The sequence below is a fragment of the Bacteroides gallinarum DSM 18171 = JCM 13658 genome (genome assembly GCF_000374365.1).
Classification (GTDB): Bacteria; Bacteroidota; Bacteroidia; order Bacteroidales; family Bacteroidaceae; genus Bacteroides; species Bacteroides gallinarum.
The window spans coordinates 1-57,671 of sequence record NZ_KB894122.1 but is presented as its reverse complement, the minus strand read 5'-3'; the positions used below and the strand labels follow the sequence as shown (position 1 = coordinate 57,671).

The window sequence follows — 57,671 nt, the reverse complement described above, 5'->3', positions numbered from 1 at the left end:
GGATTTCAAGAACGGTTGCGTAGCCGATTTCCTGATGAGGTATTACGGTTTCGACCACTCTCTGATAGCCGACATCATGCCTACTTTCTCCGAGCAGGGGCGTGTAAACGCCGCGGCTGCACAGGAGCTGGGCTTGAAGGAGGGTACGCCTATAACGTACCGCGCCGGCGACCAGCCCAACAACGCTCTGTCGCTGAATGTGTTCAACCCCGGCGAAATCGCTTCTACGGCAGGTACGTCGGGAGTGGTTTACGGTGTGAACGGCGAGGTGAATTACGACCCGAAATCGCGCGTCAACACTTTTGCACATGTCAATCATACGGCGGAGCAGACGCGTTTGGGCGTTCTTTTGTGTATCAACGGCACGGGTATTCTCAATTCGTGGATAAAACGTACTGTGGCTCCGGAGGGGATTTCTTACAATGATATGAATGTCCTTGCCGCACAAGCTCCTATCGGTAGTGCGGGTATCAGCATCTTGCCTTTCGGCAACGGCGCCGAACGTATGTTGGAGAACAAGGAGACGGGGTGTTCCGTGCAGGGTATCAACTTCAACCAGCATGGCAAGCAGCATATTATCCGTGCGGCGCAAGAGGGTATCGTGTTCTCCTTTAAATACGGTATCGACATTATGGAGCAAATGGGTATCCCCGTGCAGAAAATCCATGCGGGCAAGGCGAATATGTTCCTCAGCCCGCTATTCCGCGAGACGCTGGCAGGGGTAACGGGAGCGGTAATCGAGCTTTACGATACGGACGGCTCGGTAGGCGCTGCCAAAGGCGCGGGCATAGGCGCGGGTATCTACAAGGACAACAACGAGGCTTTTGCTACGTTGGAGAAGCTGGAAATCATCGAGCCGAAGCCGCGCGACCGCCAGGCTTATGCAGATGCGTATGCGCGTTGGAAGCATTACTTGGAGGAGAGTATGAGGTAATTGCAGAAGATAGTGATACTGTAATAGTACAGAGTGATGCAGCAATTACAGCAGATAGCGGTTGTAGTTGCAACAGATAGCGATACTGTAATGATACTGTAATAGTAACAGATAGCGATGCAGTAATTGCGATTATTTAGAAATAACGAACGGGGGTTTATAAACTGTAAACCGCAGGACATGAATACAATACATTAACCCTTTAAAATAATTAGAATTATGGCAACAAAAGAGTATTTTCCCGGAATAGGAAAAATTAAATTCGAAGGTAAAGAAAGTAAGAACCCTATGGCTTTCCGCTATTACGATGCGGAGAAGGTTATCATGGGTAAGAAGATGAAAGATTGGTTGAAGTTCTCTATGGCATGGTGGCACACGCTCTGCGCAGAAGGCGGCGACCAGTTTGGCGGCGGTACGAAGAAGTTCCCCTGGAACGGTGACCCCGACAAGGTGCAGGCTGCCAAGAATAAAATGGATGCTGGTTTCGAGTTCATGCAGAAAATGGGTATCGAATATTACTGTTTCCACGATGTAGACCTTTGCGAGGAAGCGGACACTATCGAAGAATATGAGGCTAACCTGAAGGCTATCGTGGCTTACGCCAAGCAGAAACAGGCGGAAACAGGTATCAAGCTGTTGTGGGGTACTGCCAACGTATTCGGTCATGCACGTTATATGAACGGTGCTGCCACCAACCCCGATTTCGACGTAGTAGCCCGCGCTGCTGTCCAGATTAAGAATGCTATCGACGCTACTATCGAGCTGGGCGGTTCCAACTATGTGTTCTGGGGCGGACGCGAAGGGTATATGTCTTTGCTGAACACCGACCAGAAGCGTGAGAAGGAACACTTGGCACAGATGTTGACTATTGCCCGCGACTATGCCCGTGCCCGCGGCTTCAAGGGTACGTTCCTCATCGAACCGAAGCCTATGGAGCCGACCAAGCATCAGTACGATGTGGATACCGAGACGGTTATCGGCTTCTTGAAGGCTCACAATCTGGATAAGGATTTCAAGGTGAATATCGAAGTGAACCATGCCACTCTTGCCGGCCATACGTTCGAACACGAACTTGCGGTAGCCGTGGATAACGGTATGCTGGGCTCTATCGACGCTAACCGCGGCGACTACCAGAATGGCTGGGATACCGACCAGTTCCCTATCGACAACTACGAACTGACACAGGCTATGATGCAGGTTATCCGCAACGGTGGTTTCGGTAACGGCGGTACGAACTTCGACGCCAAGACGCGCCGTAACTCTACCGACCTGGAGGATATTTTCATCGCTCACATCGCCGGCATGGATGTAATGGCTCGTGCGCTGGAGAGTGCTGCGAAGTTGCTCGAGGAGTCTCCGTACAAGAAAATGCTTGCAGAGCGTTATGCTTCGTTCGACAGCGGCAAGGGTAAGGAGTTCGAGGAAGGCAAGCTGACGCTGGAAGATGTGGTTGCTTATGCCAAGGCTAACGGTGAGCCGAAACAAACCAGCGGTAAGCAGGAATTGTACGAGGCAATCGTAAATATGTATTGCTGATAACCGGTAATCGGTGATTAGTGTTTCAGTGATTTGCTTGCATCGCTTGCGGCTTTCCGGCGCGGCTTTATGAACAAATCACTGATTCATTAATCACTATCGTTGTTTATTTCCCCCTAATCTAATTATATCATGAATTATACAGAAAAAGGTAGTAAAATCTATCTCTTCTCTATCGTACTCGTAGCTGTTATCGGCGGCTTGCTTTTCGGTTACGATACGGCGGTTATCTCCGGCGCCGAAAAAGGGCTTCAGGCGTTTTTTATGGGAGCCGATTTCGAATACACAGACGCGATTCACGGCATCACTTCGTCCAGTGCACTGATAGGTTGTATCATAGGTAGTGCCATTTCCGGCTTTTTCGCCTCCAGGCTGGGGCGTAAAAATTCGCTGTTTCTGGCGGGTATATTGTTTTTCCTGTCGGCAATGGGTTCGTATTATCCCGAGTTCTTGTTCTTTGAGCACGGTGTTCCTTCTTATCCGCTTTTGATTGCGTTCAACTTTTACCGTGTATTGGGAGGTGTGGGCGTAGGGCTGGCATCGGCTATCTGCCCGATGTATATCGCCGAGATAGCTCCGAGCAATATCCGCGGTACGCTGGTGTCGTGGAATCAGTTTGCCATTATCTTCGGTCAGTTGGTGGTTTACTTCGTGAATTTCCTGATTTTGGGCAGTCATGCCAATCCGGTGATAGACTTGGTGAACGGTGTAAATCAGATAATGAATCCCGAGGCTGCGGCATGGACTACGGAAACCGGCTGGCGCCTGATGTTCGTCAGCGAGGCTGTGCCTGCCGGTCTGTTCGCCTTGCTGGTATTGCTGGTTCCCGAGACGCCGCGTTATCTCGCCATGTCGGGCAAGGATGAGAAGGCGCTGAATGTGTTGAGCCGTATCAACGGTGCGGCGCAGGCCAAGGTTATCCTGGCGGAAATCAAGGCTACTACCGAGGAAAAGACCGAAAGGTTGTTTACTTACGGCTGGATGGTTATCTTCATCGGTATCATGTTGAGTGTATTCCAGCAGGCTGTGGGTATCAATGCCGTGCTTTATTTCGCTCCGCGCATATTCGATACAATGGGTATGGCTAACCCGATGGTGCAGACTGTGCTTATGGGTGTCGTGAACATCTTGTTTACTTTGCTGGCTGTATTCACCGTCGAGAAATGGGGGCGTAAGCCGTTGCTTATTTCCGGTTCTATCGGTATGGCGGTGGGTGCGTTCGGCGTAGCGCTCTGCAACATAGTAACGGGGCTTCCTGCCGTGGTATCTGTTATCAGCATTATGATTTACAGTGCTTCGTTTATGTTCAGTTGGGGTCCTATCTGCTGGGTGCTGATTGCCGAAATCTTCCCGAATACTATTCGCGGCGCGGCAGTGGCTATCGCTGTGGCGTTCCAGTGGATTTTCAACTTCATCGTTTCATCTACTTTCCTGCCTATGTACAATATGCGGCTGGGAGAAATGGGCGATAAGTTCGGCCATATGTTTGCATATGCTCTTTATGGCATCATCTGTGTGGTAGCCGCTATCTTCGTATGGAAGCTTGTGCCCGAAACGAAGGGAAAGACTTTGGAGGATATGACTAAGCTCTGGAAGAAAAAGAAAAACAGTTGAGTAGTCCGGAAGAGGGATTAGAGATTGGATATGGAAGATTAGAGGCTATGCGGTTCGGGGAACGGACATCGCATGGCCTTTAATTTTTCTTGAAAAAAATATTGCCGGAAAAACGAATGTGCGGGTAAAAACGTAACTTTGCGCCGTTTAAAATCAATAAGGTAACGACACAGATTATGGACGAAATGAAAATCAATAAGGTGCAGATTCGTAATTTGCAGATAGATGATTACGACCAGTTGGCGCAGTCATTCACGCGTGTTTATTCGGACGGCAGCGATGTGTTCTGGACACACAAGCAGATAGAAAAGCTTATCCGTATTTTTCCGGAGGGGCAGATTGTGACAGTGGTGGATGAGAAGATTGTGGGGTGCGCTCTTTCCATTATCGTGAATTATGATGATGTGAAGAACGATCATACTTATGCCCAGGTTACGGGGAAGGAGACTTTCAACACGCACAATCCGCAGGGGAACATTCTCTACGGTATCGAGGTGTTTATCCACCCTCAATATCGCGGGCTGCGCCTGGCACGCCGTATGTATGAGTACCGTAAGGAAATATGCGAAACGCTGAACTTGAAGGCTATCATGTTCGGCGGGCGTATCCCGAACTATCATAAGTATGCCGACCATATGCGTCCGAAGGAGTATATCGACAAGGTAAGACAGAAGGAGATATACGACCCGGTGCTGACGTTCCAACTGAGCAATGATTTCCATGTGCGTAAGGTGATGCGCAATTATTTGCCCAACGACGAGGAGTCCAAGCATTATGCTTGTCTCTTGCAATGGGACAATATTTATTATCAACCGCCCACGCAGGAGTATATCAGCCCCAAGACTACGGTGCGCGTAGGGCTGGTGCAGTGGCAGATGCGTACTTACAAGACGCTGGACGACTTGTTCGAGCAGGTGGAGTTTTTCGTGGATGCCGTATCGGACTATAAGAGCGACTTCGTGCTTTTCCCCGAATACTTCAACGCGCCGTTAATGGCAAAGTTCAATAATGAGGGCGAATCGGAGGCTATCCGCGGGCTTGCCGCTTATACCGACGAGATAAGGGAGCGTTTCGTGAAGCTGGCTATCAGTTACAATATCAATATCATTACGGGTAGTATGCCTCTTATCAAGGAGGACGGGCGTTTGTATAACGTGGGGTTCCTATGCCGCCGCGACGGGACTTACGAAATGTACGAAAAGATACATGTTACTCCCGACGAGATAAAGAGCTGGGGGTTGAGCGGCGGCAAATCTCTGCAAACGTTCGATACGGATTGTGCGAAAATCGGTGTGCTGATATGTTATGATGTGGAATTTCCGGAGCTGTCGCGTATCATGGCAGACCAGGGGATGCAGATATTGTTCGTTCCGTTCCTTACCGATACGCAGAATGCTTACTCGCGCGTTAAGGTGTGCGCTCATGCCCGCGCTATCGAGAACGAGTGTTTCGTAGTCATAGCCGGCAGTGTGGGCAATCTGCCCCGGGTACACAATATGGATATACAGTATGCCCAGTCGGGTGTGTTCACTCCCTGCGACTTCGCTTTCCCTACCGACGGCAAACGTGCCGAGGCGACTCCGAATACGGAGATGATTCTCGTGTCCGACGTAGACTTGGATTTGCTGAACGAGTTGCATACTTACGGCAGTGTCCGTAACCTGAAAGACCGCCGGAGCGATTTATATGAGGTGAAAATGAAGAAGTAAAAAACGGGCTTGACGCCGGTCATGCGGATTGACGCGGATTTTACTTATTAAATTTATCTTCTCAAAAATCTCTTTTCTCTAACTTTTTTGTAAATTTGCACCCTTAAAACAAGGAGGATAGCTCCGGCGTGCCGGAAAGCCCCGGGCTATCCCTGAGAGTAGTAAATCGTAAATAGTCAAATCGTAAATATCAAAATGGGTAAGAAGTTTGCCGAATATTCAAAGTTTGACCTTTCGGAAGTAAACAAGGAAGTGTTGAAGAAATGGGACGAAAACGGGGTTTTCGCCAAGAGTATGACAGAACGTGAAGGTTGTCCTTCTTTCGTGTTTTTCGAAGGGCCTCCCTCCGCCAACGGTATGCCGGGCATCCACCATGTAATGGCTCGCTCCATTAAGGATATTTTCTGCCGCTACAAGACCATGAAGGGTTTCCAGGTGAAGCGTAAGGCGGGCTGGGACACGCACGGGCTTCCTGTGGAGCTGGGTGTGGAGAAGGCGTTGGGCATTACCAAAGAGGATATCGGTAAGACTATCTCCGTAGCCGAATATAATGCCGCCTGCCGCAAGGATGTGATGAAGTTCACCAAAGAGTGGGAGGACTTGACGCATAGAATGGGTTATTGGGTGGATATGCAAGACCCGTACATCACTTATGATAACCGTTACATCGAGACGTTGTGGTGGCTGCTGAAACAGCTCCATAAAAAAGGGTTGCTGTACAAAGGATATACCATACAGCCGTATTCTCCGGCAGCAGGTACGGGGTTGAGTTCGCACGAGCTGAACCAGCCCGGCTGTTACCGCGATGTAAAGGATACTACCGTAGTAGGGCAGTTCAGGATGAAGAACCCGAAGCCCGAAATGGCGGAATGGGGTACTCCTTATTTCCTGGCATGGACTACCACGCCGTGGACGTTGCCTTCGAACACGGCTCTTTGCGTAGGTCCGAAAATTGACTATGTAGCCGTACAGACCTACAACGGTTATACGGGTGAGAAGATAACCGTAGTACTTGCCAAGGCTTTGCTATATACTCACTTCAACAAAAAAGCGGAAGAGCTTGCATTAGAGGATTATAAGCCGGGTGATAAGCTTATCCCGTTCAAGGTGGTAGGCGAGTACAAGGGGCCGGACTTGGCAGGTATGGAATACGAACAGCTTATTCCGTGGGTGAAGCCGGTGGATGTGGATAATGACGGTAATTGGAGCGTCAGCAACAAGGGGTTCCGCGTTATCCTGGGCGATTATGTAACCACTGAGGACGGTACGGGTATCGTGCACATCGCCCCGACATTCGGTGCGGACGATGCTTTCGTAGCCCGTGCAGCCGGTATTCCTTCCTTGTTTATGATTAACAAGCGCGGTGAAACCCGCCCAATGGTAGACCTTACCGGTAAGTTTTACCTGCTGGACGAGCTGGACGAGAAGTTCGTAAAGGAGTGTGTTGATGTAGATGCTTACAAGGAATATCAGGGACGTTGGGTGAAAAATGCCTACGACCCGCAATTTACCGTGGACGGCAAGTACGACGAGAAGGCTGCGCAGGCTGCCGAGACGCTCGACATCTATATCTGTATGATGATGAAAGCCGCTAACCAGGCATTCAAGATAGAGAAGCATGTACATAACTATCCGCACTGCTGGCGTACGGACAAACCGGTATTGTACTATCCGCTGGATAGCTGGTTTATCCGCAGTACTGCCTGCAAGGAGCGTATGATAGAGCTGAACAAGACCATAAACTGGAAGCCGGAGAGTACGGGTACGGGACGTTTCGGCAAGTGGTTGGAGAACTTGAACGACTGGAACCTGAGCCGTTCGCGCTACTGGGGTACTCCGTTACCTATCTGGCGCACGGAGGACGGCAGCGGGGAGAAGTGTATCGAATCCGTAGAGGAGCTTTACAACGAGATAGAGAAATCCGTTGCAGCCGGGCTGATGACTTCCAATCCTTATAAGGAGAAAGGTTTCCAGCCGGGTGTGTACACGCAGGAGAATTATGACAGGATAGACCTCCACCGTCCGTATGTGGACGATATCGTCCTCGTTTCCGAGGAGGGCAAGCCTATGAAGCGCGAATCGGATTTGATTGACGTATGGTTCGATTCCGGCTCCATGCCGTATGCACAGATTCATTATCCGTTCGAAAACAAGGAGTTGCTGGACAGCCACCAGGTATATCCCGCCGATTTCATTGCGGAGGGCGTAGACCAGACGCGCGGCTGGTTCTTCACGCTGCATGCTATCGCCACAATGGTGTTCGACAGTGTATCGTATAAGGCTGTTATCTCGAACGGTCTGGTGCTCGACAAGAACGGCAACAAGATGTCGAAGCGCCTGGGTAATGCGGTAGACCCGTTCTCGACTATCGAGAAGTATGGTTCCGACCCCTTGCGCTGGTACATGATAACCAATTCTTCTCCGTGGGACAACTTGAAGTTCGACGTTGACGGGGTAGAGGAGGTGCGCCGTAAGTTCTTCGGGACTTTATATAATACGTATTCTTTCTTCGCCCTCTATGCCAATGTGGACGGTTTCGAATACAAGGAAGCCGATGTGCCTATGGCGGAACGTCCGGAGATAGACCGCTGGATTCTTTCCGTGCTGAACACGCTGGTGAAGGATGTGGACTACTGTTACAACGAATACGAGCCTACCAAAGCCGGACGATTGATTTCGGACTTCGTAAACGATAACTTGTCCAACTGGTATGTACGCCTGAACCGTAAACGTTTCTGGGGCGGTGGTATGACGCAAGACAAGTTGTCTGCTTTCCAGACGCTCTATACCTGTCTGGAAACCGTAGCCAAGCTAATGGCGCCTATCGCTCCGTTCTATGCCGATATGCTTTATTCGGACTTGATAGCTGTAACCGGACGCGATAACGTGGTTTCCGTTCATCTGGCTAAGTTCCCCGAATGCAGGGAGGAAATGATAGATAAGGAGCTGGAAGCGCGTATGCAAATGGCACAGGATGTTACGTCTATGGTATTGGCTTTGCGCCGCAAAGTGAATATCAAGGTACGCCAGCCGTTGCAGTGTATCATGATTCCGGTGGTGGACGAGGAGCAGCGCGCCCACATCGAAGCCGTAAAGGCGCTTATCATGAACGAGGTGAACGTAAAGGAAATCCGGTTTGTGGACGGCGCCGCCGGCGTGCTGGTGAAGAAGGTGAAATGCGACTTCAAGAAGCTGGGTCCGAAGTTCGGCAAGCAGATGAAAGCCGTTGCCGCCGCCGTTGCCCAGATGTCGCAGGAGGCTATCGCCGAGCTGGAAAAGAACGGTTCTTATACCCTGAAAGCGGATGATGCGGAAGTTGTGATAGAGACATCCGACGTAGAAATATTCAGTGAGGATATTCCGGGCTGGCTGGTTGCCAATGAGGGTAAGCTGACCGTGGCGCTGGAGGTTACCATTACCGAGGCGTTGCGCCGCGAAGGTATTGCCCGCGAACTGGTGAACCGTATCCAGAATATACGCAAATCGAGCGGTTTCGAGATAACGGACAAAATAAAGATTACATTATCAAAAAATCCGCAAACAGATGATGCGGTAAACGAATATAAAGACTATATTTGTAACCAGGTTTTAGGAACCTCACTGACGCTGGCAGAGGGCGTGGAAAGCGGTACGGAATTGGAGTTCGACGATTTCAAGCTGTATGTGGGCGTTGTAAAGGAATAAATTATTAATACTAACGATTAAACACGTAAAGTTATGGCAGAAAAGACAAGATACTCGGATGCTGAATTGGAAGAATTCCGCGCCATTATTATGGAAAAACTGGAGTTGGCACAACGTGATTATGAATTGTTGAAAGCCAGCCTGACCGGTGCAGACGGTAACGATACCGACGATACATCCCCGACGTATAAAGTACTGGAAGAGGGAGCCAACACTCTGTCTAAGGAGGAAACGACGCGTCTGGCGCAGCGCCAGTTGAAGTTTATCCAGGGGTTGCAGGCCGCTTTGGTACGTATCGAGAACAAGACGTACGGTATCTGCCGCGAAACGGGTAAACTGATTCCTGCCGAGCGTCTGCGTGCAGTGCCTCATGCTACATTGAGCATCGAAGCTAAAAACAACGGCAAGAAATAAGGATGAAGAGTTTTCTCACGAAAGGGCAGGTGGCCTTGCTCGTTATTTTCTCGGTACTGATTATCGACCAGGTGATTAAGGTGATTGTCAAAACGCATATGTATTGGCATGAGAGCATACGTATCACGGATTGGTTTTATATCTATTTCACCGAAAACAACGGTATGGCTTTCGGGATGGAGATATTCGGGAAGTTGTTCCTCACTTCATTTCGGATTATTGCGGTAGGCGCAATAGGGTGGTTCCTGTACAAGTGCATAAAGCATGGAATGAAAACGGGATTTATCGTCTGCGTATCGCTTATCCTGACGGGGGCATTGGGCAATATCATCGACAGCGTGTTCTACGGGGTGCTGTTCAATGAAAGCACGTATTCGCAACTGGCTACGTTTATGCCGGAGGGCGGCGGGTATGCCCCGTTATTCTACGGCAAGGTGGTGGATATGTTTTATTTCCCCATTATCGAAACCGACTGGCCTGAATGGATGCCGTTCATAGGCGGAAATCATTTCATCTTTTTCAGTCCGATTTTCAACTTCGCCGATGCTGCAATCAGTTGCGGAATCATAGCCTTGCTGCTGTTTTACAGTAAATATTTGAATGATTCCTATCATGTTATAAAGAAATCATGAAAAGGAAGAACCGGATTCAATGGTATAGCGTAATCCTTCTGGCGTTCGGCATGGCGGCGTGTCAGGTGAAAAGACCCGATACGGTCATACCGGACGCCAAAATGGAGAATGTGCTTTACGACTTCCACATTGCAAAGGCAATGGGAGAGGAAGTGCCTTACAGCGAAAGTTATAAGCGTGTGCTGTACATTGAATCGGTTTATAGGAAACACGGCATTACCAAAGCCGATTTCGACACTTCCATGGTGTGGTATGCCCGCCACCCGGATGCTCTCACAAAAGTCTACGAAAAGGTGAACGCGCGGCTGAAAGCCGAAAGGGACGGTATCAATCACCTGATTGCCCTGCGCGACAACAAGCCCAAGGAGTCTCTACCGGGCGACAGTGTCGATGTATGGATAGGGCGGCGCATCTATCACCTGTCCGGCGCGCCGCTGGGTAACAAGCTGACTTTCACGCTTCCTTCGGATACCAACTTCAAGGATAGGGATACCCTTAGGTGGACGGTGCGTTTCCGCTTCCTGAACGGAACGCCCGACAGCTTGCATGCCCCATTAATGGCTATGCAGGTTCTTTATGCCAAGGATACGCTGAACGGTATGCTGAAAGTAAAGCGGTCGGGAACGGAAACCGTTTCATTGTTCGCCGATACGCTGGGAGAGATAAAGGAAATACGAGGCTTTATCTATTATCCTGCACAGAAACCGGTACAAGATGTATTGGCAGACCGAATCAGCCTGATGCGTTATCATGCAACGGATACTTTGTTCGATGCAAAGAAAGACAGCCTCGAAACCGGCGGCAAGGCGGTGAAGAAGGATTCGGTTCCGGATAAGTCCAAGCCTGTGGAATTGAAGAAACCGGATGAAAGGAAAGAGAATGTCCGCCGCCCGGAAGGACGTCCCCGTCCGCACTTACGCCCCATTACCGAAAAGAAATGAAACGGTTTGCCTCGCACTTCGTATTCCTGCCTGCATACGGCGGCTATCTCAAGCAGTATGCAGTAGAGACGGAAGGGGGAACAGCCGTACGCCTGTTTCCGCTGACGGAAGAAGTGGAGGATGTGGAATGGCTGCCGGGCGCAATCGCCCTCTTGTCGCAAAATGAATTGAAAGAGCTCGGTACGAATACTGCCTCAATAAAATTTCCCCGGAATTTACTGGCTGCTCCTCCGCACCCTGCGGACGGAGGGTACGGGTTATTCCCCGTTTATTTCTCCGGTTTCGATATTACAACGATGCTGCCTGCCGCCGGAACTCGGCACAGACAACTGCCGTAGCAATGGCGACGTTCAACGATTCGGAGGTTTCGCGCTCCGGCGGATAGTTAGGTATATAGAGTTTCCGGTTGATAAGCCGCTTCACTTCGTTGCCTATGCCGTTGCCCTCATTTCCCATGACTATCAGCCCGTGGGCGGAAAGCGGTTGCGTATATATGTTTTCACCGTCCAGGAAAGTGCCGTACACGGGTATGTCTGCCAGTGAGCCAATGAGTTCGGGCAGGGGAGTGTAATGCAGTTTCACCCGCGCGATGCCTCCCATAGTAGCTTGTACGGTTTTGGGGTTATAGACGTCCACCGTATTGGGTGAGCAGAAGATATGTTCGATTCCGAACCAGTCGGCAAGGCGGACGATAGTTCCCAGGTTACCGGGGTCTTGCACATCGTCCAGTGCCAAACAGAGGGAGCGGCTTATTACGGAAGTATCCGTCGCCTCGTCCGGCTGCTCAAAAACCGCCAGCACTTGTTGGGGAGTTTTCAGCAAACTGGCACGTGCGAGTTCTTCTTCGGAGACTTCGGCCACATCGTCCGCCGGTATATGTCCGTGTACGGAGAGCCACCCGGCGGTTGCAGCCAGGAAACGGCAATGGAAGCGCCCCAGCAAGTCGCCTACCAGTTTAGGTCCCTCTGCTAAAAACACTTTATCGGCTTTACGGTTCTTTTTCAACTCCAACGAACGGATGTATTTAATACGATTCTTGCTTAATGCCATAAGTTGTTCGGTTTTATTTGGCAAAAGTACACGATTATTTCTATATTTGCAGTAATTTATGCGCAATTAATAACTCAGTATGAAGAAAGGCTTCCGCTACGCACTACTTGCTACCGCCGTACTTTTATTAGCTTCATGTTCTGCCACGAAATATGTGCCGGAAGGTTCGTATTTACTGGACGAGGTGCGCATACAGACGGACAACAAGGAAATAAAGCCTTCCAGCCTCTCGATGTATGTCCGCCAGAATCCGAATGCAAAATGGTTCAGCCTGATAAAGACGCAGTTGTATGTTTACAACTGGTCGGGCAGGGACTCCGCACGCTGGATAAACCGTACTTTGCGGCGAATGGGAGATGCTCCGGTGATATACAAGGAGGAGGAGACGAAGCGTTCCAGCGAGGAAATGACGAAGGCGATACAGAATATGGGGTATATGAGTGCCACCGTAGTACCCGTGACGCGCAAGAAAAAGAAGAAGCTTAAACTGACCTATAAGGTTTCCAGCGGAAAGCCTTACAAGATACGTTCTCTCAAATATGACATCAAGGATGAGAAAATATGGGAATATATGCAGCAGGACTCGGCGGATACCTACCTGACCGAAGGAATGTATTTCGATGTGAACCGCCTGGATGCGGAACGCCAGCGCATTACGGATAATCTTCTTCGCAACGGGTATTATAAGTTCAACAAAGAATATATCTCTTATACGGCGGACACGGTAAGGAATACGTACCAGGTGGATGTAACCATGCATCTGGCACCTTACCGGCAGCCCAACGACGACACTCCGCAAAATCACCGCCAGTATTACATCAATAAGGTAAGCTTCATTACGGACTACAATGTATTGGGTGCGTCTGCCGTAAACGGTATAGATATTAACGATTCCATACATTACAAGGGGTTTCCCATATATTATAAGGACAAGCTATACCTGCGTCCCAAGGTGCTTACCAACAATTTGCGTATTGTACCGGGCAGTTTGTATAACGAACCCGATGTGCAGCGTACCTACTCCAACTTCGGGCGTTTGCAGGCATTGAAGTACACCAATATCCGCTTTTCAGAAACGCAGGCGAGCGACACTTCCAAGCTGAATGCTTATGTGATGCTGACGAAAAGCAAATATCAGTCCGTATCGTTCGAGTTAGAGGGAACCAATTCTGCCGGGGACTTGGGTGCTGCCGCATCCGTATCGTTCCAGAACCGGAATATGTTCAAGGGCTCCGAGGCTTTTATGATAAAACTGCGCGGCGCTTACGAGGCGGTGTCCGGATTGCAGAGCGGATACAACCACGAGGATTATACGGAATTGGGGGCGGAAGCGACGATTAACTTTCCGCGTTTCCTTTTCCCCTTCCTGTCCAACGACTTCCGGCGCAAGATACGTGCCACCACAGAATTCGGCGTGCAGTATAACTATCAGATACGTCCGGAGTTTTCACGTATCATCGCCTCTGCCAGTTGGAGTTATAAATGGGGACTGCAGCGCCAGCGCGCCCAGCACCGCATCGACCTGCTGGATATCAATTACCTATACATGCCCTCCATTTCGCAGGAGTTCCGCGACAAATACCTGAACAACGAGCAGAATTACATCCTGAAGTATAACTACGACGACCGTCTGATTGTGCGTACGGGATACAGCTATACCTACAACAGCGCGGGGCAGGCGCTGATGAATAATACGATTATCGGCAACTCGTATTCTATCCGCGTCAATTTCGAGTCTGCGGGCAATCTTTTGTATGCCGTTGCCAAAATGACCAATATGAAAAAGAATGAAGACGGGGAATATTCATTACTGAGCATCCCCTTCGCACAATATATAAAAGGAGATTTCGACTTTGCCAAGAATGTCGTTATCGATAACCGTAACTCCATTGCATTTCATGTAGGAGCGGGGATAGCCGTTCCGTACGGCAATGCAACGATTGTGCCTTTCGAGAAGCGTTACTTCTCCGGTGGCGCCAACAGTGTACGCGGCTGGTCGGTGCGTGATTTGGGACCGGGTGTCTTTCCCGGCGACGGCAATTTCATGAACCAGTCGGGAGATATAAAACTGGATGCGAATGTAGAATACCGCACCCGCCTGTTCTGGAAATTCAGGGGAGCGGTCTTTGTAGATGCGGGTAATATATGGACGTTGCGCGATTATAAAGACCAGCCGGGCGGTAAATTCGAATTCAATAAGTTCTATAAACAGATAGCCGTTGCCTACGGCCTGGGACTGCGGTTAGACCTGGATTTCTTCGTGCTGCGCTTCGACGGGGGTATGAAAGCCGTCAATCCGGTGTACAGCAACCAAAAGGAGCATTTCCCGATTATACATCCCAAGTTCAGCCGTGACTTCGCATTCCACTTTGCCGTGGGATATCCGTTCTAAAAGAGCTGAAAAATTAAAGGCTACGCCCTGTTCGTCCGAACTGCGTAGCCTTCAGTCTTTAATTTTCAAATCTTAATACTTAGCGTGTTGCTTAATGCTCAACGTGCTGCATAGTAGGTATTGACCATAGTTGCCTGACGTGCGGTGGATACTCCCTGGGCATCCAGGGTAACGGTCATGTCCTCGCCGTTGGGTAAAGTCATCTGTGCAGTACCGTCGTTGTTCATCTGTAAAAGTTCGGTGCTTACACCGTCGGCTACGACATTCCAGGTATTCAAGTCCTTGTCGTAGATTAACTCCATAGATGCGGTTTCGCCTTCTTTGGTGATAGAGTAACCGTTTTCGAGAGTTTCTACCAGATAGTCGCCGTTTTCACCCTTTACCTTCTTTACATCACCGATGCTTGCCATAGGGTTGCTGCCGCTCCAGAACTCGATAGAGTTGATAACCAACGCGTCTGCCAGGTAGCATACGCCGTACACCGGAATGATGTTGAATGCAAGGTAAACGAGTTCGTTGACAAACTTGTTACCGATGCTCTCGTTCCAATTCACCAGCTTGCTGTGCAACCCGAAAGAACCGATACATGAACTGAAAAGAAAAGCGCCGCATACCATTACAGTTGCAGCCAATTTCAAATTGAACTTTTTCATAATCATTTTCTTTTATTTTACCGTGTTTATATAAAATAATATCCTATTATTCTCTTTTAGGTTAGTGCAAATATAATCATTTTTATAAAAAAACGCAAAAATGCCGCAAAAATCTACACTTTGTAAGACAACGGCGTCTATCCGCCTCTATTTGTGAGAAAGCGATTCGGAAATCTTACTGCCCTGCCTCAAAGGTAGAGCAAATGCCTATTCCCGTTTCAACGGCTTGATGATAATCCGCAGTGACGGGTCGTATGTAAAGTAACTCCACATCCAGTCCATAAATATGAACAGACGGTTCTTTACGCCTACAATGCTCATAAGGTGGATAAATAGCCACACCGCCCATGCCGGAAAACCGCCGAAGCGCAGGTTTTTCAGTTCTACCACCGCATGATTGCGCCCGATAGTGGCCATAGAGCCTTTATTGCGATATATAAAAGGAGATAAAGGCCGCCCTTGTTCCATACGCTGTAAGTTCTTTATTAGATTTTTCGCTTGCTGAATGGCGGGTTGCACCACTTGGGGATGTCCTTTAGGAAAAGCGTCGGAAGTCATCAGTGCCGTATCGCCGATAGCGAAGATGTCGGAATATCCGTGCAAACGGTTGTAGCCGTCCACTTTCAAGCGGTTTCCCGCTCCGTATGCTTCGGAGGGGAAACCTTGCAGGCTATTCGCCTTTACACCGGCTACCCAGAATACGTTTTCGGTGTCGATTGCCTGTCCGTCGCTCAACACCAGCTTATTGTTCCCGTAATTAACGACACGTACATCCAGCTTGATTTCCACATTCCGGCTTTTCAGATATTCCGCCACTTCCCGGGAGGACTTTTCCGAGAAAGCCGATAGAAGCCGGGAAGAACCGTCTATCAGGATAATACGCATTTCATCCATATTCAAGTCGGGATAGTCCTGCGGCAAGACAAACTTCCGCATCTCCGCCAAAGCGCCCGCCAGTTCTATACCCGTGGCTCCGCCGCCTACTATGGCAAAAGTCATCAGGCGCCTGCGCCTTTCTTCGTTTCCGGTATTCTGGGCTTGTTCGAAGCTGTCTATAATCCGGTTACGGTTGTATAGGGCTTCCGAGGTATTCTTCAACGCCATTGTTTGCCTGGCTATGCCGTCATTGCCGAAATAATTCGTGTCGCACCCGGTAGCAATCACCAGGTAATCATAGGCCAGCACACCGATAGAGGTTTCCAGCAGGTTATTCTCCGGAATTACACGCTGCGCCTCACAGATACGTATATGGAAATGAGTCCTCTTCTTAAAGATTTTACGGTAGGGAAAGGATACGGCGCTCGGTTCGATACCCGCCGTAGCTACCTGGTAGAGCAGGGGCTGAAAGATATGGTGATTGTTCTTATCCAGTAAAACGACCTGGAATTTGTCGCCTTTCAGCTTTCTTGCCAGTTTCAGCCCGCCGAAACCTCCGCCCACAATAACCAGTCGTTTGCGTCCCTCCTTATCGGGAATATCCATTGCTGTTTTCATATTTCGAGTTGTTCTTTGTTCATTATATAAGAACGCAGGGAATGTAAGAATGTTCTGCCGGCGGCCGGCTTAAAACGACCAAAGGAATTTATAGACACTAAATAAGAAGAAACGGAAACAAAAAGCCTTGAAACATTGTTGTAACATGGATAATTTACAACTAACTTTGCCTGAAGTTTTCTTACCGACAGAGAATGAACACAAAACTAAAAGGATGGCTATCCTCATTAATTCTGCTGATGACTGTAACTACTGTCCATGCACAGACACGTTCGGCAGAGGCCGATATTCCGGCAGGTACGGATGCTGCCGTAGCCTCCGATTCCGTTCCTGCGAAAAGGAGCTTTTTCAAGAAATTCCTGGACTACTTCAACGATGCCAATAAAGAAAAAAAGAACAAAAAGTTCGACTTCAGCATTATCGGAGGGCCTCATTATTCCAGTGACACCAAGCTGGGGCTGGGATTAGTGGCGGCCGGGCTTTACCGTTCCGACCGGAATGATACGGTTCTTCCGCCTTCCAACGTTTCGCTGTATGGAGATGTCTCTACGGTAGGCTTCTACTTATTGGGGGTACGCGGAACGCACCTGTTCCCCCAGGACAGATACCGTTTGAACTACAACCTGTATTTCTACTCCTTTCCGAGCTTATATTGGGGAAAAGGGTATGACAACGGAGCCAATGACGACAACGAAAGCGACTACGACCGCTTTCAGGCACAAATGAAAGTGGACTTCATGTTCCGGCTGGCACGTAATTTCTATATAGGTCCCATGGTCGTTTTCGATTACGTATATGGACACGATTTCGAGAAGCCGGAGCTGTGGGAAGGCATGGAGGCGCGTACAAAGAACCTTAGCCTGGGCTTCTCGCTGCTTTATGACTCGCGCGACTTCCTGACGAACGCATACCGGGGATATTACCTGAGAATAGACCAGCGTTTCAGCCCCGCCTTTTTAGGCAACGAATATGCCTTCAGCAGTACGGAGCTGGATACGAGGTATTACCATACGGTATGGAAAGGCGGCGTACTGGCAGGGCAGTTCCATACCTTGCTGAACTACGGCAATCCTCCCTGGGGGCTGTTGGCTACATTGGGCAGTTCGTACTCCATGCGCGGTTATTACGAAGGGCGCTACCGGGACAAATGTGCTATGGATGTACAGATAGAGCTTCGCCAGCATGTATGGAAGCGGAACGGAGTGGCGGTATGGGTAGGAGCGGGGACTGTTTTCCCGAAACTCTCCGGGTTCGATATAAAGCGTGTCCTCCCGAACTATGGCGTAGGCTATCGCTGGGAGTTTAAAAAGAGAGTGAACGTACGTTTGGATTTAGGGTTTGGCAAACACCAGACCGGATTTATATTCAATATCAATGAAGCTTTTTAGAGAGATTAAGAAATGGTTTGAAAACCAGGAGAACCTCTTTTACCTGTTCCTGGCAATTCTGATAGTACCCAATATCGTACTATGCTTTACGGAGCCGATGCCGGCAGTGGCAAAGGTATGTAATGTACTGCTGCCCTTCTCCGTATATTATGCGATAATGAGTTGGTCGAAAAACTGCGGTAGGACTTTCTGGATATTGTTTCCGTTCCTTTTCTTCGGGGCGTTCCAGATTGTACTGTTATACCTTTTCGGCCAGTCCATTATCGCAGTAGACATGTTCCTTAACCTGGTGACTACCAATTCCAGCGAGGCTTTGGAGTTGCTGGATAACCTGATACCCGCCATTATCATGGTAGTGCTGCTGTATATTCCGGCACTGGTACTGGCCACGGTATCTGTCGTCAAGAAACGGAAGTTACCGGAAACCTTTATCCTCCGGGAACGCAAGCACGCCCGGATAGCACTCGCTGCCGGCATCCTTTCGTTAGGAGCTGCGTACCTGCTCGATTTCCGCTACGAACTGAAATCGGATTTGTACCCGGCAAATGTATGTTACAACATCGCACTCGCCTTTCAGCGCACTGCACAGACGCAGAATTATGCAAGCACTTCGAAAGACTTCACCTTCCAGGCAAAAGCCGTCCGCCCGAAAGAGCATAAGGAAGTCTACGTTATGGTAATCGGCGAAACATCCCGTGCCGCCAACTGGACGATTTACGGCTATGACCGCGAAACGAACCCCGGCCTGTCGGCGGTAGAGGGGCTGACGGCCTTCCGCCACGTACTGACGGAGTCCAACACTACGCACAAAAGCGTACCGATGCTGATGTCTCCGGTTTCTGCACACGATTTCAATTCCATTTACCGGCAGAAGGGGATTATCACGGCATTCAAGGAAGCGGGTTACCGGACGGCTTTTTTCTCCAACCAGCGCTATAACCACTCTTTCATCGATTTCTTCGGAAAGGAAGCCGATACATACGATTTCATTAAAGAAGATACAAGAGACTCCGGCTACAACCCCTCCGACGACGAGCTTTTGAAGTCGGTGGCTGGCGAACTGGCGAAAGGTGCTACCAAGCAGTTTATCGTACTCCACACCTACGGCTCGCATTTCAACTACCGGGAACGTTATCCTTCGGAAGATGCCTTCTTTCTGCCAGACTTTCCGGTGGATGCCGAAGTGAAATATAAGGATAACCTGATAAACGCCTACGATAATTCCATACGCTATACGGACGGCTTCCTGACACGTCTCATCCGAATGCTGCAAGAACAAGACGCAGATGCGGCAATGCTTTATACCTCCGATCACGGAGAGGATATTTTCGATGACGACCGTCATCTTTTCCTGCACGCATCGCCCGTTCCGTCGTATTACCAGATACACGTGCCTTTCCTGATATGGATGTCCGACAGCTACCGGCGCAACTATCCGGCTCTTATGCAGAATGCCGAAAGCAACAGGCAGAAGAACATCTCGTCCAGCGCGTCTTTCTTCCACACCATGCTGGAATTAGGAGGAGTGGAAACACCGTACCGGAACGATTCATTGTCCGTTACGAGCATCCTGTTTACCGAAAAGCCCAGGGTATATCTTAACGACCACAACGAAGCCCGCCCGCTGGACGATATAGGAATGCGCGAAGAAGATTTCGAGATGCTGCAAAAGAAAGGAATATCATACCGGTAAATACTAAAAAAGGAACAACGTGAGTTGTTCCTTTTTTAGTACACCCTCAGGGTGTCGAACTATATTTCATTTCAGTTAATAATCAACGATTTGCGAGTGTATTTCAATAAAAGTCCCATGTTTAAGAACTTATCTTATTTCATAGTCCTGCAACTATTTGTTTCGCTTAACGAGTCCAAAGATAAGCTATTTTTTCCAATTAGCCAAATAACAAGTGACAAAAAATATAAACAAAGGGAATCAGATAAATCACAAGGATAAGCCTTCCTGTTGTCATCCTCATTTCTTGCAGCAAAAATAGTTGTTTTTCAGGCCGGTTCCGCAAGGCAGCCCTGCGGGCTGGTTGCACGTGAAAAAATCTTCCTCACGCAGGAGCGTGAGCGTATTTTTTCACGTGCAAGCCTTGTCGGAAACCGCCGAAAAACAAACTGAAAAAAAGCACAAGAAATAAGAATGCCTACCCGCGTAGGCGATGTATAACTCAAAAAAATATATGGATATGGCAGACAAAAGCACAGAAAAGGAAAGACTCTTCAATGAATGGTTCACAAAATCCTACAACAAACTGAGAATCTCTCTACGGAAATATGGTATGCTGGACGAAGACAATTTCCACGACACCTATCTTTTTGTAAGGAAACAGGTAATGTCACCGGGAAAAGAGATTGCGGACTATGAAGCGTACTTCATCGGATGCTACAGGAAGGCGGCACTGGTGAAAATCAGGAAGGAGAACAGGTACACCCATCCCGAAGACGACTTCTTCCTCAGATGCGGGAAAGAGGCCGAGTTCATTTCAGAAGACGACCTGAACGGCTGTGAAAGACTGGTAAAGGATATTCTACGCTTCATCCGCCAGAAGTTCTCATACGAGGAATACCGGATGTTCATGCTCAGGTTCTACGAGGCGCAATTCCCCCTCAAGGCGCTGGCGGAATACATGGGCATATCGGCATCAGCCATATCACAGAAAGTATGCAGGATTATGGAGGCGGTACGTACCCACAACAGTTTCGTCTGGAGAAGCCAGATGCTGGCAGTAGAGAATTTCATGTATTGAAGGATTGTTTTAACCGATATAAAAGTAATATTATGGCACTGATAGTATATAACAGGGAAAATTCGCGTCCGCAGGAAGTCATATACAACGGGAAGCGGACCATTAACATGGACAGCAGGGGAACCGTATACCTGTCCAAGACTATGTCCATCGAGCTGGGGATTCTCGGCGGTGGAAGGGTGAACTTCGCACACGATGACGAAACGGGCGACTGGTACATCTGCCGGGATGACGACAACGGAGGGTTCATCGTATGGAAGGACAGAAGATGCGCAAGGTTCTCAGCAGGATTTATCGTGCAAAGGCTCATGCGGCAGGCAAAGGTGGACAGAAAAAGCGTACAGTTCATGATAGCGAAGACACCGATGGAGGCTGGCGGGGTGGTTTATTACAAGATATTGCTTTCCAATCCGATTCTCAGATAATACAGACGAAAGAACTGAATGCACAAGGGATATCCGAAGACAAAACCGACCGGATATCCTTTTTTATGGGAGAATATTCAGAAGTTACCTGCAATGGATTATATATATATACCCCGTTACCCTTTCTTTCCAATAACATACCTTTATCCGAATACCTCGCCCGGTTGTTACAGCGATTGCATATTGCCTTGGGGTCTGGAAGCAATCCGCTGTTCGGGGGATAAGGTAACAACATCGGAACCGGGCAACAGAATAACATGCCATAACTGTAGTCCACCGATACCCTGCCACCATCCGCTCTGGTGGCAATAAACCTTTTTTCTGTCATCATATTATCCGGTTCTTCTCTTGACATGCCGACACATTATTTCCTTAACATAAAAACATAAGGATATGTCATTCCGCTAAAAGTGAGCTATCACAGCATCCTGACGGGATGAAACGTCATTATCCGATGGCTAAAAGTAGGGAAATTGCCCTATTCCATGGCCTTTTTTAAGCCGGGCTGTCACCACATGGCATTATTCGTCGCCATAAGTCACGCAATCGCTCGTTATATAGTACACTTTCTAAGCCGAATACAGGGACAAATGTTGTGATAGACCATGAACCTGACAAGTTGTTCTGTTCACCCCGTAGCCGCTTATAATATATCAATTCTATCAAAACCATAACCAACAGGTTGCGATGAGACTGTTCGACATGAAATGGAGAACTGGCTCTTATTACCACAAAGGTAATAGCAAGTTGTGTTTCAGTCCGACAAAAATATTTTTGTCCGACCGAAACCAACTTGCCCTCCCTCACGGTCGGGGAATTTTCCTCCAAAGTCGGAAAATAGCCAATCTGTTTAGTCCAAGAAATAATATAACAAGAAGATAATACAGGATTAAAATAGTCTGCAAAAACACTTTTGTGTCAGATTTAATCGAAATATGCCGAAAACTGTTGGCAAGGGAAGTGCCCACGATAAATTGTGAGGAGATTGTATTGGCGGGAATTGATTACTGATACGGCCTCTTGAACTGAATTCTTAGAAAAAAGAAAGTTGCTGATTCTTTTTTCTGAATTTCTTCGTATATCTTGCATGCAGAAATCTACAAATGCAAGAACTATAATATCAAGTCACCATTCTCTGTGAAGCTCCTGTGGGATATACTGTTGCGGAAACAATCAGACAGGCAGCTCTGAGTGTTGTGCTAATAAACACAAAAGAACCGTATCGTTACTCTGAAAGTAGAGTTGATACAGTTCTTTTTATTACTTATAAAGGGTATCGAGTTCCAGATTAAAAGTTCATTTTCTCTAAAATTGGGTTTTGATACCTCTTTTCATCGAAGGTTGCGGGCAAAAGGAACTATGCTTTTTCAAAGCCGCTTCCTCTTTCCACTCATTGATAATATTCTATTTCGTATGTTGCGACGAACGGATTATTCAACCCGGTCCTCGTAATCTGATAAAGGGTAGGAATGTAATTACTATCCGGATCATTGATTGTCCTCCAGTCTGTCATCTGATCCGTCCAGTATGTACCTCTTACAACCTTACTTGCTACTTCAAAGGTTCGCTTTCCATAAAAATTGAACAACCCTAAAACAACCCCGGAAAAGTCATAATGCATGAACCATTCCCATTGATAACAAGTTGTCATTAACCCATTGAAATCAACGGAAACATTATTCATGGCATCTGTCCCATAACTTAACTGATCACCGTCCTTTTGGGGAGAAGTCATATTCTTTTGTCCTACCCAGGAACTTCTGCCGTAAGAAGGAGTCCATTCTTGATTGCCTGTTTTCAAGTAAGTGACATATCCGTCGGAATCGTATGTAAATGTACTGTTTACCTCTGTGGAGTTACCTTCATACAGTGTGCTCAGATAACCGTTCTTGCCGATAATGCCGGTATTCATCAGTTCACCGTTATGATACAGGTAGACCTTGCTGTCATCATAAATGAAATTGAACTTGTCCGAATTTGCCACAGTATTGTTTACCATATTATAATTCTGCTCCGTATATTCTATGATACGGGACTTCTTATCATACTGGAACAGATAAACAGTCTTGCTTGTTGTATTGTCCCTGGTATAACGGCGTGTCAATGTAATTTTTGATACCAAGCGTCCCTCCCAAGGTTTATACGGGTTATTGTCGGATATATCTCCGATTTCGGGGATTTCACCGTCCCCGGGCTTTTCTTCCGGATAAGATGTCCTGTCAAAGATGTACATGATATAGTAATATTCCCCCTCATAATAGTACTGGTAGATAATGACCAGCCTGTTTTCTCCGAATGAATAAATCTCCCAACTTATATCCCCGAAATAAATGTGGCTCTCGTCATCGGAGATATTCCATGACCCCGTATCTGTATTGCCGTCAGGGTAGGTTACGGTATAATTTCCATTTTCACCGAACGCGATGTCGGGAATGTTTTCCATTTCTTCATCTATCACAGGGTTCTTGATTTCGTTTCCCTCCTCATCCATAATCTTCGTCGCTGTTTTCTTCCAGCTCCCTATAATCATTTGAGAGGCTTTGAGGGTGGGTTCCTCAAGTACATAGGTCTCATCTCCCTCGGAAATACAACTTGATATCATGGCTGTGCAGAAAAGCAGCAACATGCATAATCTGATCCGTCTCATATTTTTTATTTCCATAAATATTTGTTCTATTGTTTTAGTTTCATTAGTTTAATATTTCAAACTCCACACGGCGGTTCACTTTTCTTCCTTCTTCCGTGTCGTTGCTTGTAATGGGTTTGCCCATGCCATAATAACTGTATGACAATCTGTCCGCATTGACTCCCTTCTTCACCAGATAGGCATATACGGCCATGGCTCTTTTTTTGGACAACTCAAGATTAAAACTCTCACTTCCTACATTGTCCGTGTGTCCTTTGATTTCCATGCGGATATTGCTTTGTTGCATCAATGCCACGATTTTGTCCAAATACCCGTACGATTCCCTATCGATATCGCTTTTCCCGAAAGCAAAATTTATCTGCTCTATGGCACAGATAGTTTTTCCTACAATAGGCTGTCCGTCTTCAAGCAACTGCATGATTTCGTCCAGAGTATAGCAAGGTTTTTCCTCCGCTTTTTTCTCCACTATGGGTTCTGGCTCTTTTTCCAATACCGGAGCAGGGGTATATGTCGGCGCCACAACCTTTTTCTTTGTCTTCTTGAAGATGCTCATAGGGACGGATACGGAAGCCGATATTTCAAATCCACGATTTTTCCGGGTCCCCGTAATATTGTAAACATTGCGATTCAAGGCGATGGCCTTTCCGTCTTTTTCCTTACTGCCGTATGTATCGGTAAATCCGTACTGGTAGTTGGCTTCCAACGACAGATGTAATCTTTTGGACTCGTTTATTCGTACCGGAATCCGCAGACCGATACCAGCGGCAGCGCTAAAATCGAATTTGGAAAGGTTAGCTGTACTGGCATCCACGGTGGGCCACGGTTCCGGCTCGTCCATCATGTAGGTTGTATAGTCTATATTTCCGCCCCGTGCAATACTCAGAACAGGAGCAACATAGACATACGGACTCACCTTGTCCGGATTGCTGAAATTATAGATGATCGGCAGTCGGATATCCGTATATTTGGCTTTCAGCCGATAGTTGAAATCCTCACCGTAAACATCCGTTCCGTTAACCTCCGAACCGCGACGCAGAAACAATATTTCCGGGCGAAGCGTGAAACGCCGTTTTGCACCCAAGTCAAATTCGGCAAAAAATCCGCCCAAACCGCTGCTTATCCCTCCCGCATCGTATTGGTCAAGACTGGAATAATGCGTGCTGGAAAAATGAACTCCCCCTTTGACACCAAATCTGATTCTGTCAGCCTTGCTGGCGACAGGTTGTGCAGCCCCCATCGTATAACAGAAACATAACACAATAAACACCAAATATTTATTTGCCATTTGAATAAAAAATGCCCATAATTCCCAGATGGATTTTAAATAATAAAAAAGAAGCGTGGGAACTATCTTAGTGCACCATTTGTTTCGAGGTATCGCCAAACACCCACCATTCAAACGACGCATAGACAACCCACGCCCTTTAGATATACCTTTCCCTGGGGGATGTGCATATACCAAAAGAGGTGAGCGTTTTATTGTCTATTCTTCTTGAATGGTTGTGAAAATTGGCGATTTTCGAAACAAGAATAATATCACTAAAAACGCTCTTCGTACATTATTGTCTTATAGCATTTTTTTGGAAGAAAAACTATAAGATTTGCAAAGGAATATATTTTTTCAATAATCAGCAAATTTTGATGGATTTTTATGTACGATATTTCTTTCCACTCTTGTATCATGATAAGAAAAAGGCAGTAATCTCGTTCTTACTAGCCGGTTTATATATATTGAGTTTTACATCCAATGTAATTTTTGGGGTCAAGGGCGAGTAAACAGATTGTCGGATACGAATCTTGTAAGCGTCCGAATGTATAACGGCAGCATTGGGAAGCCGTTGGATACGCACACGGCTTTCGTACTTCTCTATTTACGACCGAGAAAGAGGAAAATCAATGTCCTCATTCTATTTCAGCGACCCAACGGACAAAAGGACGAATAAATAAATCAGATTCTTCATACACCTCTACTTATTAATTATTTTACCGTTTTTATTTATATAATACCACTCAGAACTATCCCAATAGTGTTTTTCTCCATTAGAATCGGGAATTTCCTTATTTTTGCCGGAAAATGTAACCTTCGCTTTGCCGTTCTCGAATGGAAAAGCAAATTTGAATTGAGTTTTGATGACTATATTACCTAATGTATCCGCAAACCCTATTAGCCCTTTATCATCTATTATACGAAAAAAACTTCTCTGGCATAATCCACTCCGTTGTCATATTTGAATACATTAAACAACTTACGCCCTTCCACGTCTATGCAAACTATTTTTGCATCAGGTTTATTTTCATATACAAAACCTATGTTTTGTATCGTGTCCGTTTGACAGAACCTATATTTGCCATACGGAACAATGGTATCTCCACGTTCGTTCAAGTAACATACGGGAGCACCAACTTCCAACCGCTTTTCGTTGGTATGTGCTATTAGTAATTTCTCATATCGCATTAAAACAGGAACATCACAAGTTGAATAACCAAATATTAAAACATCTGCATGAGGATGCACAGGAGTTGTCGGAGTATCCAATTTGAACTGAAAAAGAAGCGTGTCCCTTCCTGTCTGTAATATGGTAGGGCGGTCAATGACTGCTTTGAAAGCATCCAATACAGTCTTCTTGAACTTCTGATTGTCGCAATAAATTATTGCAGGATTGATAATATATCCGTTACTGTCTATCTCGTATGCCACACGAAGTATTCCCTCTTGTTCCTTTTTCTGTAATCTTACTGGGTATTTACATGATTTGCTCAAAGTTTTTATGAGCCAATTGTAATCATGAACTTCATTGGGAGATTTATGTTGAGTTATCAAACTGTCATTTTTTAACATAACAGGAACAGTCCAAACCGAGCTTCGGTATCTTCCTTTCCCATAATAACTGACTTCCGGAATCCACCGGGGCATACCTTTGATAATGTCCATTACCTGAGCGTCCCATGCAGGAATGCCGCAACTCCGGAAAATTTCAGCCTCCGTCACTTCTCCATACGAATTGATTCGTATCCTATAGATTCCTCTGATTTGTTTTTGGTCACCCAGTAGTTTCGGGTTATATGTAAGCCGCTCGTTGATATAATCGGTTACGGCAAACGGACTGCCATCTCGGAAACGCGATGGAGATTCCCATGTCACGAAGCTATGTTTCAATTCTTCTTCCCGAATGCTGTCCGCTTTTACTCTATTTCTGTAATGTTGCGGCAGAAAGGGCACATATACAGTGTATAGGCATTCCATCCGTTTGCCTTCCTTATCCCGACATGGCAGGCAATGGGGAAGTTCCCTAACCAGCCTTATTACTTCCTTGTCGAAGTCCTTATGTTTGGTTGTCAAGATATTGACACCTCGTGGCAGTCCCAAAGTATCGAGGGAGAACATGACTATGGAGTATCCGGCTTGATTCTTTTCCAAGAGATGTACCGGATATTCCATTCGGGCAGTGAAATAATCTTCCAAATCATTCCATTTAGCCCATTGAGGGGCTTCTATACCAGTCGTATCTATACCTTGCTCTATGAAAGAAAGCCCTTTACTATATATATCTTCTTTCCGCCAAATGCTGTCCAGGCGGTCTTCATTTTCTTGCATCTTTACGGGGGAGTTAATGGTATTGATATACTTTACTGCTCCAACGCCTATTGCCAGTCTTTCCGGCAAATACTGAATAACCAATGTGCTGTCGGAAAGCTCGAGGATTTTATATTGTTTGCGGTCATACGTTTTGATAGTGTCACCGCATATCTCGTAAGAGGTTTCAAGAGTCTTTACTTGCCCGTTGTATAGGAATGTGGATGTCCAAATAGCATCGCGAAATTCCATTTCCGATGAATACTGTTTTCCATCAGGTAACTGTGCTTGCCAAATCTTGTTTTCCAATAAGACAAGAGTATCTTCAACTATATTTTCTTGTGCTTGGATAAAGCAAATAGTTGCAAATAAAAGTATGAGGACGAATAATCTTTTCATGACGCAATACATTTTGTGATATTACAAAAATAGGAAAAAAGAAATAATCTGATTGATTACAGGTAATGGTTTGGAAAAGCATCTTCTGCTGTAAGCTGCCTAAAACCGTTTTTCTACTCTTATGCCATTTTGTGCCAATCAAAGCCAAATCAACTGACATTCAGTGAAAATGCTCAAATTCACTCATCTTTACGCATATACTATTATTTGCATCTAAAAAGGTGATTTGTTTTACTTTTTTGGTACAAAAATGTCTTTTCAGATTTACTTTCTAGCCGTTACCCCTTATTTCGTAGAGAAGGTTATCGAGAAAGAGCGTCCCGACGGTGTCATGCTCGCTTTCGGCGGGCAGACGGCGCTGAACTGCGGTGTGGCGCTCTATAAGGAGGGAGTTTTTGAGAAATACGGAGTAAAAATGCTCGGTACTCCCGTGCAGGCTATCATCGATACGGAAGACCGTGAGATATTCGTGCGGAAGCTGAACGAAATCGATGTAAAGACTATCCGGAGCGAGGCGGTGGAGAATGCTGCGGATGCCCGTCGTACCGCCGCGGAGTTGGGTTATCCGGTCATTGTACGCACCGCCTATGCGCTCGGCGGACTGGGTTCCGGTTTCTGCGACAACGAGGAAGAGTTGAATGTGCTGGTAGAGGAGGCTTTTCTTTCTCCCCGCAAGTACTGGTGGAGAAGTCGTTGCGCGGTTGGAAGGAAGTGGAGTATGAGGTTGTCCGCGACCGTTTCGACAACTGTATCACGGTATGCAATATGGAGAACTTCGACCCGCTGGGTTGGTTAAGCTCAATCAGATAGCCATTCAACAGATGAAAGTATTGGAGGGAAACAGCAACGACCGTAAGCTATTAAAATGGAGATTTTCAACAAGTAAACAAAAAACATCGGGATGATTTCAAGTTTCCCCGATGTTTTTTGTTTACAGAGAATAATTTTTAAGTATGTCTTATTCCTGATTTTTCAAGTTTTGGCTTTCATCCATTACGGACGGAGTAATAACAACTGTTAGCGGGGGATATATTAAAGTTACCAGCCGCTCCAAATCGTCGTTATTTAACCGAATACATCCTTCTGTTGCTCTACTTCCGATACTTTCAGGGGCATGTGTTCCGTGAATGCCTATTCCCTTATGTCCGGGTACTTTCAAGCGTATGAAGTGTTTTCCGTATGCTCCCTTTATTTCCCCTTTACCGTCGTGAAAATCATGCGTCCATTCAGAGGCATTTTGAATATCAACAATTTTAAAAACTCCTTCCGGAGTACGCATATCTCCTTGCTTTTGTTTGTTCCCGTAAGCCTTTCCTACTGCAATAGGAGCGCAAAACAATGTATCTCCTTTGTAGGAAATCAGATTTAGTTGCATGTCCTGCTTGGAGATGACTATGATGTTGGCATTTTCAATTTTAGAGATAATCTGTTGATGGTGATAACTACATACCAACCATGTACAGAAGCAACATACCAATAGTAAAAATATTCTTAACGCAGTTTTCATGAAAGTTTAAAATTGATGGGAATAGTGCACTTGACTCTTACGGGCACTCCGTTTTGTTTTCCGGGTTTCCATTTGGGCATACCGCTCAATACCCGTAACGCTTCTTTGTCCAAATGTTTATTCGCGCTCCATACAACTTTAAAATCGCTTGTGCTGCCGTCTTTGTTTACCACAAATACCACAATCACTCTACCCTGTATGCCTTCCTCTTTGCAATAGGTGGGGTATCTTAAGTTCTTGCCGATAAAATTCATCAGACCGGTTGTTCCGCCATTAGGAAATTCTGGCATTTGTTCCACCGTTTCATAAATGGTGTTGTCCGCAATGTTCTCTTTTTTATCTACCTTTACCTCTTCGGTTGTTATGACGGGAGGAACATATTTTATCGTCGATATTTCTTGTTCCGGCGGTGGAGGAGCTAGCTCTTTGACTTTACTCCGGACACTTGTTTCCTTCGTGGCGGAAATGATATTGCCTCCCGTATAAGTCACATAATATTGATTTTTCCTATTGATGTATCTCACATTCTTAATCTCGCCTTCTGCCGGTGCACTTTCCTCATATAGGAATATGGGTTTTTCGGTTTCTTCATCGAAAGAATAGAGGGCGAACCGTCGTTCTTGCGTGGCGTTGTTTTTAAGGATAAAAGCAAATTCGGTAAACTTATCGTAACCGTTGTTTAAACGAGGATACAAAACATTGTTCGGCTTTACATTCTTCTGCAATGTGTAAAGCTGCCAACCATCATTCCCTGTAGTAAACAGATTGCGTTTACAGTAGTCGAGTATTGCAAGGCGGCATTTGGAAGATTCGATATACTCCTTCGTGTCCGCGCTACCCCATACATCATTAAGCAATTTGAAATCATTCCATTCAAGCAAATATGGAGAGGCAACAAACCCTTCCACACCATTTACCTTGATTTCTGCCCATTCCGAATCTTTTGAATAAGTAATCAGTTCGGAACCGTAAGGAACTTTCGACAAAACATTATATTCTACACCCGCCACTTTTGACGAACGTAGAAATACATTATTGGCAACTACGTAGGTGCGCAGCGCATCTCTGTCTTTGGCATATGGAACATAACATATAAAATATCCGGCTATAAGCCCGACAAGTGCTAACGCACCTATAGCAATACCAATAACCAAAGCATTGTTTCGTTTTGGTGATGTCGGTGTTTGATAAGACGATGTAACTGGGGGAGTTTGAGAAGTGTGGGCGGGTTGTGCATGTATTACATCAGTTGATATCTGATCAGGGCTGACTTGTTGTACTGGAATTTCCGGTAGAACTGGAGCATAGGCAGAAGTCTGACTTGCCATTTGTGGCTCTTGTCCGATATATGTGGCAAGTTCTTCGTTAGGATGTTCCATTTCTTGCATACGTGACTGAATCGTATCGTAATCTTCTTGGTCTGCCTTGATAGCACGACTGGATTTTGCGATAGCGATACTGTTCTTTATCGTAAACCAAATGGCAGCAACCGGAGCGAAAACAAAAGCAAAGATTATTTTGATGATGAAAGCAACCATTTGTTGGAAACATCCTTCACTCGGATTTACACGGGACATGGCTTCATCTGCCCATTTTTCTTCTGCTGAACGGGTCACAAAGGTTTTCAATGCCGAGGGAAGTCCGCCAAGACCTGCATAAATCCACGCATTCATGATGTCATTTGGATTTGACAAATACATCATAAGTCCGATAGACATGAAAAACAACAGGAATATAAGTTTGACAATAGACCAGACTTTCGTTTTTTTATTGGCCGCTATGTTCTCTGCTAACATCTGCAAACTACATTCATTACATTGCGGCTTATTGTCTAATGTAAAAGGTGCTGAATCTACACATTTTTTACACATCGCTTTTCCACAAGTAACGCAAGACGATACAGCAGGTGCATCGCTATGCCAAGCGCATGGATTAAAGGAAAATCCCATCGGAATCCGCATAGATGCATTGGGATTGGGCGCACCACATTTTGGACAACTTTGAGCTTTGTCGGACATCTGGTTTCCGCATTCACTACAATTTATCAGTGCCATGAGTTTAAAACTTTATCATCCCAGCTCCAAGATGAGTTTATAAAAACACGAAGCGTGGAACTGCAATGCTACCACATTCTGATTTGGAGGTCGTAGGAAACCTTTAGCACGGATATGGTAATAGCAGCCCACGCTATAGCGTGAGAACCACTATGCCTTCTTTGTGCTAAATTTGAAAGTTTCCTACGTTTCCAAATCACAAGAACAGCATAACGCTTCTTATTATTTTTTTTCACATGTCTTGGATAGAGTTACCTCAATCCGAACACAAAAATAACAATAAAAAGGCATAAATCACTTATAAAAGACAGTTTTTTTTACTTCGTGAACACGGCACTTTCATTTAAGCGATTCTTTTATTCTCAGACGCAGATTTATTTTTACCTTTTCCGTAAATTCCGCGTAAGTCCATACCTGGTGAGAAATTTATGTCATTCAGAACGCAGTGAAGTATCTCTTCCCCTCTGTATGCCATATAGTGATAAGTGATGAATTACATTTTTCAGACGCTGATGACGCAGATTTCTTTTCCGCCCTTGTCATTCAGAGCGCAGTGAAGCATCTCCTCCCCTTTGATTATACTTTAGTATAAAAATAAGAAGATGTTTTGAGCGAAGCTAATGACAGGGAAAAGGAAAAAAAGAAATCTGCATCTGAAAAATAAGCATAAAGTCTGAATGAAATAGCCCTGTGCATGCTTCCGGATATTGCTTTGAAAATTATTGCAGTAAGTTCCGGAAAATCAAAGGCTTATATATAGTGAAGAAAAGTGTTTTTTAAACGTTCGTTTAAAAAACGTCAAGATAATTCATGTAAGAAGCGGACGATTTTAGACAAAAACAAGGGTGATAACCAGTTCTATAAATAGAGATAGTCATTTAATACACAAGTATTTACGAGTATGATAGAACATATTTTTATCGAACATTTTGCACATATCAAAAATAGCATGTATCTTTGTGCACATTAAACGAACGTCTAAAAAACGCTTTTCTGTTATAACACGTTTGTTTACAGTAGTTTATCAGTTTAATAGTGTACAACTACGGAAAAAACATAGGCAAGAGGGGCACAAAACTTGCCGTATTCTGTATAAGGTGTCTGCAAATGATTGAAATTCAAGTGTATACAAGGATTTCAAAGCCCCAGGAGAATATTCTTTTCCGAACCGGCATATAGATGGAAACAGCGAAAGAAACCGAATTATGGTATGCCATGCGTGCCACATACCGCAGGGAGCCGGACGCTGTACGCTTGCTTGAGAAGGAACAGTTGGACTGCTTCGTTCCCATGCAATATAAGGTGACGGTCAAGCGGGGTAAGAAAGTCCGCATGCTGGTTCCTGTCATCCACAATCTGATTTTTGTCCATGCCTGTCCTTCGGATTTGAAACGTGTAAAGTCGAAAGTTACTTATTTGCAGTACATCACCGATACCCGTAGCGGGCAGAAGATTATTGTTCCCGATGTCCAGATGCGGCGTTTCATTGCCGTAGTGGGTACTTACAGTGACCAACTCCTCTATTTTCAACCCGAAGAGTTGAACCTGTCCAAAGGCACCAAGGTGCGCATCACAGGCGGCGACTTCGAAGGACAGGAAGGCGTCTTTGTGAAGGTGAAAGGAGCGCGCGACCGTCGTGTTGTCATCGAAATTCAGGGTGTCATAGCCGTTGCCATGGCTACCATCCATCCGGACCTGATAGAAGTAATCAACCCATAAGTAGGTAGTATAAACTAATTTTTAACGTCTGCATAATTCGTAATTCATTATGTCTCTTTCCGAAGAAACTCTTACCCTTCAGCGTGCTGCGCACGACCTGATGTATCTGGGTATGGACGGCAGTCCCGTCTACAGTGACGACCTTTCCCGTCGCAACGGCGAGGTCTATCGCTTGACCACAGCTTTGTATAGCTCCGGTGCCCGCGGCGCTACCGTCGAAGAACAGGCCAATGTCTGCCTTGCTCTTCTGATGGGTTATAATGCTTCGTTCATAGACCATGGCGAAAAGCAGGGACACATTCAGGAAGTGCTGGACCGCTGTTGGGATATTCTCGAAGCCCTTCCCGCTTCGCTCTTGAAACTCCGTCTGCTCACCGCCTGCTATGGCGAGGTCTACGACGAGCCTTTGGCGGATGCTGCCCGTGCGATTATTGCCTCTTGGGACGCCGCATCGCTCACAGCCGAGCAGAAGGAAGCTGTCGAGGAATTCCGGAATGCGGTGGATAACCCTTATCCGTGGGAATACGTAGATGAGTAAGGAAGAAAATTTTGAGAATATCACAAGATAAAACTATTGCGATTAGGAAGTATCAATAATTTAACCTATCTTTGATAGCAAAATCAGGAGATTATGGATAAATCCAAATTATATGAAACGCAGGAGTCTGAAAACCAAATGGTGAATGAGGCTGCCATGATGTACGAAGTGCCGACCCGCAGTGTGGATGATTTCATTGCGTCTATTCCGGTGGATTCGATGCAGCGTCTGATTGATGTTGCCATAAGAGACTGTAAGGCTGGAAAAGGCATTCCGCACAACCAAATAGCTTCCTATATAAATGAAAAAATGGGATGGAAATAATTTGGTCTCCTGTTGCAACTGATGATTTTCTGACTATTCTGAGAAGCGTAAAAGATTTGTTTGGTAACGCCATATCCACTAAGGTTGCCGAAAGAATACAATTGCATGTCGGGTTATTATCCTCATTTCCGCGAATAGGAGTACGCGACATAACCTTTTCAACAGCGAATAGGGAGGTCCGATACTTGGTTAATACTCCTAATCTTATTTATTATGTGATTGAGCAAGACACGATTTATATTGTTTCAATATGCGACTCGCGCCAATCACCGGAAACCATCCGTAGAATTATTTCCGAACAATTGAGTCGGTATAAATAATTTCCGGTAAACAGGATAAACTAAATCTCTATAAGCAGATGTGTAAAAATTGTCGTTCAGAGGAGCGAAGCGACGAAGAATCTCTTCTCCTTTGTGTGCGCAGAGAAGAGCAGATTCTTCGCTGCGCTCTGAATGACAGACTGAATTCCAATACTTATTTAAATGAATTCAGCTTCATTGGTACGAGCTGTTACGCGCGTAAAGTTGAAATTATTAAAAGATAAAAAAAACATGAAGAATGAATTCGTTCCCAATGCCGAATTGGGAGATTTCCTGACCTTGTTGCAGGAGACGATAGAGGTGGGCGGCATCCGTTTGAACGACCGCGACGTGTGCCGTTGCACAGGCATAAGCAGTAAAACCTATGTAAGTTTAAAAAGGGCTTCAATCCGGATCTCGGGCTTTACCTTCGCGTAGCCCGTTGCTACGTGGACGAACTCCGCTTCCGGCACGACGACAAAACCCTGTTGATCGTGCTGAAGGAACTGTTTGAACGTCTCCGGCTGGACTACTGCAACAGATAGCGCCGCTTTGATGCCCTGCCACCGCGCAACCACTGCGGTGACAGGTTACGGCAAGGCTTGTTTTCAGATGCCAAAGGGTTATATATCTTTAACGGGTGCAGGGATTATGTTGACATGCTCCCCGCCAAAATCACTTTGGCTTTCGTCCAATATTAATTCAAAACCTATTAATTAACAAAACTCGGTTTAGGGCACTGAAAAGTGCCCTTTCAAAGGGGATGTCCTAAATTGAGTGCTTACTCGTTTCACAAAAACTACCCTTTATATCGTGGCAATCCGTGCCACGATGATGAAGCGTAATTGAATTACAGTTTTCTGCATGTCTGAACTCTCCCGGACTGCCAAAAGCATCAAAAATGCCAAGGTAGCCCTTGCCTTTTATTTCATTAATTTAGTCCTCCAGTTCTTCTCCCGCAAAGTCTTTCTCGACTATTTGGGGGCTGAAGTGCTCGGACTGAACACCACTGCGCAGAACCTTATCGGCTTTCTGAATCTGGCAGAGCTGGGCATTGGCGGCGCCGTCGCTTTTACCCTCTACAAACCGATTTTCGAGAGTGACACGCAAGCCATCAACGAGATTGTCTCCGTGCAGGGGTGGCTCTATCGGCGGGTGGCTTATATCGTCATAGCCGGCGCTTGCGTGCTGATGTGCTTCTTCCCGCTCATCTTCGAGAAAGCGGAAGTGCCCATGTGGTACACCTACGGCTCGTTCATCGTGTTGCTGTTCAGTGCTTTGTTGGGGTATTTCTTCAATTACAAACAGATTGTACTGACTGCGGACCAGAAAGAATATAAAATCACTCTGAATATACAAGGTGTCAAAGTTATAAAAGTGCTTGTTCAGATAGCAGCCATAACTTGTTTGGCAAACGGCTATGTGTATTGGCTGGTGCTTGAGTTTCTGATGGCTATAGCCACTACGGTTATTATCAATTATGTGTTGCATCGGGAGTATCCTTGGTTGTGTCCGCAAGTTCGATTGGGCGGACAACTTCGTAAAAAGCATACGGAGATTATCAAGAAAATCAAACAGATTTTTTTTCACAAAATAGGTAGTTTTGCGTTTACCCAGTCCGGTTTTATTATTATATATGCGTATGCTTCTCTTTCATTAGTGGCTGTTTATGGCAATTATATGCTGATTGCTACCGGTCTTCAAATGTTGATAAGTGCCATATTCAATAGCATAAATGCGGGTATTGGCAATTTGGTGGCTGAAAATAATAAAGAACGTACCGTTTCTGTCTTCAATGAACTTTTTTCTCTTCGTTTCTACATAGTAACTGTGGTATGCTTTGGATATTATATGCTGGCTGGTCCCTTTATCTCTTTGTGGATTGGTGGGTCATACTTGTTGGATCATACCACTTTATTATTGATTACCGCTATTCTTTTCGTAGATTTGGTGCGCAATATTGTCGATTCATTCAATAGTGCATATGGACTTTTTCAGGATGTATGGGCAACAGTTGTAGAGGCGTGTATTAATATCAGCTGTTCTGTATGGTTTGGTTCTATATGGGGATTGCCGGGCATATTGGCAGGCGTGCTTTTGAGTCTGTTGCTGATAATCTTTTTGTGGAAACCGTATTTTCTGTATCATTGGGGATTTAATATTTCCGTGTTCCATTACTGGAGACTTTATTTTAAATGCTTTGTTGCCGGAGTGGCGGCTGTATGGATTTGCTTGACAGGTTATTCTTTTATGAAGGCAAATATAGGTGACGATTGTCAGATACTTACCCTTTATGCTATTGTATCAGTAGTGATTTTCAGCGTGATATTTCTGCTTATACTGTGTGGCGTGAGTAGTCCGATGAGGAGAGGAGTAAACAGAATTTTGGTATTTACACGTATAAAATAGTAGTTTATGAAGATATTGTTAGATATGACACCTTGTGGTCGGGGGACAAGCATCTGGGTATATGCTTTGCGTATCTTGAAGTCGTGGAGAGATGCAGATATAGGTGATGTAAAAATACGTCTTCTGATAAAAGAAGAAGCGGAACAGATTATTCAAACTGAATTTCCGAATTTTGAATATGTAGTTTTTAAACCCTATACGTATAACAATAGTGTTGCGGCGCTTTTTAGGTATAGTTGGTTTATAGTGGGGCGAGAATGGAGGAAGATAGTGGACGAACAGTTTGACTGTGATATATATGTATCTTTGGCATTGGACAGTTCTTCTTACAGAAGAATCAGACTCTATAGGGTGCAGGTAGTTCACGATCTTCAACCATTGAGGGTTTGGAGAGGAAGGATGAGGTTATTATTTCGTTTTTTGATTCCTAAACTACTGAAACATTCGGATAGGATAATCGCAATAACAGAGTTTGTGAAGCAAGATATATTGAAAACCTATCCGTTTATTTCTGCTGAAAAAATTTCGGTTGTCCACAATGGAGTAGCAGTGCAAAGAGTTACAGACAGTTTTCAAAAGGATCTGGATTGTAAATATTTATTGTATGTCAGCACTTTGTTTGAATACAAAAATGTAGGTACGTTAGTAAAATCTTTTATAGAATTGAAAGATAAGATACCTCATAAGTTGGTAATTGTTGGGAAGTCTACTCCTTATTGGGAGAATGCGGTACTGCCAATGATAAAAGAGCATGGTGTGGAAAACCGTGTTGTGCACCTTTCCCATTATGTCTCTGATGAAGATATTATACGTTTGTATCAGTCGGCAGACATTTTTATATCTCCTTCTTTACACGAAGGCTTTGGCTATACTCCGATTGAGGCGGCTATTTGCGGGACACCGGTTATTTGTACTAAAGAAACAGCTTTGCCTGAAGTCACTATGGGGCTGTTGAACTATTATGAACCCGCTTTAGATGCTATTGCGCTGAAAAGTAAAATAGAAGAAGTTTTGAACAATTATCCAACGGATGAACAATTGAAGAAAATTTCGGATATATTCAAGGCTAAATATGATATTACACAGCAAGCTATGAAGTTTCTCAATGTTCTTGTCCAATGTTCGAAATAGGTCGTGTTTTTTTTTGATAAGTTGCTTATCATTATTAAAATAGGATATGATGACTATATTGTTCGATTTCATTTCTCTGCAAGACTACCATAATGGCGGGGAAGAATATGTAAGGAAAGTGCTTGCCGACTTGTCAGCCCGGACTGACGTGAAGATTGTCGGGGTGTACGACTCCCGCTTGAAATTCCTGGATGATGATTATGCGGTTTTCTCCGCCCGGTATGTCCTCTCGGATATACAGTCGAAAACACTGTTGGAAATGGTGGAAACTTATAACGTGGACACGTTTTTCATCGGAATCGCACAGCGATACATAAATTATGATTTGTCGGGGATACGGTGCAGGGTTGTCTGTACGGTTCATGACATAGGGAATATAGAGATCGCCGAAAACCGCATTCACTTCTTGTATCACCATAGCTGGAAAGATTTTGTGAAAATTGGAATAGACTATTTTTGGAAAAATGGCAGATATGCCACCGCCAACCGGATAATGGGGCTTTATGACAGCCTGAGAGCTTTTTGGGTGAATGACAACGTTTCGCTTATAACCGTTTCTTCTTATACGAAAGATTCCCTTTTCTATTTCTTTCCGGAATTGTCGGGAAAGGAGATAAAGGTGTTGTATCCTCCGGTGAAAAACTATTTTTGCAGTCCGGAGGTGGAGAATGTGCTGTTGAAGCGTTTATTTCAGGAACGGAAACGGTTTCTGCTGTTGTTGAGTGCCGGCAGGGCGAATAAGAATTTCGATATACTGCGCAAGAGTTTCGTAAAGATAAGGCATGCTTTTCCTGATATGTATCTGGTTGTTACAGGGTTAAGGAAAGATATAAAAGAGGATAACGTCGTTTGTCTGAATTATGTGTCCAATTCTGATGTCGAGCATCTGTATAAGCAGGCTTGGGCTTTAGTCTATCCTTCGCTGGCGGAGGGGTTTGGCTATCCCCCGGTGGAAGCGATAAAATATTCTACGCCGGTACTTGCCTCGAATGTGTGTTCGATGCCCGAAGTATTAGGGAATGCCGCCGTTTATTTCTCGCCGTTTTATGAAAACGATTTGTTTTGTAAGATGAAATATCTGGATGCCAACTACCATCACTATCGGTTGAAAAGCGGAGAACGTTATGATGTAGTCAGCAAAAGGCAGGAGCAGGATTTCCGGTTGCTGGTTGCTGAAATATTAAAATAACCTGCCCCTTGCAGAGCGCAGCGGCGGAGCATCCCTTGTCGGGTGAGGAAAAGGAATGTCTGGCTGTTGCATGGGGCAGGCGGGATGGCAGTCTGCGGGCTTTACAGGCCCCGATACTCTGCCACGGCGTTGAAACAGGGGCATTCTTTCATCGGGTTCAGGTCGCGGTGGCCCACTATCAGCGCTTGCGGGAACAGCCGCTTCAGCTCGCGCAGCAGCGCCACGAGCGAGGCTTTCTGCTCCGGCGTGCGGGTGTCGGCGGGGCGGCGGTCGGCGGTGAGTCCGCCCTCGTAGCAGACGCCCACGGAGTGGCGATTGTGCCCCCGGCAATGTGCGCCGGTTTCGTCCAACGGACGGCCGCAGTGGATTTCGCCGTCGCGCGTCAGGTAGAAATGGCAGCCGATGTCGCGGAAGCCGCGATGGAAGATGTGGTCGCGGCGGCACTCCTCGAAGCTCAGGTCCACGCCCCGAGGCGTGGCCGAGCAGTGAACGACGATAAGGGTGACGGTTCTCATCGGCCTGTGCAGGATGTGAAACCGAATACGCTTGCCAGTGCGGTAGCCACCACCACGATGCTTTTGAGGATAATCCCCAAGACTGATTTTGATTTTGTGTTCATAAGGATTTTGATTTTAATGGTAAAAAAAATAATAAACTGATAATCAGCGATTAGTGATGAATGATTAGTGATTAATGATGAGTGATTAATCATTAATCATTCATCACTAATCACTGATTATTGCTACAGCGGATCTTCTTCTTCGTCGCCGCCCGTGGAGCCGCCTTCTACGCTGTACTTGGCAGCCTCTTTCAGGCGGCCGTCCAGATTGATTTGAGTGTTGCTCAGCTCGCCGGTGGCGCGTGCGCGGAGTCTCAGCCCCTTCACGTTGTCCGCCACGGTGAACTCGTCCGCCGATGCGGCGCCCTTCTTGCTGACGATGCCCACGGAGAAGATGGCGAGGTCGTCCAGCTTCACGTTCTTGCCGTCGAGAATAAGCTCTTTGATGCAAGCTATCATGTCGGTCAGCACGCCCTTGATAAGCCCGGCGGAGTAGGGCGTGTTATGGTTTGCCATGTGCTGCGCCAGTCGTGCGGTGTCGTAGGTTTCGTCTATCATGGGACGGGCATACCACAGCCCCTTAAGCGGATGGTTCTCTCCGGTAAACTGATACTTTTTGTAACGAATCATGATGTTTAAGTTTTAAGTTTTGAATTTTGGTTTTTAGGTTCTCTTTGTGATCACGAAGCAAAGATACGGCATGCTCCGGCGCGGTTTGTGCGTTACGGTAGGTTACGGTTCGTTATGGTTCGTTTCCGTTCGTTATTGTTGTTCCGGGATGCCAGTATGTGAAGAATTTTCGGTATATTTGCGAGAAAGAGAAACGCTAATGCCAAGGATATGAAACACTTTGAAATACGTACTTACGGGCGGACGGAACTCGCCCAGATCTATTGCCCGGGACTCTGCCCGCAGGCGGCTTTCCGCAAACTGAACCAGTGGATTGATTTCCACCCCACGCTGCGCGGCGAGCTGCGCGCCCTGGTCCCCTCGGACAAGGTGCGGACGTACACTCCGGCGCAGGTGCAGCTCATCTACAACGCGCTGGGCGAGCCTTTTTCGGTGGAAGCCGATGACAAGTAGAGACAGGTGTTTCCGTTCCGTAGAGTGCCACTTTAGCATCGTAAAGTGGCACTTTACGGAGCGGAACATGGCTCTTTAATTGTTAATTGTCAACTGTCAATTGTCAATTGAAAAGATTATCAATTACCCGTGTACCGCCCCATGGCATACTGGTTCTCCCGTATCTCGTCGCCGGTAAGCTCCACCAGCCGGTAGCCCCGTTTGCCCCCGGCGCGGACTGGCTCGAAACCCGCTTGGCTCAGCGAAATGCTTGTTGTGCCGGTTCAGCGCTTCCGGTTCATCGCCTTCCAGCCAGTAGTGGTAGCCGCTCTGCAGCAAGGCGTAGACTTGCGAGTAGACGCCCGCATAGTCCACCGGGAAATCGTAAGGACTGTCGATGCTCTCCACCTCGAAGGGCAGCCAGCGGCGGTTTCCGGTGGGGTCGGTCAGGAAGTGGGTGTTGTTGCTGGTGCCGCAAAAACTGGCAATGTGCCGGCGGTGCTCCTTGTAGTGGGCGTAGGCGGCGCGCTCATTCACGGTCTTCATGGTGGTGAGCGCCTTTATCTGGTTCACCTCCTGCGTCTCCATCTCGTCCAGCTCTTCCAAGCAGACGATGGCAAACTCGGAGAGGGTGAGCAGGTCGTCCTTGGTGATGCGGCGCGCGTTGCTCTTCAGGTAGAAGTAGCGGCGCAGCTCGGGCGCCAGCAGGTTGTTCAGCCAGGTGGTCTTGTAGATGCCCTGGCGGCCGGTGAGCACCAGTATCTCGTGGTTCACCACGTCCTCGTCGAGCAGCGCGGCCGCCATGCCCACCAGCCACTTCTTGAAGTAGTGGGCGAAGGAGATGGCGTTGTTGCGCACGTGCACGTGCGAGGCGAGCAGGGCTATGTGGTCGGTGACGCCGTCCCAGGGCGGGAGGTTGCGGAAATACGCTTCGAAGGGGTTGAACAGGGGAATGAACTCGGAGTCGAGCACGGCGCGTATGTGCGCCGCCGCCGGCTTCACTTCCTTGCACATGCGGCACCAAAGGGTGTTGACGTAGCGGTCCGTCAGTTCCTCGTACTTCCCGTCGGGGCTGTCGGCAGGCAGTGCCTCGCACTTGCCCGTGACGGTGTTCTTACGGAAAGCCCCCTGCGTGCTCAGAAACTCTTCTATTTCCGCCACCGATGCCAGGAACTCCGGTCGCCCCCCGTCGCCTGCGGCGTTTTTCTGTCGCGACGGCAGGGTGCGGGTGCCGTGCTCAGCGGTGTTGAGGTAGCAGGAGGCGAAGATGGCTGGCACGTTGCCGTCGTAGTCGGCAAAACGCTCCGCAGCCCATTCGGTGGCCGCGGCCTGCGCCACGCCGTAGGCATTGAGCAGATAGCCCGTGCGCATGATGTACTCGTTGCGGTGGTGCGCGGCATACTCCACCCCCTCGTCCGCCAGCTGGCGGGCCACGGCCTCCGTCACCCGCAGCAGGCGGCGGCGCAGCTTGTCGGCGGAAGTCTGCTTGCGCGCCCGGGCAGCGGCGGGGGCGGCGGAGCCGGACAGGTCGAACGGATCGGCGTCGGGACGGAAGAAAAACCGTTCGTCGTGCGCCAGCCCGCTCAGGCGGGTGGCGTTCTTGCACTTCAGGTCGCACTCCAGCCCTGTAAGGCGGGCATAGTGGGCGTTGATGGCGGCAAAGGCGCGCGCATGCAGGCGCAGGTCGTGGTCGTCGGTCAGTCCAGCGTAGCGGCACAGCAGCTGTATGCCGCTGCCGCTGATGGTGACGTATTGAAGCAGGGTGTGGCGGTCGGCGCGTATCAGCTCGAGGCAATGCTCCATCCGGTTGGCGGGCACGTGATCGATGTCCACGGGGCAGAGTCCCGTCCAGGCGCAGATGTGCCGCCGCTGCTTGCCGCCGCTGAAGCGCACCGCCACGGCAAAGCAGGGGCACGACGACTTTTCGCGGGCGGCCGCCGCGCTCTGCCCGTGTTGCAGGTAGTAGCGGTGCTTCTCGGTGTGTTCGGCTACGGCGCGGTCGTCGCGCAGCATGCCTACCACCGCCTGCAAGGTGGAGTCTGTGGGATGTGTGTCTGAATAGCCTTTGAAAAGACTTATGGGGTAGTTTTCCATTTTTTGTTGTTTTTTGGGTGTGATACTTTGTTGTAACTGTGGCGTAAAGGTGGAAATAATTCCCCGGATTTACTAATCGCTTGTTTTCCTCTTATGGGTTGAAAACACGGGCTTTCATTTAAGTGTATCCGCGCCTGAAAAGGAAATAAAATCGGCGTAGTCTGCGTCAGGAAGACAAGCATGAAGTCTGAATGAAACCGCCGTGCGATGGAAAACAAAACCGCGATATTTAACTGTAATTAACTCTTTCGGAGCGTTTTTTTGCCCTCAAACGTTAAAATAATTAAGATATAAAACTTTTCGCGCTTGCCGCATGTGACGCCTTGTCACCGTAGTTGCACGACTTTTTCCTCATGCGCGCGTCTGGGAGACACACGTCCTCCGCCTGCTTGTTCCGGAAAATTCCGTCCCTCGCGCGCGTATAGGCATAGACGCGAGGAAAAAGTCGTGCAAGTGTGGTGACAAGGCGTCACATGGCATTGCGGATTTTGCTCTTCCGATCGGAACATTTGTGTGAAAATAAGAATTGTGCATCCATGACAGTTTGTAAAGAATATTGTATAATAATTTAAGTGGATGAAAAGTATAAGACTGTTCTTTTATTTTTTCATTGCAGAGTTGTTGCTTTGTGGCAGCGGGCAGGTGATTCACGTGGCGGGCGGACTGACATTGCGTATGTTCAATTTTCTGATAGCAATCGGTCTGACCGTGCCATTAATCATAAACCGGCGTATAGGACAGTATGCAGGAAATATGCTGATGTTTTATCTGTTTACCACTATGGTGGCGCTCTCTTTTTGCTTGATATCCAATAATCAGGAGAATTTGTTCGCAGATATAAAGCAGCTGTCGTTTTTCCTTACGCTCCCGTTTATCTATTTCATGGTAAGCGACAAAAAGGTGATTCAGAATGTATGCTCCATAATCAAGTGGTCGTCTCTGTTCATGTCGGTAGCCTATCTGGTATATATTGTGCTTATAAAATATTTGAAGGTGATAGACTTCAATATTTTTTATGTCATGATGGAGGAAGAAAGCGACTTTATGTTCAGGGGAGATGAAGGGGAATTATTCTATAAAGGCTTCCTGTACCTGACGATTGGCCTCCTTTTCTGGATGAATGAGAAGAAATGGCTTTTCTCCCTTTTGCATTTGCTGGCTATTTATTATACCCAGACAAGAGGGTTTTATGTAATCACCTTGCTTGCCATACTACTGCTGTATGTCACGCGCCATAAGATGAAGCCATCCACCGCCGCTTCCTTGTTTCTGCTCTGCTTGTTGTTGCTTTTCGTAACCTTGCAGCTGGGATTGTTCGATGTAGGCGAGGACAGGACAGGCGGCGACGAATTGCGGATGCTGACAGCCCTGCAGGTTATTGAGCGAATCACCCCTTTTTCGTTTCTGTTCGGGCATGGGTTCGGGTATGGAGTGCCGGTAAGAGATATACACATGGAAAATTCTATCCTTGAGATTTTTCATAAGCAAGGCATCCTCGGACTGTCGTTCTGGGGCTTGCTGCTTTGGAAAATTTATGCTGACTATAAGCGCACGCCGACAGAGTATAAACAAACGGCATCCCTTTTTATGATAGGGGCGGTGTGTGTCTATGTCCAATCGCTGTTCAATCCTTTTCTTATCAATCCGATTGGGATGAGTTTTGTATTGCTCTCTTTTGTCGTTTCCAATAAGTTATCCCGGTTAAATGAAAGTTCTTTGCGTTATAATCTTGTTCAATAGAAAGTTGCAGGAGGCTGCGGCTTTTTCTACTTTGGTGAAAGGCGTGTTGTCCGACGGCATCCAATTGTATGTTTATGACAACTCTCCCAGTCCGGAACATTCGGAACATGATTTTCGGCACAATCCGTTTATCCACTATGTCTCCGACGTGACTAATCCCGGAGTTTCCGCAGGCTACAACCGTGCGTCCGATTTTGCGCTCCAGAACGGTTTTACATACCTTTTGCTCTTGGACCAGGATTCGACTTTCGACAGTTGCGATTACATACAGGCGTGCATCGAGAAAGCCGGAAAGCTGCCTCATATAAAGCTGTTTGTCCCTCAGGTAGTCACTACGTCGGGATGCCGTATGTCTCCCGTCCGCCTCAGGTTGAAAATCCCGACAAGATTCGTTTTTCAGGCAGGCAGGGAATATCCCATGAAGTCGGCAGGCATAATCAACAGCGGCATGTTCGTTGAGGTGAATGCCATGAAGAAAGCAGGCGGATATAATGAGAAGGTTTTCCTTGATTATTCCGATTACCAGTTTGTGGACAGACTGAGCGTTCTGTATAAATCATTTTATCTAATTGACAGGAAACTTATTCAGGATTTTTCAAATGAAGAAACGGATTCGGACAAATTGTTTGTACGGTATAAATTGTTCTGCAAAAGTCTGAAAGCCTATAAATCTGATTCCTTTGCAAGCAGATTAGCCATCGTCATCATACTACTCAAAAGGACTTTATCGCTCACGCTCCGGTGCAGGTCGGCAAAATTTCTGAAGCATTATTTATTCCCTAAGTCATAAACAACTTTTTCTATGATTTCCGTATGTATCGCCACTTACAACGGTGGCAAATATATCAAAGAGCAACTGGATTCCATTCTTCCGCAATTGGGAGGGGGGGATGAAGTAATTGTCTCCGATGACTCGTCGACAGACAACACGGTAGAAGCGATTGAAGCATTCGGCGACCGGCGCATAAAGATATATGCCTGCCAACGCTTCAAATCGCCGGTCTATAACTTTGAGAACGCGTTGAAAATGGCGAAGGGAGATTACATCTTCCTTTCCGACCAGGACGACGTGTGGGAACCCGGCAAAGTGGAAGTGATGATGAAGCATTTGCAGGGCAGCACGTTGGTGGTCAGCGATTGCCGCGTAGTGGATGCGGGCATGCGGGTGGTGCGTGACTCGTTTTGCCACGGCAAGGCGCGCCCGAAAGGCGTGATTGCTAACCTCGTTAGTAACAATTTCTTGGGCTGCTGCATGGCTTTCCGGAAAGAGCTTCTCAACAAAGCTTTGCCTTTTCCCCGAAATCTGGCGATGCACGATATCTGGCTGGGCATTTGCGCTTCGGCGTTTTATTCCGTGGAGTTCATTCCCGACAAATTGATTAGGTATCGCAGGCATGGAGACAATGCATCGTGTTCCGGAGAGAAGAGTCATTTGAAGTGGTCGTATAGAATAGCCTACCGCTGGCATTTCCTTATAGAATTATTAAAACGGAAATTTTCTTAATATAACAAACAATAAAAATGATACTGTTAGTTTCGCTTTTCGGAGATATAAACGCAGACAATTCACGGTTATATAATATATTTCACTATGCGCCGAATTTAGATACGCATGCGGTAGTATCGGATTTCAATCATAGGTGCAAACGTTACAAAGGACACGCGGAACATCCGGATTGTACTTTCCTGCATGTTCCTGCTTATAAGAAAAATCTTTCCGTCAGACGTTTGTACAGCCATCTTGTTTTCGCTTATAGGCTGAGGAAGTATTTGAATTCGCTTCGGGAGATTCCGACAACGGTTTATTGTGCCATGCCGGCTTCTACGGCTGCTTATGTTTGTGGAAAATATTGTAGGAAACACGGGGTGAAGCTGGTGATAGATGTAATAGACTTATGGCCGGATTCTTTGATGCCTATTGTAGGCGGAATGAAAGGCCGGTTGCTGAAATATGTCGTTTTTCCATGGAAGTGCATTACAGTGCGGGCGTATAAAATGGCGGATGCAATATTGGGAGAGTCGGTACGATATGCTAATGAAGCGGCTCTTTACAACGAAAAAGCTCTTGTGCATCCTTTGTATTTGGGAGTTGATAAAAGGATGGTGGAGAAACTTATTGCGGAAAGCGAACTGGTTCTTGACAAACCTGCGGGCGAGTTATGGATTGGGTATGCAGGCAGTTTGGGGACAAGTTATGATTTTGAAACTTTGATAAAAGGAGTGGCTGCCCTTAATGGGAAATACCGGTACAAACTTCTTTTTATAGGCGATGGGGTATGCCGTGCCGAAATAGAGAATCTTATTGACAAGTATTCTGTAAAGGCTGAAATCACAGGCTTTTTGAAATATGGAGATTTGTTGAAATATCTGTCGTGTTGCGATATTGCGGTGAATATTTTTCGTGACAATACGAAAGTTGTGCATAGTTATAAATTCAATGATTATGCAGCGGCAAACTGTTTTATCTTAAATTCTTTGCCGGGGGAGACTGCCGATATGATTGACCGATATAAGGTTGGGCTTAATTTCGATTTTAAAGACAATACACTGGACAAGGTGTTGTTACAATGTTCGGAACACTGGGCTGATTATAAGGAGTGGAAGCGGAATAATAAAAGGCTGGTGGATGAGTTGCTCGACAAGGACATCATATACTCTAAGTTGGAGGACATTTTGTCGTAAACTTTAAAAAAAACATGTCATTGTGGAAACAAGAGTATCTTGTTTATTCGCAACTGAAAAGAGTTTGCAACATGGTTATTTGAGTGATGATATTCTTGTGGATGCCATAAAATATATGCGGATGGCTCGTGAGAAGGGGCGAATGATTCTAAGCAAAAAATGGATGGATTGTTGGCAGAGAGAATGAGATGGAAGTAGTTCTTTTTTTATGAGTAAAATCATATTGTTCATCTTTGCAGTGTTCTATATAGTGCATCATTAAATCATTTATTATAGGAAAAAAGAGGAGCGGTATAGAGGCGTTTATTGTTTCGCTTCCTCAAAATAGAAGATATAGGAAATTGGCAGGTCTAATCAATTATTAAATCATGTATTCTCATTTTTTTAAGAGGGTGATTGATTTCATTCTCGTGTTATGCGTATTGGCTTTGATTTGGCCGATACTGCTACTTGTTACTATTTGGCTCCATTTCGCCAACAAAGGTGCTGGAGCATTCTTTACTCAGGAACGGCCGGGCAAAAATGGGAAAATATTCAAGGTGATCAAGTTTAAGACTATGACGGATGAACGGGATGCTGCCGGTAATCTGTTGCCTGATGCACAACGGCTGACGAAAGTAGGGAGGTTTGTCCGTTCAACTTCCATTGATGAGTTACCCCAGTTGATTAATGTCTTGAGAGGGGATATGTCGCTGATAGGTCCACGTCCTTTGCTCCCTCAATATCTTCCTCTGTATAATAAAGAACAAGCACGTAGGCATGAAGTCCGTCCGGGTATTACGGGCTGGGCACAGGTAAATGGACGGAATGCTATATCATGGACTAAGAAATTTGAATTGGATGTGTGGTATGTTGACCATTCTTCTTTTTTACTCGATTTGAAAATTATTTTTTTGACAATAAAAAAAGTTTTTATAAGAGAAGGCATCAGTTCTGAGACTTCGGCAACAATGGAATATTTTACCGGTAACAATTAAATTAATGAAAAATATTTTAATCACTTCTGCAGGAAAGCGGGTTGTGCTTGTAGAGCTATTTAAAAAGGCTTTAAAGGATTGTAATATTGATGCTATGGTATGTACCACAGATATGAATCCGGTTTTAGCGCCAGCTGGAATTATATCTGATAAATGCTTTAAAGTTCCTAAGGTAACAGCATCAGGCTATATTGATACTTTATTATCAATTTGTATTGATAACCATATTGGGATGGTGATACCGACTATTGATACAGAGTTACTCATCTTATCTGAAAATAAGGATAAATTTAGTGATAGACATATCTCTATTATAGTTTCCGATACATCTTTTATTCAGTTTTGCAGAGATAAACGTAATACCGGGGACTTCCTGCGAAAATTAGGCATTCGTGTTCCTAAACCAATTGATAAGTTTCATCCGGTTTTTCCTTTATTCGCAAAGCCTTATGACGGTTCGTTGTCCAAAGACTTGTTTGTAGTGAAGAGCCCTGATGAACTAACTCCGGAGATAATGCACCATCCCAAATTGATATTCATGGAATATATTGATAAGACCGAATATAAAGAATTCACAGTGGATATGTATTATGGCAAAGATCATTATGTCAAGTCTATTGTTCCTCGAGAGAGAATTGAAATACGGGCAGGTGAAATTAATAAAGGATATACAAGAAAGAACTATTTGGTCACCTATTTAAAGGAGAGAATGAATTACTTACCCGGAGTTGTCGGTTGTATTTGTATTCAACTATTTTATAGAGAACATGATAATGATGTAGTAGGTATCGAAATTAATCCTCGGTTTGGCGGTGGATATCCATTGTCGTATTATGCAAAAGCTGATTATCCTCGATATTTGATTCAAGAATATTTTTTGAATAAAGAAATTCGATATTCTGATAAATGGTTAGATAATACTTTGATGTTACGCTATGACTCAGAGATAATTGTTTATGAGAAAGAAAATAGTCATATTTGATTTGGATGATACTCTTTATAAGGAGATTGATTTTGTAAAATCGGCCTATATGGAGATTGCATTGTGGATTGGAAATGTATATGGGAAAAAAGGTGTGTACGAGTATATGCTATATTGTTATGAGCAGAAGCTAAATGTATTTCTATGTGTAAATAGTGAATATGAACTGGATATTCCATTGGTAACATATTTAAAGAAATACAGAGAGCATTTTCCAACAATATTTTTGTCTAACGATGCAGAGTACACTTTGAAGAGGATGCGTGAAGCCAATATTCCTTTAGGTATTATAACAGATGGTAGGAGTGTTACTCAATCTAATAAAATAAAAGCATTGAGACTTGATAGATATATGTCTTGGGAAAACTGTATCATATCAGAGGCTTTTGGTTACTCGAAACCTTCCACAGAGGCTTTTGGGTATTTCCAAAATAAATACGGAGATGCGGATTATTATTATATAGGCGATAATGTCTTAAAAGATTTTATAGCTCCCAACCAACTGGGGTGGACTACAATATGCTTGTTGGATGACGGGCGGAATATTCATAAACAGGTATCAGTTTCTGATAAGATGAAGCCTCAGTATGAGATTATTAATTTTCATGGTCTGGAAAACTTCATTTTGTAGAGTTCTCTTGATAACCGTCCGATGAGTGAAATACAGTTCCTTTATAACTATCTATAGTTTTATAAATCATATATATTTTTATGGACAAGCGAATTTATCTTTGCCTTGCTCACATGAGTGGCAAGGAGCAGGATTTCATACGTGAAGCCTTCGATACAAACTGGGTAGTTCCACTCGGTCCGAATGTAAATGGCTTTGAACAGGATTTGGAGACTTTTGTGGGCGGGCATAAGCATGTGGTGGCTTTGTCTGCCGGCACGGCTGCGGTACATTTGGCACTTTTGGCATGCGGTGTAGGTGCCGGCGACGAGGTGCTGGTACAGAGTTTTACGTTTTGTGCCTCGTCGCATCCGGTTACTTACTTGGGGGCGACACCGGTGTTTGTAGACAGTGAGGCAGAGACGTGGAACATGGACCCCTTCCTGTTGGAAAAGGCGATAGCGGACCGTATCGCCAAGACGGGCAGGAAGCCGAAGGCTATTGTGCCGGTTTATCTGTATGGCATGCCAGCGAAGATTGAGGAAATAATGCAGGTGGCTGCGAAGTATGACATTCCGGTGATAGAGGATGCCGCCGAAGGTTTTGGCAGCCGTTATAAGGGAGGTGTATGCGGTACTTTTGGCAGGTATGGCGTATTGTCTTTCAATGGTAATAAGATGATTACCACTTCGGGCGGGGGCGCATTGATATGTCCGGATGCGGAGTCCAAGAAAGAAATCATGTTCTATGCCACGCAGGCACGTGAGGCATATCCTTATTATCAGCACGAGCGTGTCGGTTATAATTATCGCATGAGCAATATCTGTGCCGGTATCGGTCGTGGTCAGATGACTGTTGCTGATGCCCATATAAAGCATCATAAGATGATTTGCTCGCTTTATCGTGATTTGCTGAGGGATGTGCCGGGGATTACGTTGCATATAAATCCTTCCACCGATTACGACAGTAACTATTGGCTGAATACGGTGTTGCTGGACGAATGTCTGCATGTGGCAGGGGAGGAGCATGCTTATGAGGAGAAGGCGCAAGGTGCTGTAGGTGGCGCTGCGGGTGTGACGCATGAGGCTTCTTCCACACATACGGACTGTGAACCTAACCGCAATGTGGAAGCCATGCGGTTATGGCTCAACAGGGCAGGTATCGAAAGCCGTCCGCTTTGGAAACCTATGCACAAGCAACCGGTGTATAAGGATAATCCTGCGTATACGAACGGTGTGAGTGAACGGCTGTTCAAGCAGGGCTTATGTCTGCCGAGTGGTCCGATGGTGACTGAGAATGATGCGCGATATATTGTGGCGAAGATAAAAGAGGGGCTGGTTGTCTGAATATAATTAATGTATTATAGGGAATAGCCGAAATCGTTCTTTGGGCGGAATGGTTTCAGCTATTTTTATGTGTTTGCAGGATGAACTTCACTGCAACCCAACGGTTCTTTTCTTTATGATACACGAAATGCAGTCCGTTACGTTCTGCTTCAGTTCGTATTACAGGGATGTCGTCTACATAAAAACCGCTCATGTATAGTTCCGACCCCGGATGCATGCGGCTTACATATTACTTCATGTCATTCAGCAGGATATTGCGGTTGATATTGGCAATGATTACATCGACTTCAATGCGGAAGCATCTCCCTGAAAAACGGAAATGCGGTCTACACCGTTTAATTCTATATTCTCAAGCGAATTGCGCACGCACCATTCATCTATGTCGATAGCCGTACAGGGGGCGGCACCGCGCATACGTGCCAATATGGCGAGATTGGAATTTCTTGTGTCTTCATTCCTACATAAGAGAATATCAATATCCCGTCAGCCGGAATATTAAGAGAGAATTTTCCGTCAATATCAGTAATGGTACCATTGCTGTTATTGCCTTTCTGTACTACAGAAGCGCCGATGACCGCTTCTCCTGTTTTGTCTTTCACAATACCTTTGATTGTTAAATTCTGCGCAGATATGCCGATGGGCATTGCCATGGTAAATAGCAATAGTAATGTTGCTGTTATTATGCGCATGCTTGTTACTTTAGATATTCGCTGCATATAATTAAAATGTATGATAATCTCTGTTTGACTTTGCTTTTAGGTTGACCATTCTCTTCAGGGAGCAACTGCTCCTGAAATTGTAGATGTCCGAACCGCCACAAAAACTATGCTCACGGAATATAGGCCGACAACAATAATCTTCTTTCCACAAAATCTCTCTTAAAATTAACCTATATACATAACTTTTATATTATTACTTTATAAATATAATTATATTAATCAAGACTCAAAAAAAAGGAATAAAAATATTTCTTCCACTAAAGATAATTTTGGAACATTTTACTCATTCCTTTACGCTCCGCTAAAGGATAAACTTTAGAAATTGCTGGCAAATTTCGTAGCTTTTACAATTGAAAAGTTGAACCTGCTGTTAAGGCAAGCAAGTGGTTTCGATAAATGAAGTGCATATCTATAATAACGTAACTTCGGTGTAAAATTAAAACAGTAAATTGCCAGTCAATTTACACACATTAATAGCGGGTTTCTTTTCAAAGGTAGACGCGTAAGTGAGAAAAAATATAAAACTAATACCAGTACAGAGTTCCAAACCATAATTTTTCATAGAACCTGGCTTGTTAGTGTGTTAAAAGATAAAAAGTAAAGTGATGTAGAATAAATCTTTTATTTTTTTCTATCTTAATGGCGAATAAGATATTTTATTATTAACTTTAGTATCAAAAGAATTACGAGCAGATATAATACAAAAGGGTATAATAATGACCCGGAAGAAGATGATGAGGATTATTACTCTCCAACAGATTGGGATAAAAATCCTTTTGAATCTGATGAAGATTATGCAGACCGAATTCAAGACTAAGAAGACTACCTTGATATTCTTAACAAGGATTAAAAGTTTAGAAATATTGTAATCGAAACTCTCTAATTTTAGAATTATAGCGGTAGGGATAATTACAATATTCTTTCCTATTTTACGTGAGTTGGGCATAAACAACAACAATAAATTGTTTGTCATTGACAGTTTCAATCAAAGCTTTTTTATAAGTAGCATCTTATCAACTGGCTGTTCTTATCATAAGCCTTTTAAATATCCTATGAATCAATACCTGACATTTATGATAAGTAAAAGTTTATGGTAGTATAGGACTCAATGAAGTACTTTTAGGCATTTACAACTCTGGTATCTGTATTTGTAACTAATGAAATGCAAAATGAGATTAACGTCTCTATAAAAAAAACTACCATTAATCATCAGAAAATATATACACATGATTAGACAAGCATTTCCGAACACATAATGAATAAATAAATCCATAATCAGATTAAATCCTCCGATAAACGAAATGAAGGACTACGTTATTTCTATAATGTTAAAACAGTTATCCCTTTCATCAAAGATAAGCCCCAATCCTGTTTTGCCAGCCGCATTTGTTCCTTTTTTTCATTAGAATTTTCTGTAGGCTTCGCCATGAAAATTCTAATGAAAAAGAATGCGGCGGCAAACGGATTGGAGCTGGTTGGAAGATTACAGGGATTAACTGCGACTGACATGACGCATGGCTATTAAACGAGGCTATCATTATAAGAATCAATATCTATGAAGAACCGAGGAAGATTCAGAACAACAAAAAAGCAAAGAGCAACCTTAAGCTTTTCCGACAACAAGACAGGGATTTCAGCTCCCTCCAATCTGCATGAGTTGTGGCTGCGCTGTCTAATCTTTCTTTCCCTTTTCCAGCTTGCCTATGCTTTCTGTTCCTGCTTTTCCTGCAACTGCCATGAAATCTGACACCCCGTTTCTTGGCAGTCGCGCAATTCGGTATAGCAGGCTGTAATGAGCAAATTTAAAAGCAGCAGGTAAACAAGAGCGCCCGTTTGACATTCCCATGCAGACATGAGACAGCCATTACTACTTTCATTTTTTTTCCAATGTAAGATACTCCCTCTTGCTTTCCAACGACTGATATTTTTCCTTTGAACTAATGGACTTCAAAGGGTGAGCCGACAAGACACCATCACGTACCACTTTGTCCGGAGCAACGTTCAGCACTACCAGATGATGATATGCCGCACCGTTGCTGATGACGCTGCCGTCCCTTGCACATGCCATTCCTCGTATAGCGAAGGAAATCGATGAAGCCACGCCAAACATCTACATCCACGTTTACCATGACACAATACCCGGGTAACCTATTTCCTTCAAATACGTTTCTATTTTCAGCCGTAAATCACACCTGCTTTTAAGAGTGGATGTGGAAAAAACGAACTTCTCCTGCTCGTATTCTTTCAGATAATCGACAAGCGTAATGTACGAGCGCTTTACTTTGTCCCACTGATGTACACCGTGGTTCTGTAATGCAAAAATGCCCCACCTTGATTTTGTCGGCTATCTACCTCGTATGGATATTCCGCTGACGGTCAAGCGGTGTCAATTCGGGCATAAGGCATAAACCGAGTGTTTCTACTTTACGTACACCTTTTACATAAATGTCGAAATATAAACTCATGTTTCCGTTAGCCAGTTTATGCTGACGGACGGGCTCTTTTATTTTCTGGACTTTCTTCGGCCGCGCTATGATTATTTTCTTTTTTACAAACTAACTTTCCCATACCTTATAGGTATATTTGAAATATGCAGCGAAATACAGTTAAAACAATGCTTTAATATGCTTATATAAACAATATCGGGAAAGGTTATAACAAAATAATATACAGATTATTATACTTCCTATTATAATTATTTTTTCCAAACAAAAAACTTATACTTCGCAGATTTTTATAATCGATAAAATGCAGTTATAAATAGAGGAAACTCCTTTGGAATCTCCATAGCAAACAGGATAATTTCCCTTAAAAATGATTTTACGCCAGACACCTTTCCACCTTTTCCATATCTCGCATAATGGACTGGTCAAGAACCTTCGCATAATGCCTCGTCATATTAAGGTTGGCATGACCAAGAATCTTGGCCACATTTTCCATTGAGACATCATTGGCCAAGAAAACTACAGTTGCTGCGGTATGCCGGGCAACGTGCGTGGTCAGGCGCTTCTTGATGTGACAAATGTCAGCTATTTCCTTTAGATAGGCATTGGCTTTCTGATTGCTCAGTACAGGCAAAAGCAGATGCTGCTCGTTGGAAACAGCATAACTTTCGTACTTGTCAAGAATTTCCTTGGCGGCACTCAACAGAGGGATATTGCACATTTCCTTGGTCTTTTGTCTCGGTTTGCGAATCCAAAGTTTTCCTTGTGCGTCTTTCACCAGATGATCGGCCGTAAGTTGGGATACATCCACAAAAGCCAAACCAGTGAAGCAACAAAAGACAAAAACATCCCTTACCTGCTCCAAACGTGGTATGTCAAATTCCTTGTTCCGGATAGTATTCAGTTCTTCACTGGAAAGGAAGCCGACCTCAACCTCGTTCTCCTTGAAGTGCAATCCGTAAAAAGGATCTCTCTTTATCCATTCATTGCCTATTGCAATTCGAATCACTTTCCGGAAATTCTTGATATGTTTCAATGCGGAATTGTTCTGGCAGTTCTTCTCGGTTTTAAGGAAAAATTCAAAGTTGCGCACAAATTCCTGGTCTATTTCCTGAAGTGCAATATCCTCCTTGCCGTATTGGGAGCGCAAATACTGTCCCAGATATAAAAGAGATGTATCGAATTTACGTATGGTCCCTTCCACGTATTCTTTACCGACCAGGGCACGGCATTTGTCATTGTGCTCCTTGAACACCTCCAGCAACATCTTTTGATCCTTTCCGTAATAACGTTTAAGTATTGCGGATGCCGATACGGGTTGCCGGGCCTCCAGTTCAAGGTCGCACTGGATTTGTAGAATCTTCAGACGCACGGCATCAAGGAAACTGTTCAGTTCCTTGGCTTCCCGGTCTTTTCCTTTGGAGCAGCCCTTAGCCTGGCACCATTTGTCAACCGGGACACTCCGCTTAATTCTAATTTCCACAGACTGTTTGTTGACTGTTATTCTCACACAGATAGGAGCCTCACCGTTTCTGAGCAGTTTTGTCTTCTTGATAAAAAACAAAACATTCATTGTCTCTCGTTGAACCTTTGTCATAAACGCATCAATTTAGGTTTTGCAAAAATACATTCCAAACTCAAATGTCAAACTAAACAAGTAAGGGGGACAATTCACTTTGTGTGTAAATAAAGGTAGGTGTAAATATGGCTGAAGCGCCTATGTACAAAGGGATTGACGCATATTTGGATGTGTCCGAGAAATCAAATCGAATTGTTACATTATGAGACATGAGTGCTACATTTGAGCTGGAAACGAAGACGATTTAAACAGTCAAATGTTACATTGAGATAAAATGAGGGCTGAATTGACGCTTTTTGAGGCGCAAATCAGCCTTTTTTTCAATGTTTTGGTTAGGTTACTCTTGGGTACTACGAATAAGGTGAGACTGCTTAATAATGGCCCTACGGGTTATTTTAACGCCACCATCAACGAGGCCGGCATGAAGCAAAGAGTTCTTTTTGATACCTATTTGAGCGTCATTTAGGACGGTGTAGATAGCGCTGATGCTGCCGAAATAATAGTCCTTTTTCTCGAAAATGAGATGTACGTGAATTACTTTAGTCATAAATTCATTATTTAGATATTTCTTTCCACAAATATATTCTAAATAATTATTATATAGAAGTATTTTAATAGAAAAAATATACTGTTTAAAGTGTTTAGAAAGAGTGGCTATCTATTCTATAAAATTGAGGTAAGCAGCGACAATAATAAGAGGAAATAATAGAGTGTCGAAATGTTAAATAGCGAATTGGGCATACTGTTGGGCATACCAAGTTGGGCATACTTTCTACTATGATTTTGAGGTATGTTTTTTATATGATATTTCCTTTTAAGCTATGTTTTTAAGCGTTTAAATAGACATTTATAGGGGGATAGTATAGTTCTTTTAGTATGTGATACGGTTGCACATCTTTTATAAGTGCTTGATTTATAGTGGGTGTTTATAAAATAAATGCTATTTTAGCGTCATAAACGCGTGTGCGTCACAAAGAATGGCAGTATAGCTCAGTTGGTAGAGCGCAGGTATGCATACGTGATGATACGTGTATGCAGGTCTTTTGTCACAAGTTCGAGTCTTGTTGCTGCCACAATGGTTTTTGAAGGTAGAGACGAACGTTCCCACTATTCAGCACTCCGTCTGAGGGAATTAAACGTACGGAGATTTAAGGTAATTGATTGATTGTTGGTGGAAACGGGGTTGTGTCAAAACGTTGGCACAACCTTTTTTTATGATTTATAGTCCTACTATCTTTTCTTTTGCTTATGCTGCTTTTTTCTCATTCATTTGGTAAGAAGTTGCCATCTTCCACTTGTAGCGGTTTATAAACAGCCCAATAAGCATAGATTTAGCAAATGTAATAAGTCCCTTTCCTGCTTTTCGCATTTTTGCACACATCTTTTTGATATTAAAAGCTATGGCAAAGAAGGCAAAGTCCATTGTCACCTTGTCTTCTCCCACATGCCGGAACCTTCTGTATGCCAT

At 45.2% G+C, this 57,671-nt stretch carries 49 protein-coding genes, 1 tRNA gene and 3 pseudogenes (1 of these 53 running past the window's edge); 34 read left to right on the top strand and 19 right to left on the bottom strand.

The genetic code is table 11. The features are described from left to right. From C233_RS0106155 to C233_RS0106115, 9 genes are all read left to right on the top strand, one after another. Nucleotides 1-934: the 3' portion of a xylulokinase gene (locus tag C233_RS0106155; protein ID WP_018666715.1), read on the top strand. It extends 554 nt beyond the left edge of the window; the window shows 934 of its 1,488 coding nt (coding positions 555-1,488); the start codon falls outside the window, past its left edge; the stop codon is at nt 932-934. 219 nt (nt 935-1,153) lie between these two features. Then, complete coding sequence (xylA, locus tag C233_RS0106150; protein WP_018666714.1) at nt 1,154-2,470, top strand: xylose isomerase; 1,317 nt, start codon at nt 1,154-1,156, stop codon at nt 2,468-2,470. Between the two features lie 132 nt (nt 2,471-2,602). Then, entirely contained in the window at nt 2,603-4,084 is a 1,482-nt protein-coding gene (gene xylE / locus C233_RS0106145) for a D-xylose transporter XylE (protein WP_018666713.1), read from the top strand. A 176-nt stretch (nt 4,085-4,260) separates the two neighbouring features. Further along, on the top strand, nt 4,261-5,793 hold the full coding sequence (locus tag C233_RS0106140) for a carbon-nitrogen hydrolase family protein (RefSeq protein ID WP_018666712.1): 1,533 nt from the start codon (nt 4,261-4,263) through the stop codon (nt 5,791-5,793). A gap of 195 nt (nt 5,794-5,988) precedes the next feature. Next, entirely contained in the window at nt 5,989-9,477 is a 3,489-nt protein-coding gene (gene ileS / locus C233_RS0106135) for an isoleucine--tRNA ligase (RefSeq protein ID WP_018666711.1), read from the top strand. A 33-nt stretch (nt 9,478-9,510) separates the two neighbouring features. Further along, nucleotides 9,511-9,891 (top strand): TraR/DksA family transcriptional regulator, encoded by a 381-nt coding sequence (locus C233_RS0106130; protein WP_004290962.1) that lies wholly within the window; start codon nt 9,511-9,513, stop codon nt 9,889-9,891. A 2-nt stretch (nt 9,892-9,893) separates the two neighbouring features. Then, the gene (locus tag C233_RS0106125; protein WP_018666710.1) at nt 9,894-10,523 is read left to right on the top strand and encodes a lipoprotein signal peptidase; all 630 of its coding nucleotides are present in this window, start codon (nt 9,894-9,896) and stop codon (nt 10,521-10,523) included. Further along, a complete protein-coding gene (locus C233_RS0106120) occupies nt 10,520-11,464 on the top strand; it encodes a DUF4296 domain-containing protein (RefSeq protein WP_018666709.1) in 945 nt (314 codons plus the stop codon). The genes C233_RS0106125 and C233_RS0106120 overlap by 4 nt, the downstream gene beginning before the upstream one ends. Further along, the gene (locus C233_RS0106115; RefSeq protein WP_018666708.1) at nt 11,461-11,802 is read left to right on the top strand and encodes a hypothetical protein; all 342 of its coding nucleotides are present in this window, start codon (nt 11,461-11,463) and stop codon (nt 11,800-11,802) included. The genes C233_RS0106120 and C233_RS0106115 overlap by 4 nt, the downstream gene beginning before the upstream one ends. Here C233_RS0106115 and C233_RS0106110 read toward each other — a convergent pair. Next, a complete protein-coding gene (locus C233_RS0106110) occupies nt 11,753-12,514 on the bottom strand; it encodes an RNA methyltransferase (RefSeq protein ID WP_018666707.1) in 762 nt (253 codons plus the stop codon). The genes C233_RS0106115 and C233_RS0106110 overlap by 50 nt on opposite strands. Nucleotides 12,515-12,593: 79 nt before the next feature. Between C233_RS0106110 and tamL the strand changes: the two genes are divergently transcribed. Continuing rightward, entirely contained in the window at nt 12,594-14,906 is a 2,313-nt protein-coding gene (gene tamL / locus C233_RS0106105; protein ID WP_018666706.1) for a translocation and assembly module lipoprotein TamL, read from the top strand. Nucleotides 14,907-15,004: 98 nt separating this feature from the next. On the opposite strand, the gene C233_RS0106100 is transcribed toward tamL, so the two are convergent. Beyond that, complete coding sequence (locus C233_RS0106100; RefSeq protein WP_025068732.1) at nt 15,005-15,559, bottom strand: DUF3332 domain-containing protein; 555 nt, start codon at nt 15,557-15,559, stop codon at nt 15,005-15,007. Between the two features lie 207 nt (nt 15,560-15,766). After that, complete coding sequence (locus C233_RS0106095; protein ID WP_018666704.1) at nt 15,767-17,053, bottom strand: NAD(P)/FAD-dependent oxidoreductase; 1,287 nt, start codon at nt 17,051-17,053, stop codon at nt 15,767-15,769. Between the two features lie 194 nt (nt 17,054-17,247). On the opposite strand from C233_RS0106095, the gene C233_RS0106090 reads away from it, so the two are divergent. The 4 genes from C233_RS0106090 (at nt 17,248) to C233_RS0106070 (ending at nt 21,619) form a co-directional block, all read left to right on the top strand. Continuing rightward, entirely contained in the window at nt 17,248-18,441 is a 1,194-nt protein-coding gene (locus C233_RS0106090; RefSeq protein ID WP_025068731.1) for a BamA/TamA family outer membrane protein, read from the top strand. After that, nucleotides 18,428-20,134, top strand: coding sequence for a phosphoethanolamine transferase family protein (locus C233_RS0106085; RefSeq protein WP_018666702.1), 1,707 nt, complete (start codon nt 18,428-18,430; stop codon nt 20,132-20,134). Before C233_RS0106090 ends, C233_RS0106085 begins: the two co-directional genes overlap by 14 nt. Nucleotides 20,135-20,633: 499 nt before the next feature. After that, nucleotides 20,634-21,194, top strand: coding sequence for a sigma-70 RNA polymerase sigma factor region 4 domain-containing protein (locus tag C233_RS0106075; protein WP_025068730.1), 561 nt, complete (start codon nt 20,634-20,636; stop codon nt 21,192-21,194). 32 nt (nt 21,195-21,226) lie between these two features. Further along, nucleotides 21,227-21,619, top strand: coding sequence for a hypothetical protein (locus C233_RS0106070; protein ID WP_018666700.1), 393 nt, complete (start codon nt 21,227-21,229; stop codon nt 21,617-21,619). A 1,390-nt stretch (nt 21,620-23,009) separates the two neighbouring features. Here the strand turns inward: C233_RS0106070 and C233_RS0106060 are convergent. The 3 genes and pseudogenes from C233_RS0106060 to C233_RS23215 form a co-directional block, all read right to left on the bottom strand. Then, complete coding sequence (locus C233_RS0106060; protein ID WP_128081904.1) at nt 23,010-24,266, bottom strand: hypothetical protein; 1,257 nt, start codon at nt 24,264-24,266, stop codon at nt 23,010-23,012. A gap of 43 nt (nt 24,267-24,309) precedes the next feature. Then, a complete protein-coding gene (locus tag C233_RS0106055) occupies nt 24,310-25,551 on the bottom strand; it encodes an OmpA family protein (RefSeq protein ID WP_241217470.1) in 1,242 nt (413 codons plus the stop codon). A gap of 682 nt (nt 25,552-26,233) precedes the next feature. Then, a pseudogene (locus tag C233_RS23215) lies at nt 26,234-28,239 on the bottom strand (WG repeat-containing protein). Between the two features lie 250 nt (nt 28,240-28,489). On the opposite strand from C233_RS23215, the pseudogene C233_RS0106040 reads away from it, so the two are divergent. After that, a pseudogene (locus C233_RS0106040) lies at nt 28,490-29,049 on the top strand (ATP-binding protein). Between the two features lie 148 nt (nt 29,050-29,197). On the opposite strand, the gene C233_RS0106035 reads toward C233_RS0106040, so the two are convergent. Both C233_RS0106035 and C233_RS25140 read right to left on the bottom strand, forming a co-directional pair. After that, nucleotides 29,198-29,746, bottom strand: a complete 549-nt coding sequence (locus C233_RS0106035) for a L,D-transpeptidase (protein ID WP_025068726.1) — start codon at nt 29,744-29,746, stop codon at nt 29,198-29,200. After that, nucleotides 29,743-31,800, bottom strand: coding sequence for a TonB family protein (locus tag C233_RS25140; protein ID WP_425248233.1), 2,058 nt, complete (start codon nt 31,798-31,800; stop codon nt 29,743-29,745). Before C233_RS25140 ends, C233_RS0106035 begins: the two co-directional genes overlap by 4 nt. Before the next feature lie 1,179 nt (nt 31,801-32,979). Here C233_RS25140 and C233_RS0106020 point away from each other — a divergent pair. The 8 genes from C233_RS0106020 to C233_RS0105985 all read left to right on the top strand — a co-directional run bounded on the left by C233_RS0106020 (nt 32,980) and on the right by C233_RS0105985 (nt 39,409). Next, nucleotides 32,980-33,519, top strand: coding sequence for a UpxY family transcription antiterminator (locus tag C233_RS0106020; RefSeq protein WP_018666693.1), 540 nt, complete (start codon nt 32,980-32,982; stop codon nt 33,517-33,519). 49 nt (nt 33,520-33,568) lie between these two features. Next, the gene (locus C233_RS0106015) at nt 33,569-34,057 is read left to right on the top strand and encodes a UpxZ family transcription anti-terminator antagonist (protein ID WP_025069253.1); all 489 of its coding nucleotides are present in this window, start codon (nt 33,569-33,571) and stop codon (nt 34,055-34,057) included. 93 nt (nt 34,058-34,150) lie between these two features. After that, nucleotides 34,151-34,381, top strand: a complete 231-nt coding sequence (locus tag C233_RS0106010; RefSeq protein ID WP_018666691.1) for a hypothetical protein — start codon at nt 34,151-34,153, stop codon at nt 34,379-34,381. Then, on the top strand, nt 34,372-34,701 hold the full coding sequence (locus tag C233_RS25030) for a type II toxin-antitoxin system RelE/ParE family toxin (protein WP_025069252.1): 330 nt from the start codon (nt 34,372-34,374) through the stop codon (nt 34,699-34,701). The genes C233_RS0106010 and C233_RS25030 overlap by 10 nt, the downstream gene beginning before the upstream one ends. Before the next feature lie 231 nt (nt 34,702-34,932). After that, complete coding sequence (locus tag C233_RS0106000; RefSeq protein ID WP_018666690.1) at nt 34,933-35,118, top strand: hypothetical protein; 186 nt, start codon at nt 34,933-34,935, stop codon at nt 35,116-35,118. 426 nt (nt 35,119-35,544) lie between these two features. Beyond that, nucleotides 35,545-37,089, top strand: a complete 1,545-nt coding sequence (locus tag C233_RS0105995; RefSeq protein ID WP_018666688.1) for a lipopolysaccharide biosynthesis protein — start codon at nt 35,545-35,547, stop codon at nt 37,087-37,089. Between the two features lie 6 nt (nt 37,090-37,095). Further along, entirely contained in the window at nt 37,096-38,220 is a 1,125-nt protein-coding gene (locus tag C233_RS0105990) for a glycosyltransferase family 4 protein (RefSeq protein ID WP_018666687.1), read from the top strand. A 46-nt stretch (nt 38,221-38,266) separates the two neighbouring features. Then, nucleotides 38,267-39,409 carry a glycosyltransferase gene (locus C233_RS0105985; protein ID WP_018666686.1) on the top strand — a complete coding sequence of 381 codons (1,143 nt, stop codon included), beginning with the start codon at nt 38,267-38,269 and terminating at the stop codon, nt 39,407-39,409. A gap of 101 nt (nt 39,410-39,510) precedes the next feature. Here the strand turns inward: C233_RS0105985 and C233_RS0105980 are convergent, their stop codons facing one another. The 3 genes from C233_RS0105980 to C233_RS0105975 form a co-directional block, all read right to left on the bottom strand. After that, nucleotides 39,511-39,924 carry an N-acetylmuramoyl-L-alanine amidase gene (locus C233_RS0105980; protein WP_018666685.1) on the bottom strand — a complete coding sequence of 138 codons (414 nt, stop codon included), beginning with the start codon at nt 39,922-39,924 and terminating at the stop codon, nt 39,511-39,513. After that, nucleotides 39,921-40,028, bottom strand: a complete 108-nt coding sequence (locus tag C233_RS24010; protein WP_154656056.1) for a smalltalk protein — start codon at nt 40,026-40,028, stop codon at nt 39,921-39,923. Before C233_RS24010 ends, C233_RS0105980 begins: the two co-directional genes overlap by 4 nt. 123 nt (nt 40,029-40,151) lie before the next feature. Further along, complete coding sequence (locus C233_RS0105975; RefSeq protein ID WP_018666684.1) at nt 40,152-40,598, bottom strand: HU family DNA-binding protein; 447 nt, start codon at nt 40,596-40,598, stop codon at nt 40,152-40,154. Nucleotides 40,599-40,808: 210 nt separating this feature from the next. On the opposite strand from C233_RS0105975, the gene C233_RS0105970 reads away from it, so the two are divergent. After that, a complete protein-coding gene (locus tag C233_RS0105970) occupies nt 40,809-41,051 on the top strand; it encodes a DUF4248 domain-containing protein (RefSeq protein ID WP_018666683.1) in 243 nt (80 codons plus the stop codon). A gap of 123 nt (nt 41,052-41,174) precedes the next feature. On the opposite strand, the gene C233_RS22340 is transcribed toward C233_RS0105970, so the two are convergent. Next, on the bottom strand, nt 41,175-43,124 hold the full coding sequence (locus C233_RS22340; protein WP_244149055.1) for a VapE domain-containing protein: 1,950 nt from the start codon (nt 43,122-43,124) through the stop codon (nt 41,175-41,177). Nucleotides 43,125-43,700: 576 nt separating this feature from the next. On the opposite strand from C233_RS22340, the gene C233_RS0105960 reads away from it, so the two are divergent. From C233_RS0105960 to C233_RS0105920, 9 genes are all read left to right on the top strand, one after another. Beyond that, a complete protein-coding gene (locus C233_RS0105960; RefSeq protein ID WP_018666682.1) occupies nt 43,701-44,864 on the top strand; it encodes a hypothetical protein in 1,164 nt (387 codons plus the stop codon). Continuing rightward, entirely contained in the window at nt 44,854-45,654 is an 801-nt protein-coding gene (locus C233_RS23205) for a glycosyltransferase family protein (RefSeq protein WP_025069227.1), read from the top strand. Before C233_RS0105960 ends, C233_RS23205 begins: the two co-directional genes overlap by 11 nt. Nucleotides 45,655-45,666: 12 nt before the next feature. Continuing rightward, nucleotides 45,667-46,368 (top strand): glycosyltransferase family 2 protein, encoded by a 702-nt coding sequence (locus C233_RS0105950; RefSeq protein ID WP_018666680.1) that lies wholly within the window; start codon nt 45,667-45,669, stop codon nt 46,366-46,368. 371 nt (nt 46,369-46,739) lie between these two features. Continuing rightward, entirely contained in the window at nt 46,740-47,546 is an 807-nt protein-coding gene (locus C233_RS0105945; protein ID WP_241217644.1) for a glycosyltransferase family protein, read from the top strand. A gap of 22 nt (nt 47,547-47,568) precedes the next feature. Continuing rightward, nucleotides 47,569-47,733: a hypothetical protein gene (locus tag C233_RS24005; protein WP_154656055.1), complete on the top strand. Its 165-nt coding sequence runs from the start codon at nt 47,569-47,571 to the stop codon at nt 47,731-47,733. A 181-nt stretch (nt 47,734-47,914) separates the two neighbouring features. Continuing rightward, nucleotides 47,915-48,523 carry a sugar transferase gene (locus tag C233_RS0105935; protein WP_018666678.1) on the top strand — a complete coding sequence of 203 codons (609 nt, stop codon included), beginning with the start codon at nt 47,915-47,917 and terminating at the stop codon, nt 48,521-48,523. Between the two features lie 4 nt (nt 48,524-48,527). Continuing rightward, complete coding sequence (locus tag C233_RS0105930; protein WP_018666677.1) at nt 48,528-49,505, top strand: ATP-grasp domain-containing protein; 978 nt, start codon at nt 48,528-48,530, stop codon at nt 49,503-49,505. After that, nucleotides 49,480-50,136 (top strand): HAD family hydrolase, encoded by a 657-nt coding sequence (locus tag C233_RS0105925; RefSeq protein WP_018666676.1) that lies wholly within the window; start codon nt 49,480-49,482, stop codon nt 50,134-50,136. The genes C233_RS0105930 and C233_RS0105925 overlap by 26 nt, the downstream gene beginning before the upstream one ends. An 80-nt stretch (nt 50,137-50,216) precedes the next feature. Then, nucleotides 50,217-51,461, top strand: coding sequence for a DegT/DnrJ/EryC1/StrS family aminotransferase (locus C233_RS0105920; RefSeq protein WP_025069226.1), 1,245 nt, complete (start codon nt 50,217-50,219; stop codon nt 51,459-51,461). A gap of 55 nt (nt 51,462-51,516) precedes the next feature. Here the strand turns inward: C233_RS0105920 and C233_RS22330 are convergent. From C233_RS22330 to C233_RS0105880, 6 genes and pseudogenes are all read right to left on the bottom strand, one after another. Further along, nucleotides 51,517-51,899 (bottom strand): annotated as a pseudogene (locus C233_RS22330) (50S ribosomal protein L11 methyltransferase); the annotation flags it as partial. Next, complete coding sequence (locus tag C233_RS23500; protein WP_306302636.1) at nt 51,839-52,105, bottom strand: carboxypeptidase-like regulatory domain-containing protein; 267 nt, start codon at nt 52,103-52,105, stop codon at nt 51,839-51,841. The pseudogene C233_RS22330 and the gene C233_RS23500, both read right to left, overlap by 61 nt. Before the next feature lie 1,948 nt (nt 52,106-54,053). Further along, a complete protein-coding gene (locus tag C233_RS24755) occupies nt 54,054-54,248 on the bottom strand; it encodes a hypothetical protein (protein ID WP_241217643.1) in 195 nt (64 codons plus the stop codon). 280 nt (nt 54,249-54,528) lie between these two features. Next, entirely contained in the window at nt 54,529-54,660 is a 132-nt protein-coding gene (locus C233_RS24750) for an Arm DNA-binding domain-containing protein (protein WP_262482859.1), read from the bottom strand. Nucleotides 54,661-55,000: 340 nt separating this feature from the next. Further along, nucleotides 55,001-56,221: a site-specific integrase gene (locus C233_RS0105885; protein ID WP_018666669.1), complete on the bottom strand. Its 1,221-nt coding sequence runs from the start codon at nt 56,219-56,221 to the stop codon at nt 55,001-55,003. 319 nt (nt 56,222-56,540) lie between these two features. Next, the gene (locus C233_RS0105880) at nt 56,541-56,750 is read right to left on the bottom strand and encodes a hypothetical protein (RefSeq protein WP_018666668.1); all 210 of its coding nucleotides are present in this window, start codon (nt 56,748-56,750) and stop codon (nt 56,541-56,543) included. A 432-nt stretch (nt 56,751-57,182) separates the two neighbouring features. Here C233_RS0105880 and C233_RS0105875 point away from each other — a divergent pair. Beyond that, nucleotides 57,183-57,276: transfer RNA gene (locus C233_RS0105875), tRNA-OTHER, on the top strand. A gap of 173 nt (nt 57,277-57,449) precedes the next feature. On the opposite strand, the gene C233_RS22325 is transcribed toward C233_RS0105875, so the two are convergent. Next, nucleotides 57,450-57,671 (bottom strand): transposase (locus tag C233_RS22325; protein WP_018666667.1); only part of this gene is annotated, 222 nt, incomplete at its 5' end.

Bases quoted from the DNA above. Each gene is read 5' to 3' on its own strand.
- xylA (WP_018666714.1), top strand. From the start codon at position 1,154: ATGGCAACAAAAGAGTATTTTCCCGGAATAGGAAAAATTAAATTCGAA.
- xylE (WP_018666713.1), top strand. From the start codon at position 2,603: ATGAATTATACAGAAAAAGGTAGTAAAATCTATCTCTTCTCTATCGTA.
- C233_RS0106140 (WP_018666712.1), top strand. From the start codon at position 4,261: ATGGACGAAATGAAAATCAATAAGGTGCAGATTCGTAATTTGCAGATA.
- ileS (WP_018666711.1), top strand. From the start codon at position 5,989: ATGGGTAAGAAGTTTGCCGAATATTCAAAGTTTGACCTTTCGGAAGTA.
- C233_RS0106130 (WP_004290962.1), top strand. From the start codon at position 9,511: ATGGCAGAAAAGACAAGATACTCGGATGCTGAATTGGAAGAATTCCGC.
- C233_RS0106125 (WP_018666710.1), top strand. From the start codon at position 9,894: ATGAAGAGTTTTCTCACGAAAGGGCAGGTGGCCTTGCTCGTTATTTTC.
- C233_RS0106120 (WP_018666709.1), top strand. From the start codon at position 10,520: ATGAAAAGGAAGAACCGGATTCAATGGTATAGCGTAATCCTTCTGGCG.
- C233_RS0106115 (WP_018666708.1), top strand. From the start codon at position 11,461: ATGAAACGGTTTGCCTCGCACTTCGTATTCCTGCCTGCATACGGCGGC.
- C233_RS0106110 (WP_018666707.1), bottom strand. From the start codon at position 12,514: ATGGCATTAAGCAAGAATCGTATTAAATACATCCGTTCGTTGGAGTTG.
- tamL (WP_018666706.1), top strand. From the start codon at position 12,594: ATGAAGAAAGGCTTCCGCTACGCACTACTTGCTACCGCCGTACTTTTA.
- C233_RS0106100 (WP_025068732.1), bottom strand. From the start codon at position 15,559: ATGAAAAAGTTCAATTTGAAATTGGCTGCAACTGTAATGGTATGCGGC.
- C233_RS0106095 (WP_018666704.1), bottom strand. From the start codon at position 17,053: ATGAAAACAGCAATGGATATTCCCGATAAGGAGGGACGCAAACGACTG.
- C233_RS0106090 (WP_025068731.1), top strand. From the start codon at position 17,248: ATGAACACAAAACTAAAAGGATGGCTATCCTCATTAATTCTGCTGATG.
- C233_RS0106085 (WP_018666702.1), top strand. From the start codon at position 18,428: ATGAAGCTTTTTAGAGAGATTAAGAAATGGTTTGAAAACCAGGAGAAC.
- C233_RS0106075 (WP_025068730.1), top strand. From the start codon at position 20,634: ATGGCAGACAAAAGCACAGAAAAGGAAAGACTCTTCAATGAATGGTTC.
- C233_RS0106070 (WP_018666700.1), top strand. From the start codon at position 21,227: ATGGCACTGATAGTATATAACAGGGAAAATTCGCGTCCGCAGGAAGTC.
- C233_RS0106060 (WP_128081904.1), bottom strand. From the start codon at position 24,266: ATGAGACGGATCAGATTATGCATGTTGCTGCTTTTCTGCACAGCCATG.
- C233_RS0106055 (WP_241217470.1), bottom strand. From the start codon at position 25,551: ATGGCAAATAAATATTTGGTGTTTATTGTGTTATGTTTCTGTTATACG.
- C233_RS0106035 (WP_025068726.1), bottom strand. From the start codon at position 29,746: ATGAAAACTGCGTTAAGAATATTTTTACTATTGGTATGTTGCTTCTGT.
- C233_RS25140 (WP_425248233.1), bottom strand. From the start codon at position 31,800: ATGGCACTGATAAATTGTAGTGAATGCGGAAACCAGATGTCCGACAAA.
- C233_RS0106020 (WP_018666693.1), top strand. From the start codon at position 32,980: ATGGAAACAGCGAAAGAAACCGAATTATGGTATGCCATGCGTGCCACA.
- C233_RS0106015 (WP_025069253.1), top strand. From the start codon at position 33,569: ATGTCTCTTTCCGAAGAAACTCTTACCCTTCAGCGTGCTGCGCACGAC.
- C233_RS0106010 (WP_018666691.1), top strand. From the start codon at position 34,151: ATGGATAAATCCAAATTATATGAAACGCAGGAGTCTGAAAACCAAATG.
- C233_RS25030 (WP_025069252.1), top strand. From the start codon at position 34,372: ATGGAAATAATTTGGTCTCCTGTTGCAACTGATGATTTTCTGACTATT.
- C233_RS0106000 (WP_018666690.1), top strand. From the start codon at position 34,933: ATGAAGAATGAATTCGTTCCCAATGCCGAATTGGGAGATTTCCTGACC.
- C233_RS0105995 (WP_018666688.1), top strand. From the start codon at position 35,545: ATGTCTGAACTCTCCCGGACTGCCAAAAGCATCAAAAATGCCAAGGTA.
- C233_RS0105990 (WP_018666687.1), top strand. From the start codon at position 37,096: ATGAAGATATTGTTAGATATGACACCTTGTGGTCGGGGGACAAGCATC.
- C233_RS0105985 (WP_018666686.1), top strand. From the start codon at position 38,267: ATGATGACTATATTGTTCGATTTCATTTCTCTGCAAGACTACCATAAT.
- C233_RS0105980 (WP_018666685.1), bottom strand. From the start codon at position 39,924: ATGAGAACCGTCACCCTTATCGTCGTTCACTGCTCGGCCACGCCTCGG.
- C233_RS24010 (WP_154656056.1), bottom strand. From the start codon at position 40,028: ATGAACACAAAATCAAAATCAGTCTTGGGGATTATCCTCAAAAGCATC.
- C233_RS0105975 (WP_018666684.1), bottom strand. From the start codon at position 40,598: ATGATTCGTTACAAAAAGTATCAGTTTACCGGAGAGAACCATCCGCTT.
- C233_RS0105970 (WP_018666683.1), top strand. From the start codon at position 40,809: ATGAAACACTTTGAAATACGTACTTACGGGCGGACGGAACTCGCCCAG.
- C233_RS22340 (WP_244149055.1), bottom strand. From the start codon at position 43,124: ATGGAAAACTACCCCATAAGTCTTTTCAAAGGCTATTCAGACACACAT.
- C233_RS0105960 (WP_018666682.1), top strand. From the start codon at position 43,701: ATGAAAAGTATAAGACTGTTCTTTTATTTTTTCATTGCAGAGTTGTTG.
- C233_RS0105950 (WP_018666680.1), top strand. From the start codon at position 45,667: ATGATTTCCGTATGTATCGCCACTTACAACGGTGGCAAATATATCAAA.
- C233_RS0105935 (WP_018666678.1), top strand. From the start codon at position 47,915: ATGTATTCTCATTTTTTTAAGAGGGTGATTGATTTCATTCTCGTGTTA.
- C233_RS0105930 (WP_018666677.1), top strand. From the start codon at position 48,528: ATGAAAAATATTTTAATCACTTCTGCAGGAAAGCGGGTTGTGCTTGTA.
- C233_RS0105925 (WP_018666676.1), top strand. From the start codon at position 49,480: ATGAGAAAGAAAATAGTCATATTTGATTTGGATGATACTCTTTATAAG.
- C233_RS0105920 (WP_025069226.1), top strand. From the start codon at position 50,217: ATGGACAAGCGAATTTATCTTTGCCTTGCTCACATGAGTGGCAAGGAG.
- C233_RS23500 (WP_306302636.1), bottom strand. From the start codon at position 52,105: ATGCCCATCGGCATATCTGCGCAGAATTTAACAATCAAAGGTATTGTG.
- C233_RS24755 (WP_241217643.1), bottom strand. From the start codon at position 54,248: ATGGCATGTGCAAGGGACGGCAGCGTCATCAGCAACGGTGCGGCATAT.
- C233_RS0105885 (WP_018666669.1), bottom strand. From the start codon at position 56,221: ATGACAAAGGTTCAACGAGAGACAATGAATGTTTTGTTTTTTATCAAG.
- C233_RS0105880 (WP_018666668.1), bottom strand. From the start codon at position 56,750: ATGACTAAAGTAATTCACGTACATCTCATTTTCGAGAAAAAGGACTAT.